Raw genomic sequence first — 57671 nt, 5'->3', positions numbered from 1 at the left:
AGAGGCGGTCCACGAGGGATTGCTTGAGCGGCTCGCCGGCCAGGTTGATGATGCGCACACTCTCGGGGATCTGCCCGGCACGCTGCAAGGCATTGATGGCCGAGGGTACGGTGTTGATCAGGCGCACCTGGTCACGGGCCGGCAGCTCGGGCAGTTCCAGGGCATTGCGGGCAAGGATCAGCGAGCCGCCGTTGGCCAGGGTGACGAAAATCTCCCACACCGAGAGGTCGAAACACACCGAAGTGGAAGCCAGCACACCCTGGATATCTTCGCGACTGTAGACCTGCTGCGACCAGTGGATCAGTGCCAGTACGTTGCCATGGGCAATGGCTACGCCCTTGGGCTTGCCGGTGGAGCCGGAGGTGTAGATCACGTAGGCCAGGTTGTCGGGGGCAACCTGGGTGACCGGTGCGCTCAACGGGTAGCCAGCCAGTTGATCCATCTGCAACACCTGGGCCTGGGTCTGAGGCAAGTCGGCGAGCAGCTCGGCCTCGGTCAGCAGCACCTGAGCGCGACTGTCTTGCAGCATGTAGGCGACGCGGTCAGCCGGGTAATCCGGGTCCAGCGGCACATAGGCGCCGCCGGCCTTGAGCACGCCAAGCAAGGCAACGATCAAGGCGTCGGTGCGCTGCATGGCCACGCCAACGCGCACTTCGGGGCCAACGCCCAGCTCGATCAGCTTGTGCGCCAGTTGATTGGCCTGGCCGTCCAATTGGCGATAACTCAGAGTCTTGCTGCCAAAGGTCAGGGCCAGAGCGTCGGGCTGGCGCTCCACCTGCTCGGCGATCAGTCGATGGATGCTGCGCGCTTGCGGGTACTCAGAGGCGGTGGCGTTCCAGCCATGAATTTGCTGCTGATAGTCGCTGGCGTCGAGCATCGGCAACTCAGCCACGCGCTGCTGTACGTTGTCGATCATGCCGCCGAGCAAGTGGCTCCAGTGGCGGGCCATACGCTCGATGGTGGCGGGCGTGAACAGGTCGGTGGCGAAGGTCAATGCAGCGCGCAGGGTGCCGCCCTTTTCCCAGGTGTCGAGGCTGAGGTCGAACTGAGTGGTGCGGCTCTGCCACTCGACCAGGCTCAGGGAGAGTCCGGATTCCAGCACCAGCGCTTCTAGGTCTGCCACTTGTGGCTGGTGGTTGTAGAGCACCTGGAACAGTGGCGTGTGGCTCAGGCTGCGCTCCGGCTTGAGCGCCTCGACCAGGCGCTCGAACGGCAGGTCCTGGTGGGCCTGGGCGCCATTGACCACATCCTTGAGCCCCTGCAACAGGTCGCTGACCCGCGCCTGCCCATCAACGTGGGCAGCCATGACTTGAGTGTTGACGAACAGCCCGATCAGGCCCTCGGTCTCACCGCGATGCCGGTTGGCAATCGGCACGCCTACCCGCAGGTCAGTCTGGCCGGTGTAGCGAAACAGCAGGATCTTGAACGCTGCCAGCAGCACGGTGAACAACGATACGTTCTGCTGGCGAGCCAACAACCGCGCACCGTCGGCCAAGGCTGCCGGCAAGGCGAACTCATAGCGCTGGCCCTGATGGCTGGCCACGGCTGGGCGTGCAAAGTCCGTTGGCAACTCCAGCACCGGGTGTTCATCGCCCAACTGTTCGCGCCAGTAATCCAGCTGCCGCGCCTGCTCCCCCGCTTCCAGCCAGCGGCGCTGCCACAAGGCGTAGTCGCTGTACTGGATCGGCAGGTCTGGCAGTTGTGGCGACTGGTTGCGTTCAAAGGCGTCATAGCATCGGATGAACTCGTCGATCAGCACGTTCATCGACCAGCCGTCCGAGACGATGTGATGCAGGGTCAGCAGCAACACATGCTCTTGCTCGGCGAGTTTGAGCAATTGCACGCGCAGCAAGGGGCCATTGGCCAGGTCGAAGGGTTGCAGCGATTGCGCGGTGGCGGCAGCCATCACCGCCTGTTCGCGCTCAGCCGGCGGCAAGTTGCCAAGATCCAGTGGTTCAATCGCTAACGCAGGCTGGCAGGGCACTTGCACCAGGCGCTCATCGGCCTGGCGCTGGAACACTGTGCGCAGGGTTTCATGCCGCGCGATCAGGCTGGCAAACGCCTGCTCGATGGCCGGCAGGCTCAAGGTGCCCTTTAGACGCACCGCTCCCGGCAGGTTATAGGCTGCGCTGGCAGGATCCAGTTGCCAGAGAAACCACATACGCTGCTGGGCGTAGGACAACGCCTGGCGATCCTCGGCCTCGACCTGGGCCGGAATCGGAAAACGCGAGAAGTCGATCCCTTCCTTTTGCAGCGCCTGGAGGAACAACTGGCGTTTTTCCAGGGGCAACCCGATAAACCGGCGAGCAAGTTTCAAGGAGTCTTCAGCGTTCATTTCTTGGGATCCGGAGCAATAGGCAGGAAGCACAAAGGCACGTCGTCCCTATAAAACGAATCCAGGCGGGAAAAATTAGCGCAGGCGATTGCAGTCATCGGGCGTTACATCAAACCCGGGAGAAGTCCGCGAAGCGGCCCTATCATTGACGGAGCACTGTATTTGCAACTACATTTAGTTACACGCAGGGAACGCCGTGTCCAAAAATGAAAAGCTGCTCGCCAAACTGCTTAACCTGCAGATGGCATTTACCTGGCCTGAGCTCGTGACATTGTTAGGCTGGCTGGGTTACCGACAAATCGAAGGGGCTGGGAGCCGCGTCAAGTTCGACATAGGCGACCCGAGTGCAATGATCACCTTGCACAAGCCCCACCCCGGCAATGAACTGAAGTACTACATTCGGCGCCAGATCATTGAACAGTTGGAATCAGGAGGCTTGATTCAGTGAGCAACCAGTTGAAATACAAAGGTTACATCGGCTCCATAGAAGCCAGCGTCGAGGACAATTGCCTGTTCGGCAAGCTGCTGTTTATCCGCCCCCTGGTCAGTTACGAAGGGCAGACCGTGGCCCAGTTGGAGGCCGCCTTTCGCGAGGCCGTGGAGGATTATCTGGCTACTTGCCAGACCCTGGGCCAGGCACCGGAAAAGCCCTGCAAAGGCTCCTTCAATGTACGGGTCGGCCATGATCTGCACCTGGCTGCGGCCCTGGCGGCGACGCAGAAAAAGGTCACGCTCAACGACCTGACACGCCAGGCGCTGAACGAGTTCCTGCGCCATCACCGTACAGACAGCCACCCCGCCCTGGGGTGACTCATCCCAGGCGGCGGTAGCCCAATAAAGCGGACACCAGCACCACTGCCCCGGCCATCAGCGCCACCCAGAACCCGCTGGCGGCGCCAAAGTGGTCGATCATCCAGCCGGAACTCGCGGCACCGATGGCCACGCCGATACTCAAGCCGGTGATCAGCCAGGTCATGCCTTCGGTCAGGCGGCTGGGTGGCACGACCTGCTCCACCAGCGCCATGGACACAATCAAGGTCGGGGCAAAAAACAGCCCGGACACAAACACCGCCAATGCCAGCCCGAGGATATCCCCCACCCACAGCAGTGGCAGGGTTGTCAGGGCAGTTGCCAGGCCACAGAGCAGGAACTGCCGGGGCAAGGGCATGTTCAGCTTCAGCGCACCGAAGGCCAGCCCCGCCAGGCACGAGCCGATGGCATACACCGACAGCACGATACTCGCGGCAGCCGGCTGGCCCTGGTGCTGGGCGAACGCCACGCTGACCACGTCTACCACCCCGACAATGGTGCCCATGGCCACCAGTAGGATTATCAACACCAGCACCGACGGCTGGGTGATCAACCAACTGCCCTGGTGCTCAAGTTGCGCGTGAATGGCAGGCTCGGTCTGTTTTTGCAGAACAAAGGCGGTCACGCCAACCGCCAACAGGATCGCCCCCACCAGCGGCCCCGCCTCGGGAAACAGCAGCACACACAATCCCACCGACAGCGGCGGGCCGAGGATAAAGCACACCTCGTCGAGCACCGATTCCAGGGCAAAGGCTGTTTGCAAACGTGGCTGGCCACGGTAGATCTCGGTCCAGCGCGCCCGCACCATGGCCGACATGTTGGGCATGCAACCGGCCAGGGCGGCAAAGATAAACAGGGTCCAGTCCGGCGCCTGCAAACGGGTACACAGCAACAGCAGCAACAACGCCCCACCGCCGATCATGGCTGCCACCGGCAAGACGCGGCCCTGGCCATAACGGTCTACCAGTCGCGAAACCTGCGGTGCGCAAAAGGCCGTGGCCAGGGCAAACGTTGCCGCCACCGCGCCCGCCAACCCATAACCGCCACGCAGTTGGGACAACATGGTGATCAGCCCGATACCGGTCATGGATATCGGCATGCGAGCGAGCATGCCGGCCGATACAAAAGCCCTGGAACCTGGCGCCTGGAACAGCTCGGCGTAGGGGTTTGCCATGGTGCGTGACCTCTTGCTGGGAGCCCTGGAGCTTGCCATTCAATGCAATCCGGGGAAAAGATATACGGTGCGTATGTGACAAATCATGAGTAACATACGCGGCGTATGTCAACCACTCACCCACAACTAGCGAGCGTTTTCCATGAGCCGAGCCCGCGCCGAGATGATTGAAGAAACCCGCGCCCGCCTGTTGGCCAGCGCCCGCCATGCCTTTGCCACCCAAGGCTTTGCCAATACCTCGATGGATGATTTCACCGCCCGCGCCGGCCTTACCCGTGGGGCGCTGTACCATCACTTTGGCGACAAGAAAGGACTGCTGGCCGCGGTGGTCGCGCAACTCGACAGCGAAATGGATGACCGTCTGCAACAAATCAGCACTCAGGCCAACAACCCCTGGGACGGTTTTTGCGAGCGCTGCCGCGCCTACCTGCACATGGCCCAGGATCCCGAGATCCAGCGGATCGTGCTGCAAGATGCACCGGCGGTGCTGGGTGCAGACGTGGGGGCCCAGCAGCACTGCATCGAATCATTGCGTCGGCTGCTGGATGAATTGATGCAGGCCGGGCTTATCGAGCATGCCCCCAGCCTGGCACTGGCCCGGTTGATCAATGGCAGCCTGGTAGATACGGCGCAATGGATTGCCCATGCCGAACGCCCGGACGAATGCCTGGAGCAAGCGCTGCAAGGCCTGGAGTTGCTGCTGCGGGGGCTGAAACCCCATCGCTGAGTTGCTCGCCACAACACGAACCCGCGACAGCGATCAAGTGCGGCGAAGCAGCAACGCCGCCACCGCACACAAGGTCAATGCCACACACGCCAGGTAGAACGCGTCGCTGTAAGCCATCAAAAATGCCTGGTGCCGCACGCTCTGGTCGAGCAACCCCAGCACTTGCTGCTGCTCCGGCCATTGCTCCTGCAACAAGCCGCCGTTCGGCAAATGTTGCTGTAAAGCCGGTTCGAAAATGCTCAGCGACTCACCGATGCGCGCCGAATGCACCTGCTCGCGCACCACCACCAGTTGCGCCAGCAGGGCCGTGCCCACCGCGCCGCCCAGGTTGCGCAACATCGAGAACACTGCCGAGGCCGAGCCGGACTGTGCCTTGGCCAGCCCATGCACCGCCAGCACCGACAGCGCCACCATGATCAGCGGCTGGCCAATGCCGCGCACCACGATCGAGGGGATGATCACGTTGCTGGCGCTGTCTGCCGACAAGTGCGCGCCCATCCAGCAGCCCAGGGCCATGATCGCAAAACCGGAGGCCACGAGAATTTTTGCGCTCAACCACTTCATCAGTCGTGGCAGGAACGGCGCCAGCACCAGTTGCACCAGGCCATAGGCAATCAGGCTGACGCCAATTTCACTGGCGTTGTAGCCCTGCATCTGTGACAGGTAATTGGGCACCAGGAATACCAGGCCGTACGTGCTGGCACCGAAGATAAACATCGCCACACTGGCCACGCCAAAGTTGTAGTGCGCCAATAGCCGCAGGTTGATAAAGCTTTTGCGGCCCCACAATTGTCGGCCGACAAAGCCCACCAGGCCCACCGCCGCCGCCAGGCTCATCCAGCCGATAAACGCCGAACCGAACCAATCCTTGCGCCCGCCCTCCTCCAGCACGATCTGCAACGCGCCCAGGCCCAGGACCATGCAGGCGATGCCCAACCAGTCGCCCTGGCGCAACAGCCCAAGGTTCATCGGCTGGCGGTCAATGGACCAGGCCACTGCCGCCAACAGCGCGATACCGGGAAACAGTTGCAGGTAGAAGATCCAGCGCCACGAATACACATCGGTCAGCCAGCCACCAATGGACGGCCCTGCGGCCTGGGCCACACTGTTGGCCAGGCTGAACAGGGCCATGCCCAGGGGGATCTTGCTGGCAGGCAGTTCGGTGATGATCAACTGGAACGATAACGGAATCAGCACCGCCCCCGCCGCCCCCTGAATGACCCGGATGATGATCATCACCGGCAGGTTCGGCGCCATCGAACAGGCCACCGAGGCCACCAGGAAAACCCCGGAGCCCCACAGCATCACCCGCCGCAACGAGAACACCTGCACCAGCCACGCGGTGAGCGGGATCATGATGATTTCCGCCACCAAATAGGCCGTGGAAATCCACGAGCCCTCCTCGAACGTGGCCCCCAGCGCACCTTCGATTTCCGGCAGGGCGGCGCTGGTGACATGCACATTCATGCCGGCCATGAAGCAGCCGAACAAACCACCGATCACCGCGACCCAGGCGCGAAACGAAACGTTCGAGGTGCGCCCATCAGCCTCCATGGGAACCGTCCTGCTGGCTGGCCGGGCGGGTGTCCACCGTGGCGATCACGGACATCCCCGGCAAGATCACGGGTGCATTCGTCTCGTCGGCCACCAGGCGGATCTTCACCGCAAAGCGCTGCACGATCTTGGTGAAATTGCCGGTGGCGTTGTCCGGGGGCAACAAGGCGAACACCGCACCGGAACCGGGGGCGATGCTTTCGATCTGGCCGCGCCAGTGCTGGCCGGAAAAACTGTCCACCGCGATATCGACCGCCTGCCCCGGCGCCATGTGCTGCAACTGGGTTTCCTTGTAGTTGGCGATCACATAGGCCTGTGCCACCGGCACCACCGCCAACAAAGGCAGGCCCGGCATCACATACTGCTGGCGGCGGACCTTGCGCTGGCCCACTACGCCGTCGAACGGCGCGCGGATCGCTGTGTCATTCAAGGCATTCTGGGCCAGGGCCAGGTTGGCCTGGGCCTCGCCCACCCGGGCCTGGGATTCGGCGATCCGCGCCTTCGCCTGCTGGCGGCGCGCCTGCAGCACCTGGCACTGGGCCTGCTGCCGGGCCACTTGGGCACGGGCCTCGGTCACCGCTGCCAATGCCTTGGCCCGCCCGGCGCTAGCGGTTTCCAGGCGCTCGCGGGTGGCGATCTGTTGATCCACCAGATCGCGGTAGCGCTGGAAGTCCAGGCGCGCACGATGGGCCTCGGCCTCGCTGCTATGCAGGGCAGCCTGGGCCTGGGCGATACGTTGCTGCTGCTCGTCGAGCCGTGCGTCGAGAGTGGTCAGGCTGGACTGGCGGGCGTTCGCCGCCGCCCGGGCTTGCTGCAACCGCGCCTGGGTGCTGCGCAGCTGCTCGACAAAATCACGCTCATCCAGGCGCACCAGCACATCCCCGGCCTTGACCGGCTGGTTGTCCTCCACCAGCACCTGGGCCACGTAGCCGGCAATCCGCGGGCTGACGGCGACCCAATCGGCGCGCACGTAGGCGTCGTCGGTCTCTTCCAGAAATCGCCCCAACTGCCACCAATACGCGGCAAACAGCCCCGCCCCCAACAGCGTCACCAGTGATGCGCCCGTCAGCAGGGCGCGGCGATGGCGCTGCATCAAGCTGGGAGTGGATGGCAGGATCGCGGGTTCAACAGCCTGGTTCATGGCTTGGCTCCAAGGTCAGCAAGGGGTAAGGGTTGAGGTTGATCATTGCGTTGCCAGCCACCACCGAGCGCCTGGAACAGGTCGATCTGGCGGTTGATCAAGCGCAGGTCGGCCTGGGCCACGCGGGCCTGGAGGTTGACCAGGTTGCGCTCGCTGTCCAGCAGTTGCAGGGCATCAAGGGCTCCGGCCCGATAACTGCGGGTGGCCAGCTCATGGGCCTGCTGGCTGTTGTCCAGCGCGGCCTGCAGGGCTTGGCGGCGCTGTTGTTCGCCCTGGTACAGCGCCAGGGCTTGTTCGACTTGTTTCAAGGCACGCAGTACCGTGCCGTCGAAACGCGCCTGGGCCTCGCGCGCCTGGGCCCGGCGCTGGCTCACTTGGGCCTGGGCAACGCCGCGCTGGGGAAAGCGCCAGGACAGCAACGGCCCCACGGAGTACACCAGCGCTTCACTGGTCCCCAGCTTGCCCAGACTGCTCGCGGAGGACTCCAGCGCGGCCCCGAAGGTCACCCGTGGATACAACTCGGCGCGAGCGACACCGATGGCCAGCGTGGCCGCTTGCAGTTGGCGCTCGGCACGGCGGATATCGGCCCGCCGCTGCACCAGCGCCCAGCCATCGCCCACCGGCAGCGGCGCCTGCAATTGTGGGCGCCGGGCACAGGTTTGCCGGGCCACCTCCAGGGGCGGCACGCCACTGAGCACCGCCAGCTCATACAGGGCCGCCTGATAGCGCGCGGTCAACATCGGCAGCGGCGCACGGGTTTCTTCCAGCAGGCCATTGAGGCGCGCCAGGTCCAGCGCCGTCGCCGCGCCGGCCTTCTGCAGTGTGCGAGTGACGTCGACACTACGCTCCAACACCTGCACCGAATGACGCTGCACCTGGCGGCTGAACGCGTAGACACAGGCCTGCCCATAGGCCCGGGTGGTCTGCGCGGCCACGGTCACCCGCCATTCGTCTTCCAGCGCCCGCGCCGCATCCGCATCGGCACGGGCGGCGGCCAGGCGATAACGCACCTCGCCCCAGAGGTCGAGGGTGTAGCTCAGGGAGAATCCAGGGGCGTGGCTCCACTGGGCCTCGGCCTGCTCATCGCGGGCCTGGGCCAGGGTCTGGTCGTCTCGGCTGCGGCCGTAGCCGACGCCGTAGGCCAGAAGAGTCGAGGGTTGGCGTTCGCCATCTACCTGCTCCAGGCGCGCCAATAGCGCGTCGACATGGGCGGCGGCGGCAGCAAGGTCTTGGTTATGGTTCAGGGCCTGCGCTACAAGCCGGTCCAATTGCGGGTCACGGTAAAGCTGCCACCAGCGCTCGGGCAGCGGTTGGGCCGCTGACCCGCTGGACAAGTGCGGCGCCGCCCGGGCCGTCAGCTGCGCTGCGGGCTCGTCGGGCAGGCCACGGCATCCGGCTAGCGCACCCAGCAAAAGCAGGGTCAGGACTGCCGGGGGGCGACTGCTGGTGGAGGGATGAACGACAAGGCTGGGCATCACAAAGCTCGCTGAAGAATGAGCTTTGCAGATTAGGCATGCGCCCTGGCGGATTCGCCCGCGCCAGGGCCATGTATCGTCGCCAAACGGACAATTGGGTTACATGAAGCAACATCAGGCCTGGGGACGAAAATGACTCGGCGGGTAACCCAGCGAGCGGCGAAACATCGCGCTGAACGCACTCGGGCTCTGATAACCATGTTCCAGCGCCACCTCCAGGATCGAGGCGCCCTGGGCCAGCAGCTTCAGGCTCAGGGCCAGACGCGCACGCTTGCGCCATTCGCCAAAGCTCATGCCCAGTTCCCGCTGGAAAATCCGGCTCAGGGTGCGCGCACTCATGTTCAGGGTGTCGGCCCAGGATTCCAGGCTGCTGTCATCGGCCGGGTTGCGGATAAACCGGGTACACAACCTGGCCAGGCGGGCTTCGCCAGGCACCGGCACATGCATGGCCACCACCGGCGCGGCCAGCAGCTCCATGCGGATCACTTCCACCATGGCCTGCAAGCGTGGGCTGTTGACTTCACCGGCGATCAGCGTCGCCGCCACGATCAGCTCGCGCAGCAGTGCCGAGACCTCGATCACCTGGCAGGTGCGGCCCAGGCTCGGCTCGACTTCGGGCATCAGGAACAGGGTGCGCATATGCACTTCGCCGGCCATGCGGATCTCGTGGGGCGTCCCGGCGGGTACCCACAACGCATGCCCGGACGGCACCAGCCAACTGCCCTGGGCCGTACTGACCACCATCACCCCGGTGACGCCGTGGATCAATTGCGCCTGGGTATGACAATGGGGATGGACCACTTCGTCGTTGCGGTAGTTGTCGGCATAAGCCTCAAGCCAAGGCCGGTGCACAGTTGTCATGGGCTGCGTCTCACGTCGTTAAGCCACTGATTCTAACTAAAAGCCCGTTGGCGAAAACGATAGATATAGACAGCCATCGTCGCATTCCAGACAGGCCACTGAACTTGTGCCCCACGCCGTCAGTCAGCTGAATGGACTTCTGGAATAAAGGCTGGATGGACAATGCGCATCTCGTTGGAACAACAAGTCGCCGTAGTCACCGGCGCCAGCTCCGGCATTGGCGCGGGGGCCGCCAGGGCGCTGGCTGCGGCCGGCGCGGCAGTCGTGGTGAACTACAACAGCCAGGCAGAACCCGCCCAGGCCCTGGCCGCGCAGATCAACCAGGCCGGTGGCCGGGCCCTGGCGATCGGCGCCGATGTGTCCAGGGAAGCCGATGTCGAACGCCTGTTCGCGCAGACCCTCGACGCCTTCGGCCACCTCGACATCCTGGTGGCCAACTCGGGCCTGCAAAAAGACGCCGCCATCAGCGACATGACCCTTGAGGAGTGGAACGCGGTGATTGGCGTCAACCTCACCGGCCAGTTCCTCTGCGCCCGCGCCGCCCTGCGTATTTTTAACCGCCAGGGCGTGCGAGCCGGCGTATCCCGGGCCGCCGGCAAGATCATCCATATGAGTTCGGTGCACCAGTTGATCCCCTGGGCCGGTCACGTCAATTACGCGGCCTCCAAGGGCGGCGTCGAGATGCTGATGCGCAGCCTCGCCCAGGAAGTCAGCCACCAACGGATCCGCATCAACGGCATCGCGCCGGGGGCGATCCGCACCGCCATCAACCGCGCTGCCACCGAGGGCGATGCCGAACAGCAGTTGCTGAAATTGATCCCCTATGGGCGCGTCGGCGACGTCGAAGATGTGGCCAACGCCGTGGTCTGGCTGGCCAGTGATGCCTCCGACTATGTGGTGGGCAGCACCTTGTTTATCGACGGCGGCATGAGTCTCTACCCGGAGTTCAAAGACAATGGTTGATCTGAAAAACGAAGCGCAAAGCGCCATCGACGCCCACGGCATTATCGGTGACATGCGCAGTGCGGCGCTGATCAACGACCAGGGCAGCATCGACTTTTTCTGCTGGCCGGAATTCGACAGCCCGTCGATCTTCTGCTCGCTCCTGGACTCCCCCGCCGCCGGGATTTTCCAGTTGACCCCGGACCTGCCCCAGGCGCGCCGGGAACAGATCTACCTGCCGGATACCAATGTCCTGCAAACCCGCTGGCTGAGTGATGAGGCCGTGGTGGAAATCACCGACCTGCTGAGCATCAGCGATGACGTTGATGACCTGCCCCTGCTGATCCGCCGGGTGCGCGTGGTGAGCGGCAAGGCCACCCTGCACCTGCGCTGCGCGGTGCGCCATGACTATGCCCGGGCACCCACTCGGGCCACCGCCGATAACGCTGATGTGTGCTTCGAGGCGCCGGGCCTGCCTGGGTTGCGCCTGGCCAGTAGCGTGCCGTTGCAGATCGCAGATGACGCCGCCGTCGCCTGCTTTACCCTGGACCAGGACCAGGGGGCCGAATTTGTCCTTGGCGACCGGGAAGACATACGCGTGGCCAGCGACGGTACCGACCTGCACCTGCAGCACACCCTGAAATTCTGGCGCGGCTGGCTGGCCCAGTCCAACTACCGCGGCCGCTGGCGGGAAATGGTCAATCGCTCGGCCCTGGCCCTGAAGCTGCTGACCTCACGCAAACACGGCGCGATCCTCGCAGCGGCCACCTTCGGCCTGCCGGAAGCCCCCGGCAGCGAACGCAATTGGGATTACCGCTACACCTGGATCCGCGACGCCTCGTTCACCGTCTACGCCTTTATGCGTCTGGGTTTTGTCCAGGAAGCCAATGACTACATGCGCTGGTTGCGCGGGCGCGTCAGCGACTGTTGCGGGCAGCCGATGAAAATCAACATTCTGTATGGCATCGACGGCCGCCAGCAATTGCCGGAAACCGAGCTGAGCCACCTCAGCGGCCACGGCGGCGCGCAACCGGTGCGCATTGGCAACGAGGCCTTTGACCAGGTGCAGCTGGATATTTTTGGCGAACTGATGGACGCGGTGTACCTGGTCAACAAGTACGGCGAAGCCATCTCCCATGAGGGCTGGAAACACACCCTGGAAGTGGTGGACCAAGTGTGCGAAACCTGGAACCAGAAAGACGTCGGCATCTGGGAAATGCGTGGCGAGCAACATCACTTCCTGCATTCGCGGCTGATGTGCTGGGTGGCACTCGACCGCGCGATCCGCCTGGCCTCCAAGCGCTCGCTGCCGGCACCGTTCGCCCGCTGGGACCAGACCCGCCAGGCGATTTATGAAGATATCTGGAGCAACTTCTGGAACGCAGAACGCGGGCATTTCGTGCAGCACATCGGCAGCACTGCCCTGGATGGTTCGATGCTGTTGATGCCGCTGGTGCGTTTTGTGGCGGCCACCGACCCGCGCTGGTTATCGACCCTGGACGCCATCCAGAAAAGCCTGGTGCGCGATGGCATGGTCTACCGCTACCGCAATGACGACAGTCAAATTGACGGTTTGCAAGGCACAGAGGGGGCGTTTACCGCCTGTTCATTCTGGTACGTCGAATGCCTGGCCCGCGCGGGGCAAGTGGAAAAGGCCCATCTGGAATTCGAGCAACTGCTGCGCTATGCCAACCCGCTGGGGCTGTATGCCGAGGAATTCGACAGCCAGGCGCGACATCTGGGGAATACACCGCAGGCATTGAGCCATTTGGCCTTGATCAGCGCGGCGACGTTTCTGGATCGCAAGTTGAGCGGGGAGAAAACCGTGTGGCAACCTTGAGAATCAAGCAGCGAAGTGAAACCCTCGTAGGCGCTATCAGGCAACTTCAACATTGGCTGTACTGACGTCATCGCAGCCTCGCTAACGCTCGACAGCTCCCACCTTTGATCTTTGCGACCTTGAGCGAGCTATCTGTCTGCCTCCTCCTGTATTCAAGGAACGAATATGAACCCGCCCCTGGCGCCCGAAAATGTTCAGTCGATACCTATGCCAACCGCACCACACCACGTGGATACTTTCCCCACCCTGCACACCGAACGCTTGCGGCTCCGGGAGTTGACCCCCCACGACGCCCCGGCGCTGTTTGCGATCTATCGCGATGCCGAGGCCATGCCTTGGTTTGGCATCGACCCCATGACCGACATATCCCAGGCCCACGCCCTGATCGCCACCTTCGCCCACTGGCGAACCCAGGCCAATCCGGGCACGCGCTGGGGCCTGGAATACGCCGGTGAGTTGATGGGCACCTGCGGGCTGTTCAAATGGAATCGCCAGTGGAACAGCTGCGCCCTCGCCTGCGAACTGACGCCGTCAGCCAGGGGCAGCGGTTTGATGAGCGAGGCTTTGCGCAGCGTGCTCGACTGGGGCTTTGCGCAGATGCAACTGCACCGTGTCGAAGCGCTGGTCCATCCGCGTAACCTGCCGTCCCAGGCACTGCTGGGCCGGCTGGGCTTTACCCGCGAAGGCGTGCTGCGCGAGGCCGGGTTTTGGGCCGGTGGCTACCAGGATCTGCACGTGTTTTCGCTGCTGGCCCATGAACACGTAAAGGTTTCGCGCTAAAGTCCAGGCTCCCTGCTGTGACCCGAACGGAGTCCCAATGAGCCCCTCGATCGCGCTGCTGTATATCCGCACTCCCATGCTCGATATCGCCTACGAAGCCCATGGCCCGGCCGACGGTGAAGTGGTGATTCTGCTGCACGGTTTCCCCTATGACCCTCGCGGCTACGATGCCATCGCGCCGGTGTTGGCCGAGGCCGGTTATCGCGTGCTGGTGCCTTACCTGCGCGGCTACGGCCCGACCCGGTTTGTGCACGCCCAGGTGATGCGCTCCGGCCAACAGGCGGCGCTGGCCAAGGATCTGCTGGACTTCATGGATGCCCTGGCCATCGACCAGGCCGCCCTCGCCGGTTATGACTGGGGTGGGCGCGCCGCGTGCATTGTCGCGGCGCTTTGGCCCGAGCGCGTGCGCTGCCTGGTCACTGGCGACGGTTACAACATCCAGGACATCGCAAAGTCCATCCAGCCCCGCGCGCCAGTCACCGAGCATCGGTTGTGGTACCAGTTTTACTTCCACACCCAACGGGGCGTCGATGGCCTGACCGCCAACCGCCGCGAGTTGTGCGAACTGTTGTGGTCGCTCTGGTCGCCCTCCTGGGCTGCGGGGCCGAGCCTTTACCCGCAGACGGCACCCTCGTTTGATAACCCGGACTTTGTGGAGGTGGTAATCCACTCCTATCGCCATCGCTTCATGTATGCCGAGGGTGATCCGGCGCTGGAAGTGATTGAACAGGCGCTGGTGCAACCACCGCCGATTTCGGTGCCCACCATTTCGCTGTGCGGTGCCGACGACGGTGTCGGCCCGGCTCCCGAGGTGGATGACGATGTGGGTAATTTCAGCGGATTCTATCGGCGCCGGGTGCTCGCCGGGGTGGGCCACAATATTCCCCAGGAAGCACCGCAGGCCACGCTCGATGCACTGTTTGAACTGCTTGAACAGACTCAGGCCGGCGCCGAAAACCGCTCGCGATAAAGCTGCGGGGTGATCGACAAGGCGCGGATAAAACTGCGGCGCATGGTTTCTTCGCTGCCAAAGCCACATTGCGCGGCGATGCGTTTGATTGCCACGGCGCTGTCGGCCAGTTGCCGGCGTGCGGTTTCCACGCGGATCAGTTCCACCGCCCGGGCCGGGGTCTGGCCGGTTTCGGCGCGGTAATGGCGTACGAAGCTGCGTTCGCTCATGCCGCACGCGGCCGCCAGGGTCGCGATGTTCAAGTCCAGGTGCAGGTGCTCGGCAATCCACCCATGCAATTCGCTGAAGCGGCTACCGCCCTTTTGCAGGGACAGGGTGACGCTGAACTGCGACTGGCCACCGGGGCGCTTGAGAAACACCACCAGGTGCCGCGCCACTTCCAGGGCCACCGCGCGGCCCAGGTCCTGTTCCACCAGGGCCAGGCACAAGTCGATGCCGGCCGTGACGCCCGCCGAGGTCCAGAGCGAGCCCTGCTGGATAAAGATCGGGTTGGCCTCGACCTGCAACCTGGGGTATTTGCGCGCCAGTTCCTCGCAGCGCGTCCAGTGGGTGGCGACCCGACAGCCATCGAGCAGGCCACTGGCGGCCAGCAGAAAGGCGCCGGTGCACACCGAAGTCATGCGCCGCGAGTGCCTGGCTTTTTGCCGGACCCACTCCAGCAGTTGCGGATCCTCGGCCGCCCCATACACGCCCCAGCCGCCAGCAATCACCAGGGTGTCGCAGGGCGTGTCGGCGCCAGGCAACGGCTCGGCCACCAGGGCCAGGCCGGCGGAGGTCATCACCGGCTCGGCCTGGGCGGCAATCACGTTGACCGCATAGGGCAACGGCAAGCCTTGCTGGCGCGCCAGGTCGTTGGCCGAGGCAAACACTTGCAACGGTCCGGTGACGTCGAGCACCTGCACATTGGCAAAGGCGAGCACATGGATGATTTTCGGCATGATTGGCGTGATTAGTGGGCTCAATGGCGTATGCGCCAAAGCCTAGGCCACTAGAGTGAAGCCGTCCATCCCTCTTCCTGGAGTTTGACCATGACCTTGCAGATCGGCTTTGTGTTGTTCCCCGGTATTCAGCAACTGGACCTCACCGGCCCTTACGACGTGCTGGCGTCGTTGCCGGAGGTGCGACTGCATCTGATTTGGAAAGACCTGGCGCCGATCACTTCCAGCAGCGGGTTGGTGCTGTCGCCGACCACCACCTACGACGACTGCCCTACCCTGGATGTGATCTGCGTGCCGGGCGGCTCGGGGGTTGGGTCGCTGATGGAAGATGAGCCGACCCTGGACTTTCTGCGGGCGCAATCCCAGACCGCACGTTATGTGACGTCGGTGTGTACCGGCTCGCTGGTGCTGGGCGCTGCGGGTTTGCTGCGCGGGCGGCGGGCCACCACGCATTGGGCCTACCACGACATGCTGGCCACCCTCGGCGCCACGCCGGTGCAGGAGCGCGTGGTGCGCGACGGCAACCTGTTTACCGGGGGAGGCATCACTGCGGGGATCGACTTTGCCCTGACCCTGGCGGCCGAGTTGTACAGCGAGGCGGCGGCGCAGTTGGTGCAGTTGCAGCTTGAATATGCGCCGGCCCCGCCCTTCAATGCCGGCCGCCCGGACACTGCACCACAGCAGGTACTGGACGAGGCGAATAAGCGCACCGCTGAATCACGCAAGACCCGGGGCGAAATTGCCGCACGGGCGGCGGCGCGGCTGGGCTGAAGGCCGAACTATTTTCCCCTGTGGGAGCGGGCTTGCTCGCGAAGACGTCGGCCTAGCAAACATTGATGTTGACTGACCCACTGCTTTCGCGAGCAAGCCCGCTCCCACAGGGGATGTGCGTCGGGGCAGAAGCTTGGGCCACACCACAAATCAAAGGTGGGAGCTGGCTTGCCTGCGATCGCGGTGTGCCAGCCTCCAAAAATAGTGGCTGAACCGCCGCCATCGCGGGCAAGCCCGCTCCCACAGGGGATGTACGTCGGAGCAAAAGCTTGGGCCACACCACAAATCAAAGGTGGGAGCTGGCTTGCCTGCGATAACGGTATACCAGCCGCCAAAAATAGTGGCTGAACCGCTGCTATCGCGAGCAAGCCCGCTCCCACAGGGGGTGTGCGTCGGGGCAAAAGCTTGGGCCACACCACAAATCAAAGGTGGGAGCTGGCTTGCCTGCGATAACGGTATACCAGCCGCCAACAATAGTGCCTGAACCGCCGCTATCGCGGGCAAGCCCGCTCCCACAGGGGGTGTGCGTCGGGGCAGAAGCTTGGGCCACACCCCAAATCAAAGGTGGGAGCTGGCTTGCCTGCGATGACGGTATACCAGCCGCCAACAATAGTGCCTGAACCGCCGCTATCGCGGGCAAGCCCGCTCCCACAGGGGGTGTGCGTCGGGGCAAAAGCTTGGGCCACACCACAAATCAAAGGTGGGAGCTGGCTTACCTGCGATGGGGGTATACCAGCCGCCAACAATAGTGGCTGAACCGCCGCTATCGCGGGCAAGCCCGCTCCCACAGGGGATGTGCGTCAGGGCAAAAGCTTGGGCCACACCACAAATCAAAGGTGGGAGCTGGCTTGCCTGCGATGACGGTATACCAGCCGCCAACAATAGTGGCTGAACCGCCGCTATCGCGGGCAAGCCCGCTCCCACAGGGGATGTGCGTCAGGGCAAAAGCTTGGGCCACACCACAAATCAAAGGTGGGAGCTGGCTTGCCTGCGATGACGGTATACCAGCCGCCAACAATAGTGCCTGAACCTCCGCCATCGCGGGCAAACCCGCTCCCACAGGGGGTGTGCGTCGGGGCAGAAGCTTGGGCCACACCACAAATCAAAGGTGGGAGCTGGCTTGCCTGCGATGGGGGTATACCAGCCGCCAACAATAGTGGCTGAACCGCCGCCATCGCGGGCAAGCCGGCTCCCACAGGGGATGTGCGTCGGGGCAAAAGCTTGGGCCACACCACAAATCAAAGGTGGGAGCTGGCTTGCCTGCGATGACGGTATACCAGCCGCCAACAATAGTGCCTGAACCGCCGCTATCGCGGGCAAGCCCGCTCCCACAGGGGGTGTGCGTCGGGGCAAAAGCTTGGGCCACACCACAAATCAAAGGTGGGAGCTGGCTTGCCTGCGATGACGGTATACCAGCCGCCAACAATAGTGGCTGAACCGCCGCTATCGCGGGCAAGCCCGCTCCCACAAGGAGAGGCACCTGCCGTCTACAAGGTGCGTGGCATCAGCGCCAGGCGCACGGCCAATACTGTCAGCACCGTGGCCAACCCCCATTTCTGCAAGCCGGCGGTTCTTTTACTGCCGGCGAAAAACCGGCTGATCGCCCCGCCAAAAACCCCGAGCACGGCATGAAACACCCCGGCAATCAGCGTCAGGACCAGGCCCAACTGCACCAATTGCAGGGCAATGGGCCCGGCCTCGGGCTTGACGAACTGCGGCAGGAACACCATGAAAAACAGCAGCGCCTTGGGGTTGAGCAGGCTATTGAGCATGGCGCGCATAAACACCCCGCCCAGGCGTACCCGCACAACCTGGGCGGTGTCCAGGGATGGCTTTTTTTGCAGGGTCTTGAACGCCAGCCACAGCAGGTAGACCACGCCGGCATAGCGAATCAGGTCAAAGGCCGGCGGCCAACTGGCCACCAGGGCGGTGACGCCGGTGGCGGTCAAGGCGGTCAGCAGCAGGTCCGCCACCCCGATCCCCAACCCGGCCGCCACTCCACCCCGCCAGCCATAGCTCACGCCATGGCTGATGACAAAGGCCATGTTCGGCCCGGGCGACAGCAGCAACAGCAGCACGGAACCAGAGAAAACCGCCAGGGTTGCGAGATCGATCATGCTCAACTCATCCGCCAGGGAAAACCCAAGATTAGTCTCACCGCGCCCCCCGCGACCAGCCTCCAGGCACAACACCTGAAGATAGGTGATTGCCCAATGCCACAGGCCACGTCTAGAATGCGAACCGTTATCAATTAAGACGCCTGCGCCAGGACGACTATGTCGAGCGAATACCCAGCGGATCATGCGGCAATCGGCCAGCTCTACCAGGCCCACCATTCCTGGTTGCATGGCTGGTTGAAGCGGCGCACCGGTTGTCGCGAGCATGCCGCCGACCTGGCCCAGGAAACCTTCGTCCGCCTGCTCAATAGCCGCAAGCAGCACAGTTTGCTGCAACCCCGGGCCTACCTGAGCAGCATTGCCCGCAGCCTGATGATCGACCAGTATCGGCGGCGCGAACTGGAACGCGCCTACCTCGACAGCCTGGCCCATTTCCCCGAACACCAAGCCCCTTCGCCAGAAACCCGCCTGCTGATCCTCGACAGCCTGGAGCGCATTGACCGCCTGCTCGACCAACTCAAGCCACGGGTGCGCGAAGCCTTTTTGCTGGCGCAACTGGACGGCCTGACCTGCCCGCAGATCGCCCAACGCCTGGGGCGTGTCCAAGGCCACCGTGGAGCGCGACCTGGCCAAGGCCCTGCACGCCTGTTATCGGTTGCGCTATGCCGACTGCTGACCCGCGCCTGGTGGACCAGGCCATCCAATGGATGATCAAGCTGCGCTTCAACACCACCGATGACGCCAGCACCGCCGCGTTTGAACGCTGGCTGGCCAGCAGCGCCGAACACCAACTGGCCTGGCAGCGGGTCGCGACGATGAATGATGATTTTCGCCATCTGCCCGCCCAACTCGGTCGCCAGACCCTGGACAGCGCGCGCCGACGAATCAGCCGCCGCGAGGGGCTTGAAGCTGCTGGGCCTGGTGGCCGGGGCCGCCGGGTTGACCTGGCTGGGCCGCGACTACACGCCGCTGCCGGGGCTGCTGGCCGAGTACCGCACGGCCACCGGTGAGCAGCGCTGGATCAGCCTGGATGACGGCAGCCGTATCCAACTCAACAGCGCGAGCGCCATCGACACTGCGTTCAACCGCGAACGGCGCCTGGTGCAGCTGCGCCAGGGCGAGATGCTGATTGATACCGGCAGCGATGGTCGTTCGCCCCGGCCCTTCTGGGTACAGACCCACAACGGTTATCTGCGGGCCCTCGGTACGCGCTTTATGGTCCGCGAAGAACCCCAGGGCACGCTGCTCGCGGTGCAACAGGGCCAGGTCGCGGTGTTTGCTGGGCACGCATCGGGCGCTGCTCGGCAAGTCGTCGCGTCCGGCGAACAGGTGTTGTTCAACCGCCTCGCAATTTATCCGCCACCCGCCACCGGCCTCGACCCCTGGGCCTGGAGCGACGGCGTGATCAGCGCGCGCAATATGCGCCTGGATGACTTCCTCAGCGAACTGGATCGCTACCGCCACGGCGTGTTGCGTTGCAGCGAGGCCGTCGCCGGCCTGCATGTGTCCGGCACTTATCAGGTGGGCGACACCGATCAGGTGCTGGCGTTGGTGGCCCAGGCATTACCGGTCAGTGTCACCTACCGCAGCCGCTATTGGGTCACGGTCACCCCGCGCACCGCCCGCTCCTGAAAAATAAATGAGGTGAATTCTCATTGCCGTTCGACCTGTAAGGAAAGGCCGATCAACAGGCCCGTTCTGTCCACTTCCTTCAGGAGCAACCCGCGGTCATGCAAGCGTTCCCCTCAAAAAAATCCCCCCTGCGCCAAGCCGTCAATGCCGCCCTGCTGGGTGCCTGCCTGGCAAGTGCCCTGCCCGGCGGCGCCCTGGCCCAGGAGCCGGCGCGCGACAGCCAGACCCGCGCCTGGAACATTGCCCCTGGCCCACTGTCCAGCGCCCTGGATCAATTCGCCCGTCAGGCCGGCATCAGCCTGTCTTTTGACGCCAACAGCGTGGCCGGCAAGCACAGCGCGGGCCTCAACGGCGCACTCGACAGCGAGCAGGCCCTCGGCCAACTGCTCCAGGACCAAGGCCTGCAAGCCCAGCGCCAAAGCGACAACAGCTGGTTGCTGCTCCCGTCGGTGGGTGAATCCGGCGCGCTGAACCTTGGCGCCACCACCGTCACCGGCGAACGCCTGGGGGCCACCACCGAAGGCAGCGGTTCCTACACCACCGGCGCGGTGACCATCGGCAAGGGCCAGCACAGCCTGCGGGAAACCCCGCAATCGGTGAGTGTGATGACCCGCAAGTTGATGGATGACCAGAACATCCACACCATCGACCAATTGCTGGAGCGCACGCCGGGGATCACCACCTACGAATCGCCCATGGGCGGCAAGTATTTCTATTCCCGCGGCTTCAAGATGCTCGGGCAGTACCAGTACGACGGCGTGCCGCTGGATATGGGCAAGGACTATGTCCAGGCCGACAGCTTCACCGCAAACATGGCACTGTATGACCGGGTGGAAGTGCTCAAGGGCGCCGCCGGCATGCTCAAGGGTGCCGGCACCGCCAGTGGCGCGGTGAATTTCGTGCGCAAGCGGCCCCAGGACAAGCCCACCACCAGCCTCACGCTGTCGGCCGGCACCTGGGACAACTACCGCGCCGAAGTGGATACCGGCGGCCCGCTGAACGACAGCGGCACCGTGCGCGGCCGGGCAGTGGTCAGCCAGCAGAATCGCGGTTCGTACATGGATATTGCCAAGCGCCAGGACCAGGCCATCTACACCGCCCTGGACATGGATATCAGCCCCGACACCACCCTCGGTTTCGGCGCCAGCTACGAAGACGTCGACGCCACGCCGTGCTGGGGCGGCATCCCGCGCTACAGCGACGGCAAGAGCATCGGCCTGAGCCGCTCCACCTGCCTGGGCCAGTCCTGGAACGACTGGCAAAGCCGGCGCACCACGCTGTTCGCCGACCTGACCCACCACTTCAATGACGACTGGAAACTCAAGGTCAGCGCCGTCCACAGCCGCAACCTGCAAGACATCAAATACGCCGCCAGCGAAGGCACCGTGGCCTATGGCGATCCGGCCCCCACGGCCAACAGCTACGCCGCCCTGTTTGACTACGATCACAAGGACTATGGCCTGGACGCCTACATCGACGGCAAGTTCGAAGCCTTTGGCCTGGAGCATGAGCTGATCCTCGGCGCCAACGGCAGTCGTGGCAGCCAGGACGATGTGTACGCGATCCGCAACCTGCCCCAGCGCCAGACCATCTACCAGCCCAACCATCACTTCCCGGAGCCGGCCGACGACACGTTCTGGCCGAACATGTACCGCGGCGGCACGGTCAAGGAGACCGCCACCCAGTACGGCACCTACGCCACCCTGCGCCTGCGGCTGGCCGAGCCGTTGCTGCTGGTGGTCGGCAGCCGCGTCAGTTGGTTTGAAAACCGCCGCCAGTCCAACAACCTGGCCTGGGGCGAGTGGAGCGTGCAGGATGCGCGCACCAAGGAAACCGGTGAAGTCACGCCCTTTGCCGCGCTGATCTATGACCTCAACGACAACCTCTCGATCTATACCAGCTACGCCGATATCTTCCAGCCACAAAGCTCCTACGCCACCGTCAGCGGCGCGGCCCTGAAGCCGAAGATCGGTGAGAACTACGAGCTGGGGATCAAGGGCGAATGGTTCGACGGGCGCCTCAACAGCTCCCTGGCACTGTTCCGCGCGATCGAGAAAAACGCTGCCGAGACCGACTACATCGCCCACTGCGGCACCTCGGCCGACGGCTTCTGCTACAGCGACACCGGCAAGGTCCGCGCCCAGGGCGTCGAGGCCGAGATCAGCGGCGAACTGCTTGAACGCTTGCAAGTCTTCGGCGGCTATACCTACACCCAGACCAAGACCCTGAACAATATCGACAGCCAGGCCGAGGGCCGGGCCTCCACCAGCTACGTGCCACGCCATATGTTCCGGCTGTGGGGCGATTACCAATTGGATGGTGCCCTGTCGAAATGGACAGTGGGCAGCGGCGTCAGCGCCCAAAGCAGCAACTATCGGGTCCAGACCATCAAGCTGGAACAACCCGGCTACGCCTTGTGGAGCGCACGCCTGGCGTATCGGGTCGATAACACCTGGACCGTGGCGTTGAACGGCAACAACCTGTTCGACAAAAACTACTACCAGACCGTGGGGACCGCGTCCTGGGGTAACTTCTACGGCGAGCCGCGTAACGTCACCGTGAGCCTCAAAGGCGACTTCTGATCCCCATCCCCCTGTAGGGGCCGGCCAGCCGGCTCCTATCCCCGTCAAAAAAGCTTTGCCCGCCCAGCAGGATAATTGGCGTTTTTGTTCCTACACTGCAAAAAGCCATCACTCATTCTCAATAAATCTGAAAAACCCAACAACAAATGTCAACAAACCGTCACAACAAGAGTATCTTATGACACTCGACGGCAAAACCCTTACGAAATGTCAAAACCTTGACATCGCACCCATAAGGAGCCATCATTTAGCCACTATTTAGCAAAGCACCTGCACCTAGACAGGTTATTGCGCGTTACCCAGCGAAAGCAGTCGTTCGCATTGCGCCACTTATAAGCAACTGCCTTATGGATGAGCAAACGAACAGGGAAGTCCTGGTGGTGCATTGAGGGATGTTTTATGCGTGAGAAGTCGTCAGTCGATAGCCTGTTTCTGACTCGTACCGGTTTTGTTGAATTCTTTGTGGTTTTCGTCAAGTTAATCCACGGCCTGACGGCGGTCCTGCCGGCGATGATCCTGTTGTTCTACCCGGATCCAGTCGACCCGCAAATGCGTGGCCACTACCTTGGGCTGCTGCTGTTTTTTGCGATCCTGACCATTATTCTGTTCCAGGCCCTGGGGGTGTACTCCGAGGACCTGTTCAGCAACCGCCTGCGTTTTCGCGTGATGCTGGTCGCGTGGATCTCGGCGTTTTGCATCCTGCTGTTCATGTACCAGATCCTGCTCCTGTTCCCGCAGTTGAGCCCGCGCAACCTGATGTTCTGGTTCAGCCTGAGCCTGGTGCTGTTTGGTGTGGAGCGCATCCTGATGCTGCGCCTGTACCGCAACCTGATGAAGAACGGCAAGTTCCTGCAGCGCACGGTGATCCTCGGCTTTACCGACACCGCCATCCATGTGGCCGAACACCTGTCGCGCAACAGTGATATCCGCTCCGGCCTGATCGGTTTTATCGACGACCGCACCGAACGCATTCCCAAGGAACTGAGCAGCCTGCCGTTGCTGGGCAACACCCGCGACCTGGAAAAGCTGATCAGGTCCGAACAGGTCAACCAAGTGATGATCACCCTGCCCTGGGCCGCCGAGCAGCGTATCAACGGGCTGGTCAAGCGCCTGCGGCAGATGTCGGTCAACGTCATGCTGGTACCGGACATGGCCGCCCTGCGTTATGGCCACAACCGCATTACCGATGTCGGCGGCATCTTGATGTTCAACACCTCGCAACTGCCGCTGCGCGGTTGGTCACCGTTTATCAAGCGCTGTGAAGACCTGCTGCTGGCCGGTGCCGGCCTGCTGCTGTTGTCACCGATCATGTTGGTGACCGCCATTGCCATCAAGCTCGACTCCAAAGGCCCGGTGCTGTTTCGCCAGAAGCGCTACGGCTACAACGACAACCTGATCCGGGTGTTCAAGTTCCGCTCGATGTACGTCGACCAGACCGACTTCAACGCCGAGTGCCAGACCACCCGCAGCGACCCGCGTATCACCCGCGTCGGGCGGATTATCCGCAAGACCAGCATCGACGAGCTGCCGCAACTGTTCAATGTGCTGCTGGGCAACATGTCGATGGTCGGCCCGCGCCCCCATGCCACCGCCACCAAGGCCGCCGGGATTCCGTTCGAGGAAGCGGTCAGCGAGTACAGCTCGCGGCACCGGGTCAAGCCGGGCATCACCGGGTGGGCGCAGATCAATGGCTACCGGGGTGAAACCGACACCCTGTTCAAGATTCAGAAACGGGTCGAATACGACCTGGAATACATCGCCAAATGGTCGGTGTGGTTTGACCTGTACATCGTTTTCATGACGGTCCCGGCCGTCCTTTCCACCAAGGAAGTCTATTGATGAACCCTCTCAACGGATTGATTCCCTGCATCATTTCCGGTGGCTCGGGCACGCGGCTGTGGCCGGTTTCGCGGCAGAACATGCCCAAGCCGTTCATGCGCATGCACGACGACCAGAGCCTGTTGCAGAAAACTTTCCTGCGCGCCAGCCACCTGCCGGGGGTCGACAGCGTGCTGACGGTGACCAACCGCGACCTGCTGTTTCGCACCCTCGACGATTACCGCGCGGTCAACACCGGCCAACTGGGCCTGGATTTGCTGCTCGAACCGTTTGGCCGCAACACCGCAGCGGCCATCGCGGTCGCCGCGCTGCATGTGCAGGAGTTTTTCGGCGCTGATGCGCAATTGCTGGTGATGCCGGCCGACCACCTGATCCTCGATGAAAGCGCCTTCGCCCAGGCCGTGGCCCAGGCCCGCGAATTGGCCGACGCTGGCTATCTGGTGACCTTCGGCATCCAGCCCGATCGCCCCGAGACCGGCTTTGGCTATATCGAACAAGGCGCGGCGCTGGCCCAAGGCTTCCGTGTCCAGCGTTTCGTCGAAAAACCCGACCTGGCCACCGCCCAAGGCTACCTGGACGGCGGCAAGCACCTGTGGAATGCCGGAATGTTCTGCTTCAAGGCCGCCACCGTGCTCGACGAGCTGGCGACCCACGCCCCGGCCGTACTGGACGCGGCCAAGGCGGCGCTGGAGCACAGCACCAGCCTGCAGAACAGCAGCAGCCGCCAGCGCGAACTGAACCCGCAAGGCTTTGGCACCGCGCCGGACATCTCCATCGACGTGGCCCTGATGGAGAAATCCGCCCAGGTCGCCGTGGTGCCCTGCGATATCGGCTGGAGCGATATTGGCTCCTGGGAAGCCCTGCGCCAACTGACCCCCAGTGACAACAACGGCAACCAGATCAATGGCGAAGCGATCCTGCACGACGTGCACAACTGCTATATCGACTCGCCCAAGCGCGTACTCGGTGCGGTCGGGGTGCGTGACCTGATCATCGTCGACACCCCCGACGCGATCCTGATCGCCGACGGCAACCGCAGCCAGGATGTGCGCCATATCGTCGCCGAGCTCAAGCGTCAGAACCATCCCGCGTTCAGCCTGCACCGCACCGTCACCCGGCCCTGGGGCACCTACACGGTGTTGGAGGAAAGCACCCGTTTCAAGATCAAGCGCATCGTGGTCAAGCCCAAGGGGTCGTTGTCTTTGCAAATGCACCACCACCGCAGCGAACACTGGGTGGTGGTCAGCGGCGCGGCAATGATCACCAATGGCGAGCGCGAGATCCTGCTCAACATGAACGAGTCCACCTATATTCCCGCCGGGCACAAACACCGCCTGACCAACCCCGGCATCATCGACCTGGTGATGATCGAGGTGCAGAGCGGCGAATACCTGGGTGAAGACGACATCGTGCGCTTCGATGATATCTACGGCCGCACGCCCGCCAGCGAGCCCAAGCCCTGATGCGGACTTCCCTGATCATCCCGACCCGCAACGCCGCCAGCCACCTCGACCGGCTGCTGCCGGCGCTGCGCATGCAGACCCTGCAACCCGACGAGATGCTGGTCGTGGACAGCGCGTCGAGCGATGCCACGGTGGCGCGCTTTCGCGAGTTCGGTGCGCGTGTCGAAGTGATCGCCGCCCGCGACTTCAACCACGGCGGCACCCGTCGCTGGGCCAGCGAGCACGTGGGCGGCGACGCCCTGATCGTGATGACCCAGGACGCGATCCCGGCCGAGCCCGAGACCTTTGCCAAGCTGCTCGCCGAGCTGCAACAGGACCCACTCAACGGTGTCGCCTATGGCCGCCAACTGCCGCATCCCGGTGCGGGGGTGTTGGGTGCGCAGTCGCGCCACTTCAATTACCCGGCCCACAGCCGCAGCAAAAGCCTGGCCGATGCGCCGCAGCTGGGGATCAAGACCTGCTTTAGCTCTGACTCGTTTTCCGTGTACCGGCGCAGCGCCCTGGAGGCCGTGGGCGGCTTCCCCGCCGATGTGATCGGCAGCGAGGACGCCTACGTCGCCGCACGCATGCTACTGGCGGGCTGGAAGGTGCAGTACGCCGCCAGCGCCCAAGTCTATCACTCCCACGATTACCGACTCATGGATGAGTTTCACCGCTACTTCGACATTGGGGTGTTCTACGGCCGCGAGCCGTGGATCCGCCAGGCGTTTGGCGACGCCGGCGGTGAAGGTAAACGCTATGTACTGGCCGAATTACGTGCCTTGCGCGAGGCCAACGCCTTGCACCGCGCCCCCGAAGTGGTGGTGCGCAGTGCCTTTAAATTGCTGGGCTATCGCCTCGGCCACCTTGAACGCTACCTGCCCAAATCGCTCAAGCAGCGCCTGGGCATGTTTTCCACCTACTGGACTTGAGCCGTCATGAAGACTACCAACCGACGTTCCCGTCTTACCCTGTTCAGCCTGTTGAGTGCCTCGATCTGGCTGGCTGGTTGTTCGACCCCTGCGCGGGTGCCGCTTCCTGACAACAACACGCTCAAGGCCGGCCACCAGGCGGCGCTGACCTTGGCCGACCTGCCGCCCCCGCAGGTGCTGATCCAGAGTGGCGACCTGTTGCGCATCGTGCGCGATGCCCAGGAGCCGGCGGCGGCCGACGACATGACAGTGTTCGTCGTACGCCCCGACGGCGTGATCTCCATCCCCAACATCGGTCGCGTCAAGGCGGCATTGCGCACGCCGGAAGACCTGGGCAAGGAAATCACCGACAAGTACAAGCGCATCTACCGCGAGCCGGCAGTGACGGTGAACATCGCCAGCGCCCCGAGCAACAAGGTGTTTATCGGTGGTGCGGTGCCGAACCCGGCGTTTTTCGACCTGGCGGGGAATGTCAGTGTGGAGCAGGCGTTGCTTAGTTCCGGGGGGGTGTTGTCCTCGGCGGATGCCTCCAACGTGGCCCTGATGCGTACGGGTCCGGATGGCAAGTACAAGACCTACTTCATCAGCTTGAACAACATGCTGACCGATCCCAATCACCCACGGGTGGCCCTGCAGCGTGGCGACCTGATCTATGTGCCGCAGTCGGGCATCGGCGCCACTGTGGAAGCCGTGGATATGTACTTCACCCGCCTGTTCCCGATCAACAAGGGCATTGGTGTGGGCCTGAACTACGACCTCAACGACAGTGGCGTGAAGAACAGCGGCAACACCATCTACAACAACCCAGTCATCAACGCAGGCCAATGATTATGGACCAGGCTTCGTATCACTCGAACCGACTGTTCCCGTCTGGCGTACACCACATATTCAATGGAGTGATCCTGTGATCGAAATCCGCTCTCTACGCGACCTCTTGCGGTTGTTTTTCATCTTCCGCCGCGAGTTCAAACTGGCCGTGATCACCACGATTGTGGTGGCCGTGTTGGGTGCCTTCCTGTTGCCGGCTCGCTACGAGTCCGACGCGCGCTTGCTGGTCAAGCCAGGACGGGACAACACCACGTTGCCGATCGAAGCCGCCAACCGCCAGACGCTGATTGCGCCCAGTACCCAGCACGACCCGATCGTCGATGAGGAGAAGATGCTCACCGGCCGGCCCATCGTACACATCGTTGCCGAGCGCTACCTGGCAATGACGTCCGAGCCGCCACAGGGCTTCTGGAAAGTCACCAAGTTCTACGTCAAGAAAGCCGCCGGTGAAGTACTGGATGCGGTGCGCAGCGTCCTGCAATTCGTCGGCCTGGCCGAGAAGCAAAGCCCGCTGGAACGCCTGGCGACCAAGCTGGAGAAGAACTTCGAAGCCGGCCACGAACCGGGCTCCTCGGTGATCGAAATTTCCTTCACCTGGGACGATCCGGCCATCGCGCAGAAAGTCGTCGAGACCTGGGTCGATGCCTACCTGGAAGAGCGCGCGCGGATTCTCGGGCGCAAGAGCCTGCATACCTTCTATGAAACCGAACGCAGCAAGGTCGCGACCAACATCCAGGGGCTCAAGGATGAACTGCAGGGCCGCTTGAAGCAGATCGACTCGATCAGCGTGGACGCGCGCCTGAAAAACCTGACCAACCAGATCGACCGTGTCACCGACGCCAAAGTCACCGCGCAGAACCAGATCGCGGGGATCCGCAGCTTCCTGGCCAACGCCAGCCAGCAGATCAAGAACCAGCCGGCCGAAGTGGTCACTGGCCGGGAAACCAGCCTCAACCCGACCCAGTTGGACCTCAAGCGCCAGCTCAATGCCCTGCAAGTAGAACGGGCGCGCCTGCTGCGCACCTATCTGCCGAACACACCGCAGGTCAATCAGATCGAGCAGAACATCCGCGACATGGAAGCCCTCAGCGCCCAGGAAGCGACACGCCTGGAACGCTCGCAAAACACCGCGCCCAACAGCCTGGTGATCAACGTCAAGCAGCAGATCATCGACGCCCAGTTGCAGGAGCGCAAACTGGCCGGGGAAATCGAGAACTACGACAAGACCCTCGCCGAACTGCGCGCCCAGCGTGACCAGGCGATGACCGATGAACCTGAGCTGAACAAGCTGACCCAGCAACTGCGCACCGCCGAGAAAAGCTACGCGTTGTACTCGGAAAACCTCGAACAGGCGCGCATCGACCACGCACTGGACAGCAGCCAGATCAGCAACATCGCCCTGATCGAACACGCCACCCTCAACCCGGCGCGCGTGTTTCCCAAGAGCCTGCTGATTCTGCTGTTCACCATTCCTGCCGGCCTGGCCGTCGGTTTGCTGACCATCTACGTGCTGTACCTGCTGGACCAGCGCATCCACGACGGCGCGCGCTTGCAGGAAGTGTTCGGTGTACCGCTGTGGAGCAGCATCCCCGATGTGCAGCACGCGACACCGGCCGCCCTTACCGCCAGCATCTATCGCTTGTACAGCCTGCTACCCGCCGAGCGCATCGCCAGCGAGGGCTTTGCCCTGGGCCTGACCTCGGCACGGCACGGCGAAGGCGTGAGTTTTATCATCGAGCAACTCAAGCGCCTGCTCGAAGAGCGTGGTCACCGGGTCTCGGTCAACGGCACTGAAGCGGCAAAGCCGGGTGAAGTGTTGCTGCTGGACGCCTCGGCCCTGTCATCCAACCCGCAGGCGTTCCTCACCCTGCGCCGCGCCGAGCAGATTGTGCTGGTGATCGAAGCCCGCACCAGCACCGTGCCGACCATCGAGAACGCCCTGTCGCTGCTGACCACTGCGTTCGGCAAAGTGGATGGGATGATCCTCAACCGCCGCCGTTTTGAAGTGCCGGCCAATGTCCTGGCACGGCTCAACAGCTGGCGCGGTGCGGCCTGATGCGCATTGCGTTGCTGGCGCCACTGCCACCGGAGCAGACCGGGATCGCCGACTACGCTGCGCACTTGCGCAGCGCGTTGCGCGAACGGGGCCTGGAGGTGCTGACGCCTCTGGAAGGTTGCCTGGACCTGGCTGAACAATTGCGGCGCCTGCAGGCCTTTGACTGGCGCGGTGTGGACCTGGTGCATGCCGAGCTGGGCGGCGGACGCTTTGCCGAGTTCCAGGCCCTGGACTACTTGCGCCGGGCCCAGCCGCAATTGCCGCTGACCGCCACTGTGCATGATCCGGAGCGCCTGATCTGGCGCCGGGCCAGGCTGTTTTTCCCGCTGACCCTGCTCGAACGCCTGCCCCACCCGCTGCCCCAGGCGGCGGCGCTGCTGGCCGACCCATTGACTCTTTTCGAAGAACGACGCCTGGCCAAAAGCATGCGCCGCCTGATCACCCTCACCCGCCTGGGTGGCGATTGCTTGCGCCAGCGCATGGGGCTAAAACCTGAGCAAGTGGCGGTGATTGCCCACGGCAACCTGCCCATCGCCCCTGTGGCCTTGCCGCCGTTGCAACCGTTGCGCCTGCTGTATTTCGGCTTTATCTACCGCGGCAAGGGCATCGAAGATCTGCTGCAGGCCCTGGCCCGCTCCCTGAGCGCCCACCCGCAATGCCGTGGCCAGGTGCGCCTGACCCTGGCCGGTGGCACCGCGCCGGAGATGACCTTCGACCCCGCCGGCAATTACCTTGAGGGCCTGCGCCAACTGATCACCACCCTGCACCTGGGCGATGTGGTGGACTGGCAACTGGACCTGCCCTCAGCCGACATTCCCCATACCATCCAGGCCCACCATGTGATGGTGCTGCCGTACCGTGAATCGAAAAAACTCGGTTTCCTCGGCCAGATGCGCGGCACCAGTGGCGCGCTGTCCTGGGCCAACGCCTGCGGGCGCGGAGTGATTACCTCCAATGCCCGCGCCTTCGCCGAAGAAGTCGCCGGTGGCAATGGCATCACCTATCAACAGGGGGATATCGCCTCGTTGAGCGATGCCCTGAACCGCCTGATCCTCGACCCGCAACAGGCCCGCCAATGGGCCGACCACGCCGCCGACATCGGCCGGCAGCGCCAGTGGGCCAGCACCGCGCAACGCTTTGCCGAGTTGTTCCAGGCCGCAGTCAAGGAGCCTTTGTGATGAATGTTTCGTCAACTCGCCGGATGTGGCGCTACCTGCCACTGGTCATTGCAATGGCCGTGGGCGGCGCACTGCTGCTCAGTGAAAACGTCGACGCGGAGCCCGTGAACCTGGCGCCCCAGCGCACTGTGGAGTGGCGCGAGTTCCTCGGGGTGAACGCGCATTTTCTATGGTTCAAGCCCGAGCAGTACCAGAAGCAGATACGCCAATACCAGAAACTGGGGCTGGACTGGGTGCGCGTCGACCTGCACTGGGACCGCCTGGAGCCCAAGGAAGAAGATTATCAACTGAGCACCTTCGATGAATTGGACCGCACCCTGACTGCCGAGAAAATCCGCTCGGTGTTCTACCTGGTGGGTTCGGCGCCGTTTATTACCACCGCCCCCAAAGGCGCAGAATTCCAGGACCAATACCGCCCGCGAGACGCCAGTGTGTATGCCCTGCGTCTGGCCCTGTTGGCCAAGCGCTACCCGAATATCAACGCCTGGCAGGTGTGGAACGAGCAGAACCTGCCGAACAACTGGCGCCCGCAAGTGAATGCCGAGGAATACGCGCGCTTGCTGCTGGCCAGTCACCAGGCACTGAATATCGCCGCACCAGACAAGATCCAGGTGATGGGCGGCATGGCCTACTACAGCCAGATGCCCCCGCGCGGCAAAACCCTGATGTTCGAAGCCCTCGGCGCGCTGGGCGTGCAAACCCTGGGCATGGTCGCGGCGTATCACCCGTACTCGATGACCCCGGAAACCGACGAGCCGGGCAAGAATGAAGTGCTGCTGCGCGGCGACCAACTCAACGCCGTGCTGCACGGTGCCGGAGTCAAGGATGTGTGGGCCACCGAGTGGGGCTGGTCCAGCTATGCCGGGCCCAAGGAGATGCAGGACCTGATCGGCGTCGACGGCCAGGCCGATTTCACCTTGCGCCGCCTAGCGCTGATGGCGTCCCAGGATTACCAGAAGATTTTCCTGTTTGCCCTGTCCGACCTGGATGAACGCGCCTCCGTACGTGACCAGCACTATGGCCTGCTGGACCTCAACGGTGAACCGAAGCCGGTCTACAGCGCCCTCGCCCGCTTCCTGGAGATCACCGGGCCGACGCTCAAGCCGGGGGTCACCCCCGTGCTCGAGGACGTACCCAAGACTTTTTACAGCGTGGCCTGGACCCGCGAAGACGGCAAACACCTGTTGATGTACTGGAGCGCGGAAGGCACCCGCATCACCTTGCCCAAAGTGCAGCACGCCGAACTGCTGGACCCACTAACGGGCGCCAGGCAGACCCTAAACGATTACAACGGCATTCGCCCCGTGGTGAAACCGTCGTTGCAGATATTGGTGTGGTAGCACGCCCAGGCATGGAGAGTTGCACGTGAGAATCCTGTGGATTGTGCCCTATCTGCCGTGGCCGACGACCAGCGGCGGCAAGACCCGGCAGTACCATTTGCTGCGTACCTTGAGTGAGCGCGGGCATCGCATCACCTTGCTGGTGCAATCGAAGACGCCGGCCGATGCGGCTGTGCACGCGGCCCTGGAGCCCTTGCTCGAGCGCCTGATCGTGGTGCCGCGCCGGGCCCTGAAACACCCCATGACCCTGCTCGCCGGGGTGTTTGCGCCCTGGCCGCTGCTGACCACGGTCAACGGCCTGTCGCCGGTGTTGCAGGCGCGCTTTAGCGAACTTTTGAAGGAAACCTGGGATGTGATCCAGGTCGAGCACAGCTACAGCCTGCAACCGTACTTCACCCTCTTGCAGCAGCAAGCGCGGGATTTCGTGCTCACCGAGCACAACCTGGAATCGAGCCTGGGCGGCGCCACCTATGACCGCTTTCCAAAATGGGCCGCGCCGTTCGTGCGCTACGACCAGTGGCGCTGCCAGCAGTGGGAGCGCAAAGCGTTTGACGCGGCGTGTCATGTGGTTGCCGTGACCCAGGCCGATGCCCAGGCTATCGGGCAACTGACCACGACCCCGGTGAGCGTGGTGGTCAATGGGGTCGACAGCCGCGCATTCAGCGACGTCAGCGCCGACCCGCAGAGCCAGCGCCTGTTGTTTGTCGGCAACTACGAATACGCGCCGAACCTGGACGCGGTGCAGTGGCTGCTCGACGACATCTTCCCGCGGGTCTGGTTGCAATGCCCCAACGCCCGCCTGGCGGTGGCCGGCTTCGGCTTGCCCGCACACTGGCGCGAGCGCTGGGTGGACGATCGTATTGAATGGCAGGGTTTTGTTCCCGACCTCACCGCGTTGCAGCGCCGCTGTGCAGGGTTTGTCGCCGCGCTGCGCCATGGCGGCGGCTCCAAACTCAAAGTGCTGGAGGCAATGGCCGCCGGCCTGCCGCTGGTGAGCACCGCCCAGGGTGTGTCCGGGCTGGCGGTTGAGCCGCAGGTGCATTACCTGGCCGGCGAAAGCGCCGAGGCCCTGGCCGATGGGATTGTGCGCCTGCTGGACGAACCGACGCTGGCCCGCCAACTGGCGCAGGCTGCGCGGGACTATGCGCGCAACCATCACGACTGGGCGGTGGCCGGTAATGAACTGGAGCAGATCTACCGCACCTTGCCCACCCAACAGGAGCCTCAAGCATGCGCGTAGCCCTGGATTACCGCCCGGCCACGGTCGCGCCTTCGTCGGGCATCGCCCGCCAGGTGCTGGCCCTGGAACACGCCTTGCGCGCCCGGGACAACACTGAAGTGGTGCTGTTTACCGAAGCGCCGCTTGATCATCCTCAGCGCGACACGGCGGTTTGCCCGGCCTGGGCCAGCCCCCTGGAGGGCCTGCAACGGCCTCAGGTGCGCTGGCGCTTCGAGCGCGGCTTCCTGCCCCGGGAAATCCACCAACAGCAGATCGACCTGTACATCGCCACGGCCAACATGGGCCTGCCCTTGTGCCGCAAACCCGCCGGCACCCGCTATGTGCTGGTGCTGCATGACCTGTTTCAACTGACCCACCGCAACTTCCATCGCTCCCGCCTCAAGGCCCTGGCCTACCGCCTGATCGACGGCGCGTCGATTGCCTGGTCGGTGTGGCAAGCCGACCGGGTGTGGTGCCCGTCGCAGTTCTCGTGCGATGAGGCTGCGCGCCTGTTTCCCTGGGCGCGGGCCAAGTTCCGCGTGTTGAATAACCTGGTGCCGGAGTTCACCGAGGCCCCCGAGCCGTTGCCCGAAGGCATTCCGCCGCGCTACTGGCTGGTGGTGGGTACCCGTGAGCCGCGCAAAAACATGGCGTTTTTCCTGGCGCAATGGCAGGCCAGCCGCGCCCAGGACCCGAACGTGCCCGACCTGGTACTGGTCGGCCACGGCAGCGATGTGCCGGCGTCCCTGGGCGAGTTGCCCGGCCTGCATTGGCGCAGTGGCTTGTCCGACGGCCAGTTGCAGGCGCTGTACCGGCATGCCGCGTACCTGTGGCAGCCGTCCTATGCCGAGGGGTTTGGCTTGCCGGTGGTGGAAGCGCTGAGTGTCGGCACGCCGGTCGCGGTTGCCCGTGGCTCGGCCCTGGATGAAGTGGCGCCGCCCACCGCACAGCGTTTTGCCCCCGACGACGCCGGTCAACTGCAAACGTTGATGGTGTCACTGGCTGCACCGGGGGGCACGGTCGACCCCGAACTGCAACGCACATGGGCCCGGCAATTTGCCGAACCGGCCTATCGCCTGCGCCTGGATAAACTGCTCAAGGAATTGAACCGCTAATGCTGCCAGGAAAACTCGTTAGTCTGCTCCTGGGCCTGGTCTTCGGCGGCCTGCTGTTGGCACTGCCGCCGATGAAGGTCTTTATGATCGTGGTCGGCCTGGGCGTGGCGCTGACCCTGATCCGCAAACCGCTGTGGGGCTTGCTGATCTTTGCCGTCTTGGCCACCAGCATTCCCTACACCACCTTGCAACTGGGGATCCGCACCACCATCAGCGAGGCGGTGCTGGGCCTGACCTGGGCCGGGGTGTTCTGGCAATCGTTTATCGGCAAGACCCGTGGTTTCATGGTCTGGCGCCCCACGGAACGGGCGTTGATGTGGCTGATGCTGTTCAGCACCATCCCGTTTATCTGGGGCATGATCATCATCCACGCCGAGGGCAACGGCCCGGTGAACTGGGTGCGCTGGCTGATGAACCTGTCGCTGCTGTTTATCGTGCCGCTGCTGCTGCGCACCGATGCCGACCGCGACAAGGTGGTGGTCGCTCTGCTGCTGGGTAACCTGGCGATGCTGTTGCTGTCGATTTTCATGTTCCTCAAGACGCGCAACGCGATGTCGATGATCGACATTCTCACCGACCTCAAGTACGCCCACCCGGAGGCGGTGAAGGATATTTTCTCGGCCAACTACAAGCGCATGGCCTCGCCCTGGGTTCACCCGAACCTGACCGGTGGCGTGCTGGTGCTGTTTATCCCGCTGGCGCTGTTCTACGGCTGGACCCGCACCGGCTGGCGCCGCGCCCTGGGCCTGGCGGTGGCGGTACTGGGTTGCGCCGGCCTGCTGCTGAGTATCTCCCGGGGCGCGATTGTGGCCCTGGCGCTGATCCTGATCTGGCTGACCTACAAGCGCGTGCCTCACAGCGGGCGGATCATCGGTATCGGCGCGGCTTTTGTGATCGCCCTGGTGCTGTTCTATCCGCCGCTGCAGGACCGTTTGATGACGATGTTCTCGACCACCAACGCCAGTACCGAGATCCGTTTCGACGAGTACGCCGGGTTCCCCGATGTAATGGCCAAGTACCCGTTGGGGATCGGTTTCAAGATCGACCCACCGGTGCCGGGCAGCAACTTGCTGGGGATTTCCAACCTGTGGCTGAACTTCATCTACAAGATTGGTATTCCGGGGATGCTGCTGTTCATCGCCGTCACCGTGCTGTGGTGGCGAGAAGTGCGGCCATTAGGGATGGTACGCAAGGTCACCGCCGACAACGCCCTGTGGCTGGGTTGCGTGTGCGGCGTGCTGGCGGCGCTGCTGACCGGGATTTTCGACCACTACTTCAGCTTCACCTTTGTATTGATCGCGCTGTTCTGGCTGTTGATGGGCATCAGCCTGCAACAGGTGCGCCTGAGCCCGACCATTACTGCTCCTGTTTCCGTGCCAAAGGATGACCGACCATGAAACATCGCACTATTCACTCCCCCGACCTGCGTGACCGCCTGCCCGCCCTGGCCAGCGAACTTGGTGCAAGCCTGGAAGACTTGCAGGACGGCCTGGCCTGGTGCCTGGCCAACGAGGTGGTTTTTGAAGAGGGCGAAGGCGAGAACAAGCGCTTCTGGATGACCTCTTTCGATGTGGAACCGACTATCGAGCATCCGGTGGCACGTCGGCTGTTCCATCGCATGAAACAGGATGTCCCGGCGCAGTTCCTGCCGATTTATGGCAAGAACTGGGCTACCCTCAAGGACCGCTGGCGCAGTGCCTGGGACATGGCCTACAACATCCTGATCAACAAGATCCCCAGCCACCACATACGCATCAGCTGGCTGCGCCTGGGCGGCGCGAAGATCGGCAAGGGGTCGAGCCTGTGGCGCAACACTGAGGTGCTGGGCATCCACAACCTGAGGGTCGGCGACGACACGGTGATCGGCTGGCATTGCCAGGTGGATGCACGCTCTGGGCTGGTAATCGGCAACCATGTGGCGATTGCCTCCCATGTGCTGATCATCGCCGGCAGCCATGACTTGCAGGCGCCGGAGTTCTGGTCGATTTCCGGGGCGATTTATATCGACGACTATGTGTGGATCGGCAGCCGTGCGCTGATCGGTTTCGGCACCCACCTGTGCGAAGGCTCGGTGGTGACTGCCAATACCGTGGTGGCGAAAACCGTCGCGCCGTACAAAATTGTCGGCGGCACCGGTGCCAAAGTCATGGGCGAACGCGTTCGGGGGCTCAACTACAAGGTGGGTGGCAAGGGCCTGTTCACCCTGTTCCACTGATGTTTGGCAGCACCCTGTGGCTGACCCTGGCGACCCTCGCCGGGCTGGTGGCCGGCTTTGCCCGGGAATGGCTGCTGGTCGCAGCCTGGGGCGCGGGCAGCCGCAGCGACGGGTTTCTGGTGGCGGTGTTTTTGCCTGAGGCGCTGCGCATGACCCTGGCCGCCGGTTTGCTCGCTGCTGCGGCCCTGCCCCTCTATCAACAACGGGATGCGCAACGCCAGCAAGCCTGGTTGGCCAGCCTGTCGCCGCGCCTGCTCGGCGTCGGCCTGGGCCTCTTCGCTCTGCTGGCCCTGGGCGCGCCGCTGTGGGTACGCCTGATCGGCCCGGGGCTGGACGCCGCCGCCCACGACCAGGCCGCCGCCAATCTGCGCTGGCTGGCCGCCTGTGCGCCGGGGCTGGTGATGCATGGCCTGTTCAGTATTCCGTTGCAGGCGCGCCAGCGCTTTGTGCTGCCGGGGCTGGGCTCGCTGCTGTTCAACCTGCCGCCGGTGCTGTACCTGTTTATCCGCGGCACGGCCAGCGACAGCGCGGAACTGGCAAGGTGTTTTTTTGCCGGCAGTGTGTTGATGTGCCTGCCCTTGCTGGCACCGGTCTGGTCGTTCGGCTGGCGCCCCTGGCAAATCAAGGGTGATGCCCTGGCCGGCCGCGAACTGCTGGGGCGTATCGGTCCGCTGTTGGCGAGCAATCTCGCCAGCCAGGGCCTGGCCTTGCTCGAACGGCTGATCGCCAGCTACCTGGGCGAAGGTGCGGTGACCTGGGTCAACCTGGCGCGCAAGCTGATCAACCTGCCGCTGATTGCGCTGATGAGCCTCAACCAGGTATTGCTGGGGATGATGAGCGGTGAACAAGGCCAACAACGCCTGGCCTTGCTGCGCCGTGGCCTGGACGCCGCCACCCTGCTGAGCCTGCCCGCCGCCCTCGGCCTGATTGGCGCCAGCCCGGTGCTGATTCACCTGCTGATGCCCGCGCAAAGCGCCGACGGCCCGCTGCCCGCCCTGCTCGCCTGGTTCGCCACGCCCCTGGTGTTCGGCGCCTGGAACGCCATGCTCGCACGCTATGCCTACGCCAGCGGCGACACACGCCTGCCACTCAAATGTGAACTGCTGGGCAGCCTGGTCAACGCAGGCCTGTTGGTATTGCTGCCGTACTTCTTCGGCCTGCCAGGCATTGCCTTGGCGGCCCTGGGTGGGGTGATCGTCACCAACCTGCTGCTGATGCAACGCCAACACCTGCTCGGGCAACTGGGCTGGCCGTTGCAGTGGGGCTTGAGTGTGGTGTTGCTGGGTGTGGCGGCGCTGGTGCTGCACCCGCTGCATAACGATGGCTGGCAGCTGGGCTTAAGTACCTTGGCGGGCGCCGGGGTACTGGTGGGATTGGGGCTGTGGTTCAAGCCGTGGAAGGCTTGAGCTGCGAAAGCAAAGGCATAGCAAAAGCCAGCGCGCGGAAGTGCTGACTGCGATGGTGGTGTGTCAGCTAGCAGAAACAGTGCCTGGACCACCGCTATCGCGGGCAAGCCCGCTCCCACAGGGGGGCTCTGCCGGGCATAGAGTTTTGGCCACACCATAATGCAAATGTGTGTGGCTTGCTCCCACCGGGGATAGTGGGCAGGTCTAGAAGTCGTACTTGACGCTGGTCATCAGGTTGCGCGGCGCACCATACATCCCATGGTTACCGGCATAGCTGAAATACTCACGGTCAAACAGGTTGTTGAGGTTGACCGACGTACTCAACTGCGGCGTCACGTCGTAGCGCAGCAGCAGGTTGGTGATGGCGTAGCTGCCCTGGCTGAATGTGTGCAGGTCCTCACCAACCTTGCTCTGCCAGTTCACCCCGCCGCCAACCGTCACTTTGTTCAAGGCCCCCGGCAGACGGTAAGTGGTGAAGGTTTTCAGGCTCTGGCGCGGCAAGGTGGTGACGATGCGTTTGTCGTCGGCATCGGTGCTGACCGCATAGGCGTAGCCCGCAGAGGCTTGCCAGCCTTCAGCCAACTCACCGTTGAGTTCCAGCTCGACGCCCTCGGTAGTGGTGCCCTTCTCGTTGCGATACGTATTGCCGCCCGGGGTGTCGATCCAGATCGCGAGGTTGTCCTGTTCCAGCTTGAACAGCGCCAGGCTGGTGTTGAGTTTTTCGTCGAAGAAACTGCCCTTCAAGCCCAACTCGTAGCCCTTGCCTTCCATGGGTTCCAGGGCCTTGTTGTTGATATCGCGTACCCAACTGGCCTGGGGGTTGAAGATCTTGGTGTAGCTGGCATAAGCCGACCAGTTGTCAGTCAGGTCATAGACCACGCCGGTATAGGGAATGTACACGCCGGTTTCCGACTCATCGGTGCGGGTGGCGACGCCGCCGTAGGGGCTGTCTGCGGTTTCGCGCTTCCAGTCGATGACACGGCTGCCGAGGATCACGCTCAGGTCGTCGGTCATGCGCAGGCGGGTGCTCAGGTAAGCGGCGTACTGGCTTTCATCCACCGAGGATTTGCCGGTCACCGGGAAGTCCGGCTTGGCCAAGTGCCCGTCCCAATTGAACAGGTTGTCGATGGCGCCCGCCGGGGAGCCGGAATACGCGTAGTTCCAGCCGCCATGGCTGGGCACGTTTTCCTTGTATTTGGACAGGGTCACGCCGGCGATCAACTCGTGCTCACGGCCCAGCAGGTCGAACGGCCCGGTGGCGTACAGGTCGAGGTTGTCCTGGCGCGGCGTACCGGAGAAGCGCACCGGCAACTGCGTGGTGCCGCTGCCATCGCTGTCGAGGCTGCCATTGACGTAGTTGAACACCTCATCGAACTTGTTTTGCGAATGGGTGAACTCGGCCTTGGCGCTCCAGCCGCTGTCGAACTTCTGCTCGATGGAGGTAAAGAAACTGGTCTGCTCATGGTCGTTATAGGACCAGGCCGGCGCAGTATTCAGGGAGCGCCTGAGGTTGCTGCGCGAACCTTCGGTAAAGCGCGTAGGCAAACCGGAGCGCGCCGGGGCATCGACGTCGGTACGCAGGTAGCTGAAGCCCAGGGTCAGCAAGGTGTCTTCGGTCAGGTCGAATTCAGTGATGCCCTACAGCAATTGGGTCTGCTGCTTGTAGCGGTCGACCCAGGCATGTTCGGTCTTGTAGTCGGCCACCAGGCGCCCGCGCACATTGCCGGTTTCGGTCAGCGGGCCGGACACGTCGAGGCCACTGCCGTAGCGGTCCCAGTTGCCCGCTTCAGCGGTGACACTGGCCCGCGCCTCGGCCGTCGGGCGCTTGCGGATCAGGTTGATGGTGGCCGAGGGGTTGCCCATGCCGCTGATCAAACCGGTGGCGCCGCGCACCACTTCCAACCGGTCGTACATCGCCATGCTCTGGGTGTAGTTGTCCATGCGCGCAACGGTAGGCACACCGTCGATTTCGAAGTTCTGGATCTGGAAACCACGGGAGAAATAGCTATCGCTTTCCGACCCCAGGCCATCACGCAACACGATGATGCCGGGGGTGGCATCCAGGGTATCCGACAGGTTGGTCAGGCGCTGGTCGGGGCTGTAATTCACATCGACAGCGGTGTCGGTATTGAGCTGGATTTCGCTGTTGTCCGCCAGTTCGATGCGCCATTGCTCACCGACCGAGGTGCTGAAATCGCTGGTCCAGGGTTGCAGCAGGCCGGCGTCCCTGGCGGTCCACGCCACACTGCCGGCCGCCAGCAACAGGGCTAGGTTTTTAATCACCCGACGCCGGGATATCGTCGGCAACAGGGTGGCGCTGACCAGCGCCTGATGTGCCGGGTCGCGCACCTCGTGCATACGCTGGAAAAATCGCTGGGAATGCTGCCAGACCTGCTCGTTGAGCGGATCCAATTGGCGCCACGCCAGCCACTGGGCGCGGGTCTGTTCGGTGACATCCGGCGCCTGCAACTCCAATTGCCCCGCCAGGGCTTGCAGGTAGGCCTTTTCCAGCTTTTGCCGACGAAAGTGATTGGACAACACGCTTTGTGCGACTTTCGCCAGAAAGCTGCGGGGCGCCTGGACTTCAAGGGGTTGGTTCTTGGCCAGCAGACGCAGGAACCAGTGTCCTGGGCCAGGTCGGCGGCGCTCTGCGAACAGTTCAGGCGACGCCACAGCCAGTGCTGCAGCCAGCGATGTTGCTGCTGATACAGCGTGGCCAGGTCAGTAGGGCTTGTCGCAGGGGTCGGGGGCATGGAGGGCGCGCGCAGAGGGTAAGCCGCAAATGATAACGGTTATCACATGCTTCATGGCGCAATGCCCGCAAGTGCCACACGACTTGTAGGGTTCGCTGGCCCCTCCCCTGTAGGCGCCAGCGAGGAGCATCAATCTTCCGGCGGTTGCGGCGCGTGCTTGCCAGGCTTGCCCGCTGCCGGGGCGGCGGGTTCAGGCTCGGCGGGGGCGGCGGCTTCTTTTTCTGCCATGGGCATCTTGTCGACAGCCGCAAAGAACTCTGCAAGGTCAAGGGTATCGGGCGGCACGGTCTTTTCGACTTTCTTCTCGCCGTCCTTGCCCACCAGGATCACTTTGGTGCCGACACTGGCCCCCAGCTTCAAGGCGCGGATCAACGCGTTGGTGTCCTGGGCGCCGAGGTCCTTGCCGTCACGCTGGCCGACGGTGCCGATGCTCGTGTAGTTCACGGTGTAGAGCACCATGTTGCGCTCGGTGAACTTCTGTTTGTTCTCAGGCTGTTCAAGATCTTTCTTGAGCTGGACCTGAGTCGGGTCGATGGAGCTGGGTGCAATCACGATCAGCGGGCGGAATTTGCCTTGATCCTGTTCCAGCGGGCCTCGGTTATCCGCAGCCAACAACGGCCCCGTAAACGCCATCAAGGTAGCCAGGGTCAGCGACCGGACGAGCATGCGTACCTCCTTCCAATTCCATGCAGAGTTTTTGAGTTTCATGTCTGCGACAGTCAATTTCAAGGATGATTCCTACGCGACTATCAGAAAGAGTAGGCCAGGACGCCCGTGACGCAAGGGCTCGAGGTGCTTCGAGGCTCATTGTTTCTTCTGATTGCCAAGGCTCACTCCTCAGGCCAATCCGGCCAGTGCCGGGCGAACACCGGGGCCACCTGCGGGTCGGCGTCCACCTGCGCCAGGGCCTGGGCGCATGCGGGGTGGGAGTGTTGCAGGACGTCGCGTACACCCTCCCAGCGGGACACCGCCGCCGCCATGATGCCCAGGGCATTGGGCAACCCCTGTGGGGTAAAGAGTTGCCCGGCAAATTGCTCGGCAAATACCTGCCAGGTCCGGTGCAGTTTCTGCTGGGTGCCCGCGATCAGTTGCGCCTGCACCGTCTCGTCGGCATCGGCGAGAAAGCGTTGAGGGTAGTCGATGATGGTGATCGCCGAGTAGCAGTTGGCGGCGATATACACCAGGCCGCGAATGATCTGCGCACGGTGACCGGACAGCAAATCGCTGGCCGGATACGCCAGGCCCAGGTGGATCAGGATCGCCGCGCTTTCCGTCAACACGCTGCCGTCGGGCAGTTGCAGGGTGGGGATCTGCCGCAGCGGGTTGATCTGCCCAAGGGCCTCCATCCCCGCCCCGCCACCCCAGGGGCTGGCATCGACCTGCTGCCACGGCACGCCGCAGCGTTGCAGGGCGATTTCGATGATGCATGAACCAGAACTTTGCGTGCCGTAGAGCGTGTACATGGGCATTCCTCCTGGAGATTCAGCGTCCAGAGTGAAACGTTTTCCCAGGGTTAAAACAAGCCCATCTGACCACCGACCAAGGTGCTGAAATCATCATCGACAAACGGCAGGATCGCATCGGCCACCGGCTGTAATTGCCGGGTGACGTAGTGGTCGTAGTCAATTGGCGCCTGGCGCACTTCCAGGGGCTCGGGGCCGTTGACGGTGATCACGTAGCGAATCCAGCCACCGTTCTGATACTGGCGTGGACGGCCCTGGCGGTCGTTGTATTCATCCGCCAGGCGCGCGGCCCGCACATGGGGCGGCACGTTGCGCTCGTAGTCGCCCAGTTGCCGGCGCAGGCGTTTGCGGTAGATCAGCAGCTCATCGAACTCACCACTGAGGGTGCGGCGCACATAGTCACGCACATAATCCTGGTGGGGCTGGCGGTGGAAGATGCGCTGGTACAACTCCTGCTGGAATTGGCGGGCCAGGGGCGACCAGTCGCTACGCACAGTCTCCAGGCCTTTGTAGATCATCTCTTCACTGCCATCGGCACGGGTCACCAAGCCGGCATACCGTTTCTTGCTGCCCTCCTCCGCCCCCCGAATGGTCGGCATCAGGAAGCGGCTGAAGTGGGTTTCGTACTGCAGTTCGAGGGCGCTTTGCAGGCCGAATTCGTTGTGCAGGCGTTCGCGCCACCATTGGTTGACGTGTTGCACCAGGTCCTGGCCGATGCGCGTGGCATCCTCCTGGGAATGGGCACTGCCGAGCCAGACAAACGTAGAGTCGGTATCGCCATAGATCACTTCATAACCCTGGGCTTCGACCAGTTCGCGGGTCTGGCGCATGATCTGGTGGCCGCGCAGGGTGATCGACGACGCCAGCCGCGTATCGAAAAACCGACAGCCGCTGGAACCGAGCACGCCGTAGAAGGCATTCATGATGATCTTCAGGGCCTGGGACAACGGCGCGTTATGCTCGCGCTTGGCCACCTCGCGGCCTTCGGAAACCCGCGCCACAATCGACGGCAGGCAATGCCGGGTGCGGGAAAAGCGCGCACCGCGAAAGCCTTCCACCGACTCGTTGTCGTCGGGGTGCCGCAGGCCTTCGATGAGGCCCACGGGGTCGATCAGGAAGCTGCGGATGATCGACGGATACAGACTTTTGTAGTCCAGCACCAGCACCGACTCGTACAGCCCCGGCCGCGAGTCCATGACAAAACCGCCGGGGCTGGCCTGGGGCGGCTTGTCCCCCAGGTTGGGCGCGACAAAGCCCTGGCGATGCATCAGCGGCATGTACAAGTGGGTGAACGCCGCCACCGAACCACCGTTGCGATCCGCCGGCAGGCCGGTGACGCTGGCCCGCTCCAGAAGGAACTTGAGCAGCTCGGTCTTTGCGAAAATCCGCGTCACCAGCTCGCAGTCCTTGAGGTTATAGCGCGCCAGGGCGGGCTTGTCCTCGGCGAACATGCGGTTGATCTCGTCCATGCGCTGGTAGGGCGTGGAGATCGACTTGCCTTCCCCCAGCAGGGTCTGGGCGACATTTTCCAGGCTGAATGACTCAAAGGTCCAGGTCGCCGAACGCAGGGCCTCGATACCATCAATGATCAGCCGGCCGGCAGCGGCGGCGAAGTAATGGTTGCGGCTGCCGTGCTCGCGCCAGGCCATGGCCTCGCCGCCACGGCCGAGCAGCAATGGCACGTTAAGCCGTTGGGCATGCTCGTGGAGGACCCGCAGGTCGAACTGCACCAGGTTCCAGCCGATGATCGCGTCGGGGTCGTGTTGCGCCAGCCACTGGTTGAGGCGCTCCAGCAGTTGGGCGCGGCTGTCGCAGTATTCGAGCTTGAAATCCACCGCGCAGGTTTTGTTCGGCGGGCCGAGCATGTACACCTGGCGCTCGCCACAACCTTCCAGGGCGATGGAGTACAGCTCGCCGCGCGCGGTGGTTTCGATATCCAGCGACACCAGTTTCAATGCCGGGCGGTAGTCGGGCGCGGGCTTCATCTGCGCCTCCAGCAACATCCCGCCCTCGCCGGGGGTGCCGTCAAATGCCACCGGCGCGGTGATGAAGCGCTCCATCATATAGCGCTCGGGCGGGCGCACATCGCCTTCGTAGACATCCACGCCGGCCTGGCGCAGGCGTTTTTCCAGGTCCATCGCCTGGCGATGCTGACGGGTATAAAGGCCCAGGACCGGGCGGTGGTGGAAGTCACACAGTTGCAGCGGGCGCAGTTCCACGTCGCGCTCGCCCTTGAGCACCCGTTGCGCGTGCTCGCGGTGGGCCAGCGGAATAAACATCACCGAAGGCTGTACCGGTAGACGGATATACCGCGGCCCCTGGTCGGTCGCCAGCCAGAAGCTGACCTCCGTGCCCGCCGGGGTGTCGCGCCAATGCCGGGTCAGGACAAAACCCTGCTGTAAATCCACCTTGCCGCACCTCAGGAATCGCTTTCAGGGCGCGATTCTACTCGGCATCCGCCATCAGGCCTTAATAGAAATTTCTGGCCTTCAGATACGTCGTACCTCACACACTAGTTTGTAAAGCGCCATTGAGCTGACCCAGGGCGATCCACGGGTGGCCAAGCTGTCGGCGAGCATCGAGTTCTAACCGGCACTTTACTCAAGGCAGCAAAGGTCAAAGGTGGGAGCTGTCGAGCCCCGGCGAGGCTGCGATGGCGGTGGGTCAGTCACCATCAATGCTGGCAGTGCCGCCGCCATCGCAGCCTCGCCGGGCTCGACAGCTCCCACAAGGGATCGGCGGTGCCTCCAAAGTTGAGTCAACAGCATATGTCCAATGTGTGAGGGGCAGATGATTGGACAGTCCCGCCCCAACTGCGTAGTTTTCACAGACCGCGCACAAGGACTCTGGCATGGCCCCCGATCTCACTTCCATCGAGCTGTTCCTCAAGACGGTCAAGCTCGGCAGCCTGTCCCGGGCGGCCGAGCAGTCGCACCTCTCGCTGTCTGCGGCCAGCCGGCGCCTGTCGTTGCTGGAGCAACACTTCAAGGTCGCCCTGTTGCACCGCTCCTCCACCGGCGTCTCGCCCACGGCGGCCGGCGAGGTGTTGGCCGAGCATGGGTTGGCGATTTTGCGCGCAGTGGATGTGATGCACGCTGACCTCGCCGACTACGCCAAGGGCGCCACCGGCCGCGTGTGCCTGTATGCCAACAGTTCGGCGATGAGCCAGCAACTGCCCAGCCAATTGACCCAGTGGAACGCCCAACATCCCGGTATCCGCCTGGATATCCGCGAGGAGCGCAGCCGTGAAATCCTGCAGGCGGTGCGCGATGGCGTGGCCGATGTGGGCATCGTCACCACCCAACCGGGCGGCGAGGACTTGCGCTTTGCCCCTTACTGCCAGGACCGCCTGTGCCTGCTGGTGCCCGATGATCATCCGTTCAAGATGCGCCATGCGCGCTTTGCCGATTTGCTGGGCTATGACTTCGTCGGCCTGGAGGACAACGCCGCCATCACCGCACTGATCACCGAAGCCGCCGCCGCGATTGGCATGCCGTTGCGCCTGCGGATCCAGGTGCGCAGTTTTGAAGCCGTGTGCCGGCTGATTGCCGCCGGGCAAGGGGTTGGCGTGCTGCCCCAGGGCGCGGTGCAGATCTTTCGCAAGGAAATGGCCTTGCGCTTTATCGAAATTGACGACCCGTGGGCCGACCGCCAGATGTACCTGTGCATGCGCCAGGAACAGCCTTCTCCTACAAGCCAGGCATTATTCGACTACCTCGCTGCCCGCCACTGCGCCTAACCGCGAGCCTTCGAATTTTGCGAAGGCCACTTCCATAATCAGCAATTCCACCACCGTGGCACCTGTGCCAAGAATGTCCCCGCCTCACTGACAACAACAAAAACAGGAGACACGGCGTGTCCAATTCCACGACCAGCACCCCCCATCGGATTGCCGTGATTCCCGGCGACGGTATCGGCCGCGAGGTAGTGCCCGAAGGCCTGCGCGTACTGCAGGCGGTCAGTCGGCGCTTCGGCATTGCCTTTGAGTTCGATCACTTTGCCTGGTGCAGCGAACACTACTTGGCCCACGGCACCATGATGCCGGACGATTGGGCCGAGCAGATCGGTAGCCATGACGCGATCTTCTTCGGCGCCGTGGGCGCCCCGGACATCATCGCCGACCATACGGCGGTGTGGGAGTCGCTGCTGAAGATCCGCCGTCAGTTCGACCAATACGTCAACATTCGCCCGGTGCGCCTGATGCCCGGCGTGCCCTGCCCGCTCGCCGGCCGTGTGCCGGGGGATATCGACTTTATCGTGGTGCGCGAAAACACCGAGGGCGAATACTCCAGCGTCGGCGGGCGGATGTGGGAAGGCACGCCGCGTGAGATCGCAGTGCAGGAGTCGATCTTCTCCCGCGAAGGCGTGGACCGGGTGGTGGACTATGCCTTCAAACTGGCCCAGCAGCGACCGCGCAAGCACCTGGTGGCCGCCACCAAATCCAACGGTATCTCCATCACCATGCCGTTCTGGGACGAGCGGGTGAACCTGATCGCCCAGCGCTACCCGGACGTCAAGACCGCCAAATTCCACATCGACATCCTCTGCGCACACTTTGTGCAGCACCCGGACTGGTTTGACGTGGTGGTGGCCTCCAACCTGTTTGGCGACATCCTCTCCGACCTCGGCCCGGCCTGCACCGGCACCATCGGCATTGCGCCGTCGGCCAACCTCAACCCCGAGCGGCGCTACCCGTCGCTGTTCGAGCCGGTACACGGTTCGGCACCGGACATTGCCGGGCTGGGCGTGGCCAACCCCATCGGACAGATCTGGTCGGCCGCATTGATGATCGAGCATCTGGGCAATGGCGACCCGCTTTACCAAGAGGCCGCAGCAGCCATTGTCTCAGCCATCGAGACGGTGCTTGCGCAAGGCCCGCGCACCCGGGAAATGGGCGGCAGCGCCAGTACGATTGAAGTGGGCGTGGCCATCGCCGAATGCATCGCCGGGAACAGGAGCTGAACATGATCAACGCACATTACATCGCCAACCAATGGCAAGCCTCGACATCCCTGGAAGACATCCCGGTGATCGACCCCAGCAGTGGCGAAAGCTACTCCAGCATCGCCCGTGGCACCGCTGCCGATATCGACGCCGCCGTCAGCGCCGCGCGCCTGGCCGTGGGTAAGACCTTCGACGGGCCATGGGGCTCGTTGTCGGCACTGGAGCGTAGCCGCCTGCTGGCCAGGCTGGGCGCAGCGGTGTTAGCGCATCACGAAGAGCTGGCGCAGATCGAAGCGCGGGACACTGGCAAGGCGCTGAAAGTGGCACGGGCCGATGCCACCGCCCTCGCCCGTTACTTCGAGTATTACGCCGGCGCGGCCGACAAGTTGCACGGCGAGACCCTGCCCTATCAAAACGGCTACACGGTGCTGACGGTGCGCGAGCCCCATGGGGTCACCGGGCATATCATCCCGTGGAACTACCCGATGCAGATCTTCGGGCGCAGCGTCGGTGCGTCCCTGGCGGCAGGCAATGCCTGTGTGGTCAAGCCGGCGGAGGATGCCAGCCTGTCGTTGCTGCGCCTGGCGCAGATTGCCGCCGAGGTGGGCTTCCCGGCCGGCGCGATCAATGTGGTGACTGGCTACGGCTACGAGGCCGGCGCGGCGTTGTGCAGCCATCCGGGGATTGATCACATTTCGTTTACCGGTTCCACCACGACCGGCACGGCGGTGTCCAAGGCCGCTGCTGAGCGGCACTGCCCGGTGACCCTGGAGCTGGGCGGGAAATCGCCGCAACTGGTATTCGCCGATGCCGACCTGGACGAAGCCTTGCCGGTGCTGGTCAACGCCATTGTGCAGAACTGCGGGCAGACCTGTTCGGCGGGCAGCCGGTTGTTGGTGGAACGCAGCATCTATGAGGCCCTGGTGGAGCAACTCAGCCAGCGCTTTCGCGAACTGCGCACCGGGCCTTCGGCGCTCGACCTGGATATGGGCCCGCTGATCAACCAGAAGCAGCAACGCCAGGTGCGTGAGTTCGTGCGCGAGGCCGAACAGGCCGGGATCACCGTAGCCGCCCGCGGCCAGGTGGTGGCCGAAGCCGGCAGTGGCGGTTACTTCCAGGAAGCAGTGCTGTTTCGCGATGTGCCGCCCGACAGCCGCCTGGCCCGGGAGGAAGTCTTCGGCCCAGTGTTGGCCGTGATGCCCTTTGACGATGAAGCCGAGGCCATCCGCCTGGCCAACGGCACCGAATTCGGCCTGGTCGCCGGCGTATGGACCCGCGACGGCGCCCGGCAGATGCGCCTGGCGCGCAAGCTGCGCTGCGGCCAGGTGTTTATCAACAACTACGGGGCCGGCGGCGGGGTTGAACTGCCCTTCGGCGGCGTCAAGGCCAGCGGTTATGGCCGGGAAAAAGGCTTCGAGGCCCTGCTGGGCTTTACCACCTTGAAGACCATTGCGATCAAACACGGCTAAGCCATTACAACAACAAGAAAGGAGCACACTCCATGCGTCTAGCAAACAAAGTTGCCATCGTCACCGGCGCTGGCTCCGGGTTTGGCGAAGGCATCGCCAAGACCTTTGCCCAACAGGGTGCGCGGGTTATCGTCGCCGACATGAACGCCACCGGCGGCCAGCGGGTGGTCAATGAGATCGCCGCCAGCGGCGGCCATGCCCATTTCGTTGAGGTCAATGTGGCCAACGACGAAAGTGTGGGCGCGCTGCTGCGCGCCACCCTGGAGCAATTCGGCGGGCTGGATATCGTCATCAACAACGCCGGCACCACCCACCGCAACCGGCCGATGCTGGAAGTGGACGAGGCCGAGTTCGACCGAGTGTTCGCGGTCAACGTCAAAAGCATCTTCCTCAGCGCCAGGCATTTTGTGCCGCATTTTCGCGGCCAGGGCGGCGGCGTGTTCGTCAATATTGCCTCGACCGCAGCGATCCGCCCGCGCCCGGGACTGGTCTGGTATAACGGCAGCAAGGGTGCGGTGGTGGTCATGAGCAAAACCATGGCGGCGGAGCTGGGGCCGGACAATATCCGCGTCAATTGCGTGAACCCGGTGGTCGGCGCAACCGCGTTGCTCAGTGAGTTCATGGGCGTGCCGGACACCCCGGAAAACCGCCAGAAGTTCATGGCGACCATCCCCCTGGGACGTTTTTCCACCCCGCAGGACGTGGCCAATGCCTGCCTGTACCTGGCCTCGGACGAAGCGGCCTTTATCACCGGCACCTGCCTTGAAGTCGACGGTGGGCGCTGCGTGTAACTCAACGACCAAAGGGATCGGAGTCGATATGTGTGACTTACATAACAAGAACGAACCGAACACCAGGCAATTACTCGAAGGCCTGCCCAAGAACTGGGGCAAATGGGGACCGGACGATGAAGTCGGCGCCCTCAACTACCTGACCGAAGCCGAAGTACTGCGCGGTGTCGCTTCGGTGCGCCAGGGCAAGACCTTCACCCTGCAAGTGCAGATCGGCCATCCGGGCGGTGACCCGATGTGGCCGGCGCGCAACCCGTCGATGCGCTTCAATACCCTGGATCACAGCCACTATCACTTCGGCAAGCAACCCGAAATGACCGGCGGCGCGGCGTATTGCGACGATGTGATCTTCATGCAGTTGCAAGGCTCGACCCAGTACGACGCCCTCGGGCATGCCTGGTACGACAATCAACTGTGGAACGGCTACGACGCCATGAGCACCGTCGGCGGCATGGCCAAGGCCAGTGTGCTGGCGATTGCCGAGCGCGGCGTGGTCGGGCGTGCGGTGTTGATCGACATGGCCCGCCATCGCGGCAAGAAATACCTGGGCCGTGGCGAAACCTTCAACCACCTGGACTTGCTGGCCGCCGCCAAGGCCCAGGGGGTGACCATCGAAAAACGCGACATCCTGATCATCCGTACCGGCTCCATGGGCGCGTTCTACGAGTATGGCAAGACCGAGTTCTTCAAGGACCTGGTGGAACCTGGCCTGACCTACAGCCGGGAACTGGTGGAGTGGTTCCACGCCATGGAAATCCCCAACCTGGTGACCGACACCATCGCCAATGAGGTGATCACCGATCCGGTGTCGGGGGTGCAGATTCCATTGCATTGCGCGCTGATGCGCAACCTCGGCATCGCCTTTACCGAGATCGTGCTGCTGGAGGATCTGGCCGCCGATTGTGCCGACGACGGCCAGTGGAAGTTCCTCTACACCGCCGCGCCGTTGAAGATTGTCGGTGGCAGCGGCGCGCCGGTGAATCCGGTGGTGATCAAGTAGCTCACCAATCGTAGGACACGGCCAGGGACGCGGTGCGCTCCTGGCCGTAATAGCAACCAAAGGAGTAGTTGCAGGACGAAACGTACTCGCGGTCAAACAGGTTCTGCACGTTGAGGCTGGCTTCGGCCCCCTTGAATGTGGGGCTGACGCGGCTCAGGTCGTAGCTGACGGTGGCGTCAAAGACCACGAACGACGGGGTCTTGAAGGTGTTGGCCGAGTCGCCGTACTTCTTCCCGGTATACCGCGCACCACCGCCTACGGTCAGGCCGGCCAGGGCATCGCTGGCAAAGTGGTAGTCGGCCCAGGCACTGGCGCTCCACGGCGCCTGCGCCTCGCTGCGGTTGCCCTCGTCGCCGTAGTTGCTCTTGGTATAGATCGCGTCCAGGTACGACAGCGCACTGATCAACTCCACCTGGCCAAACCGGGCCTTGCCTTCAAATTCCACGCCCCGCGAGCGCACTTCGCCTTCCTGCAACTGGTATTCGCGATAGATCAGATCGCCGGTCAGGACGTTTTTCTGTTTGATCTGGAACACCGACAAGGTCAGCAGCGACTGGTCGTTGGGCTGGTATTTGAGGCCTGCCTCATACTGCTCGCCCTCCACCGGTTTATAGGCGCCGCCGCCACGCGCCGGGGCCAGCCGGCCGACGCTGGGCAGAAACGACTCGGCATAACTGACGTAGGGCGCCAGGCCGAAGTCGGTGAGGTAAGTCAGGCCGACGCGACGCGTGAGCTGCTTGTCTTTCTGCGACACCGTGCTGTGGTCCAGCAGGTCGCGATTGATTACTTCGGCCCAGTCTTCACGCAGGCCCATGGTGAGGATGAAACGGTCGAACTTGATCTGGTCCTGGGCATAGAGGCCGGTCTGCTTGACCGTGTTGTTCCACTTGGTGGTCAGTTGCGGCTGGCCAAAGGTGTGGTAGTTGGACGGCTGGTAGAGGTCGATGATTTCTGCGCCGTAAAGGTTGTAGCCCTGATATTTACGGGTGAACTCGCGGTGATCGAAGCCCACCAGCAAGGTGTGTTCCAGGGCACCGGTGGCGAACTTGGCCTGCAGGTTGTTATCGAGGGTGTAGGCGCTGTTGTGTTGGCGCCAGTCGAGCTTGGTGCGGCTGGCGCGGGTGTCGTCGGTGCTGCCATCGGGCAGCTCGACGAAGCGGTTCAGGTAGAAACCTTTGTAGCGGTCGTTGACGTCGGTAAATCGCGCGGTCTGGCGGTATTCCAGGTTGTCGTTGAAGGCATGGGAGAAGTCATAGCCCAGCACATACTGATCGCGAATATAGTTGTTCCAGTCGGAGTCGCCGAGGAAGGTATCGCGGTCGATATGCTGGCCTTTGGAGTTGCGGTACAGGGTGCCGATGGCCGGCAACGCCTGGTAGTCGGCCAGGGATTTGTCACGTTGGATCTGCGCATAGATCGTCAGGGCAGTGTCATCCGTGGGCGCCCAGGTCAGGCTGGGGGCCAGCAAGGTGCGGCTGTCGGTGGCATGGTCGACCATCTCGTTACCGTCGCGGACCAGGCCGATCAGACGGTAGCTCAAGGTTTTTGCCTCATCGAGGGGGCCGCTGAAATCGAGGGCGCCATTGACCCGGTCGTAACTGCCCACGCCAAACTTGACCTGGTGCCGGGCTTCAGTGGTGGGCCGCTTGGACACCAGATTGATCATGCCGCCCGGCTGGTTCTGCCCAAACAGCACTGAGGCCGGGCCCTTGAGCACTTCAATGCGTTCCAGGGTGTAGGGATCAATCTGTGGCGCACCACCGAGGCTGCCGGCGTAAGGCAGATAAGCGCCATCGAGATACAACAAGGTGGGCGCGAAGCCACGGCTGGTCAGCTCGTCGGCGATGGTGTTGCGATCGGTGTAGCCGTTGGTGTCGACGCCTGGGGTGTAGCGCAGGGACTGGGTCAGGTTGCGTGCGCCCTGGACCTTGACCTGGTCGGCGGTGACCACGTTGACGGTCTGCGGGATCTCCAGGATCGGTGTATCGGTCTTGGTGGCCGTGGCGCTGCGAGTGGCCACATAGCCATCCACCTGGCCCCAGGCATCTTCCGCGACCAGGCCGGTGACGGTGGTGGCGCCAAGGTTCAAGGCGCCGCCTTCGGGCAGCAGGTACAGGCTCCAGGTGCCATTGTCGGTGACGGTCAGGCCCAGGCCGCTGCCGGTCAGCAAGTGTTGCGCGGCCTGTTCGGGGCTGTATTGGCCCTGCAACGCCGGCGCGCGGCGGCCTTGCAGCAAGGCCGGGCTGACCGACAGCGTGCGTCCGCTTTCCCGCGACAGCCGGCTCAGGCTATCGCCGAGGGCTGCAGCGGGCAGATTGAAATATTGCTGGGTGCTGGCGGCCGTATCGGCCAGGGCGGCCACGGGGTGGCCGACCACAGCCAGGGTTACGGCCAGGGTCAACAGGCAGGGACGGATCATCGAGGGTGCCATAGGGTGAGGATGCTCATTGTCAGGTTGGCGTTCCCTAACCTTGACTCGCGAGATCGGCGACCCCCTCACGCTGAGTGAAAATAATTCCCATTGGCTGCTCAGCGCACGTCAATCAGGGTCAACCAGGGGCCGTAGTGACTGATGCGCAGAGGGAAGGTCTGGGCCAGCGACTCCAGGGTTTGCTCCGGATCATCCAGTGGGTACACGCCATAGACGCGTACTTTTGCGGCTTGCTCACTGACCCGCAGCACGCCCCGGCGATACGGCCGCAGGGCGTCGATCAGCAGGCCTAGGGGCTCATCACGGATATCCACGCGACCGTCGCGCCAGTCCGTGCGGCTGCGTACCGAGAGCGGTACCGGGCGCACATCGACATCGCTGAACCACGCCGCCTCCCCCGCCTCTACACGGCGCTGGCTGCCGCCGAGCGTGGTGACCTGGACGCTGTGCAATTGCACCGAGGTCAGGCTGCCGGTGGCCTCCTGGCGCACCATGAATTGCGTGCCCAGGGCCTGGACTTCGCCCTGGGCGGTGGCGATCACAAACGGCCGGCGCGGGTCGGCGGCGACGTCCACGAACACTTGGCCCTCACGCAGGCGCACCAGGCGACGGCTGTCACTGAAGTGGATGTCCACCGAACTGCGGGCATTGAGACTCAGGCGGCTGCCATCGGCCAACGCGAAAGTCTTGCGCTCACCGGTGGCGGTGTGGCGGTCGGCCCACAGGCCATTGAGCGGCTGGGCGCGATCAAAGATCGCCGCACCGCTGACACCGAACAACACCAGGGCCAGGCCACCGCGCAACACCTTGCGCCGCGATTCGGAATCCGGCGTCGCCAGGGCCTGGGTAACGGCGCGCAATTGGCCGGGACTGCGGGCTTCGACGCGCTGCAAATCAGCAATCGGCTGCTGCAGCAAACTGCCCACACGCTGCCAGGCAACGGTGTGCTGGGGGTTGGCCCGCAGCCAGGTTTCGAAGGCTTGGCGCAGCACAGGGTCGTCATCCCCAGCCTCAAGGCGTAGCAGCCAATCCACGGCGGCGCGAGTGGTGGCGTCCACCTTGGGGTAGCTCATGTCAGGTCCGCCGACTCGGCCAGGCAATGCAGGAAAGCCCGGCGCAGATCGCGCTCTACCGTGGCCAGCGACACGCTCAACTGCTGGGCGATGACGGGCTGCGACAAGCCTTCGAGGCGATTGAGCATAAAGATTTGCCGGACACGCGGCGGTAGGCCGTTGAGCAGGCGATCGATGCTTTCCAGCGCTTCGCGCACCAGGGCCAGGTCTTCTTCCGAAGGGGTATAGGCGTGCGGCAACTGCGCCAGGCTGTCGAGGTAGGTCTGCTCCAACCGCTTGCGCCGCCAGAAGCTGAACAACAAGCGGCGCGCCACGGTACTGAGAAACGCGCGGGGCTCCTCGAGTTGATGGAGCTGGCGCGCGTCCAGAATGCGGATAAACGTGTCCTGGGTCAGGTCCGCCGCATCTTGCGGGCACTTGAGCTGACGATACAACCAGGCGCGCAACCAGCGATGGTTGTCGTCATAAAGCGTTGCCAGAAGGACCTTGGGATCGGTAGGAGTAGACACGCGGGCAGCCAAGCACGTTAATGATAATTCATCTCATTATCTGCGCAGACTGCGGCTAAATGCAATTGCTTATCTACCCAGCGAAACCTCGCCCAAGACGGCTTGACGATACTGGCGTTAGACACGAGGGTCGCCCGATGTCTTGGCCGGCGTGGCGTACTGCGGTTTCAGGTGGCCTTGTTGATCGAGCAACCAGGCATCCATGATCTGGCGCACCACCGGGCCTGCCACGCGGCCGCCCGCCTCGCCGTTTTCAATCATCACTGAAATCACGATCCTGGGGTGCTCGGCCGGGGCGAAACCGACGAACAATGCGTTGTCGCGGTTGCGCTCGCGGGTCTTCAGGCGGTTGTAGCGCTCGCCCTGCTTGATTGCCACCACCTGCGCGGTACCACTCTTGCCCGCGATCCGGTACTGCGCACCGGCGGCCGACGCCCGGGCAATCCCGCGCGGGTCGTGCATCACCATTTGCATGCCGTGGTTGACCTGATCCCAGTCGCGCGGGTTCTTGAGGACGATATTGGGCATAGGGTTTTCGTCCGCTGGCGGCACGCCGTCGATGGTTTTAGCCAAGTGCGGGCGATTCCACACGCCCTTGTTGGCGATCAGCGCCGTGGCCTGGGCCAGTTGCAACGGAGTGACCTGCATGTAGCCTTGGCCGATGCCGAGAATCACGGTTTCACCCGGGAACCAGGGCTGGCGACGGGTTGCACGCTTCCAGGCCTGGGACGGCATCAGGCCGGCGGATTCTTCGAACATATCCAGGGAGACTTTCTGCCCGAGACCGAATTCGGCCATGTAGTCGTGCAGGCGATCGATCCCCAGCTTGTGGGCCAGGTCGTAGAAGTAGGTGTCGTTGGAACGCATGATGGCGGCGTCCATATCTACCCAGCCATCACCACTGTGGTTCCAGTTGCGGTATTTGTGATCAAAGTCCGGCAGTTGGTAGTAACCAGGGTCGAAGACCCGGGTCTGGGCGGTGACCACGCCGCTGTCGAGACCGGCGATAGCCACTTCCGGCTTGATCGTCGAGCCCGGCGCATACAAACCGCGCAGCACCCGGTTGAACAAGGGGCGGTCGAGGGAATCATGCAACGCGGCATACTCCTTGAAACTGATGCCGGTGACGAACGAGTTGGGATCGAAGCTGGGTTTGCTGACCATCGCCAGGACTTCGCCGGTTTGCGGGTCGAGGGCCACGACTGAACCGCGACGATCACCCAGGGCTTCTTCGGCGGCTTCCTGGAGCTTGATATCCAGGCTCAGGACGATGTTTTTGCCGGGGACCGGGTCGGTATGCTTGAGCACCCGCAGGACTCGGCCCTGGGCATTGGTCTCGACCTCTTCATAACCCACATGGCCGTGCAACTGCGACTCATAGAAGCGCTCGATGCCGGTTTTACCAATCGACTGCGTGCCACGGTACTCGACCGAATCCAGCTCCTTGGACTCTTTCTCGTTGATGCGCCCCACGTAACCAATGGAATGCGCAAAGTGTGCACCCAGTGGGTAGTGCCGCACGAATTGCGGCTCGACCTCCACGCCGGGCAGGCGGAATTCGTTGACGGCCAATATGGCGATCTGCTCTTCAGTCAGCTCATAGAACAACGTCACGGGCACGAACGGGTGGCGCGCTTGCTTCAGGGCCTTGTCGAAGACGGCGCGGTCTTCGGCTGGCAGGTGCAGCAGAGCGATAATCGAGTCCAGCTCCCCTTTCAGGTCGGTAGCCCGTTCGCGGGTGATGGTCAGGTTGTAACTGGGACGGTTATCGGCCAGGACCACACCGTTACGGTCATAGATCAAGCCGCGAGTCGGAGTGATGGGCAGAACATGGACACGGTTGTTTTCGGAGATAGTGGAGTGATAGTCGAACTCCACCACTTGCAGGAAATACATGCGGGCGACCAAGGCGCAGCTGATGCCAAGCACCAGTATTGCGCAGGCCAGCAGGCGCTTGTTGACCAGACGGTGCTCTTTTTCGTGGTCTTTGATCGGTATGGCTTCGGGCATTTCTACAGCATCTCGTTGAATAAGGGCGATGCCGCATCCTGCGGTAGAAAAGTCGGTCCCTGGGAAAAGCTGCTGCACCATACCAAATATGACGAAACACTTTGTATTGAATTGACCGAAGGGTAATTGAGGTGGGTAGCGGCAGAGTTGCGGCTAGTTTGTACGTGCGCCTTTTCGACCGCCCAAAACAAAACCCCAACTGCTTTCGCAATTGGGGTTTCGGAATTTAATCTTGACGATGACCTACTCTCACATGGGGAAACCCCACACTACCATCGGCGATGCATCGTTTCACTACTGAGTTCGGGATGGGATCAGGTGGTTCCAATGCTCTATGGTCGTCAAGAAATTCGGGTACTGAGTCGTGACCAGATGGTCTCGCTTCAGCAAATTGGGTATGTGACAGCTTTCGGTGTTTTGTGAGATTCGAACTTTCGGTTCATTTCGTCTTCACACACCGCAATCTGATGCTTTTGCTTGTTTCCAAGTCAAGAGTAGTCAAATTGCTTGGGTGTTATATGGTCAAGCCTCACGGGCAATTAGTATTGGTTAGCTCAACGCCTCACAGCGCTTACACACCCAACCTATCAACGTCGTAGTCTTCGACGGCCCTTCAGGGAACTCAAGGTTCCAGTGAGATCTCATCTTGAGGCTAGTTTCCCGCTTAGATGCTTTCAGCGGTTATCTATTCCGAACATAGCTACCCGGCAATGCCACTGGCGTGACAACCGGAACACCAGAGGTTCGTCCACTCCGGTCCTCTCGTACTAGGAGCAGCCCCCTCAAATCTCAAACGTCCACGGCAGATAGGGACCGAACTGTCTCACGACGTTCTAAACCCAGCTCGCGTACCACTTTAAATGGCGAACAGCCATACCCTTGGGACCGGCTTCAGCCCCAGGATGATGAGCCGACATCGAGGTGCCAAACACCGCCGTCGATATGAACTCTTGGGCGGTATCAGCCTGTTATCCCCGGAGTACCTTTTATCCGTTGAGCGATGGCCCTT

The 57671-nt window shown here is 63.0% G+C and carries 43 protein-coding genes, 2 rRNA genes and 2 pseudogenes (2 of these 47 running past the window's edge); 28 read left to right on the top strand and 19 right to left on the bottom strand.

The window, feature by feature from the left end:
* Positions 1-2335: the start of a non-ribosomal peptide synthase/polyketide synthase gene (locus tag PSH80_RS09915; protein ID WP_305420035.1), read on the bottom strand. Its footprint begins 9959 nt before the window's first position; 2335 of the gene's 12294 nt are visible here — the first part of the coding sequence; it begins with the start codon at positions 2333-2335; its stop codon lies off the left edge, out of view.
* A gap of 196 nt (positions 2336-2531) precedes the next feature.
* On the opposite strand from PSH80_RS09915, the gene PSH80_RS09910 reads away from it, so the two are divergent.
* Positions 2532-2783 carry a type II toxin-antitoxin system HicA family toxin gene (locus tag PSH80_RS09910; RefSeq protein WP_057439099.1) on the top strand — a complete coding sequence of 84 codons (252 nt, stop codon included), beginning with the start codon at positions 2532-2534 and terminating at the stop codon, positions 2781-2783.
* Positions 2780-3145 carry a type II toxin-antitoxin system HicB family antitoxin gene (locus PSH80_RS09905; RefSeq protein WP_305420033.1) on the top strand — a complete coding sequence of 122 codons (366 nt, stop codon included), beginning with the start codon at positions 2780-2782 and terminating at the stop codon, positions 3143-3145. The genes PSH80_RS09910 and PSH80_RS09905 overlap by 4 nt, the downstream gene beginning before the upstream one ends.
* 1 nt (position 3146) lies before the next feature.
* Here PSH80_RS09905 and PSH80_RS09900 read toward each other — a convergent pair whose 3' ends face one another.
* The gene (locus PSH80_RS09900; RefSeq protein ID WP_120732481.1) at positions 3147-4319 is read right to left on the bottom strand and encodes an MFS transporter; all 1173 of its coding nucleotides are present in this window, start codon (positions 4317-4319) and stop codon (positions 3147-3149) included.
* A gap of 142 nt (positions 4320-4461) precedes the next feature.
* Here PSH80_RS09900 and PSH80_RS09895 point away from each other — a divergent pair, with 142 nt between their 5' ends.
* On the top strand, positions 4462-5046 hold the full coding sequence (locus tag PSH80_RS09895; RefSeq protein WP_057959159.1) for a TetR/AcrR family transcriptional regulator: 585 nt from the start codon (positions 4462-4464) through the stop codon (positions 5044-5046).
* Between the two features lie 33 nt (positions 5047-5079).
* On the opposite strand, the gene PSH80_RS09890 is transcribed toward PSH80_RS09895, so the two are convergent.
* From PSH80_RS09890 to PSH80_RS09875, 4 genes are all read right to left on the bottom strand, one after another.
* Positions 5080-6600, bottom strand: coding sequence for an MDR family MFS transporter (locus tag PSH80_RS09890; protein ID WP_057959158.1), 1521 nt, complete (start codon positions 6598-6600; stop codon positions 5080-5082).
* Positions 6590-7741, bottom strand: a complete 1152-nt coding sequence (locus PSH80_RS09885) for an HlyD family secretion protein (protein ID WP_057439103.1) — start codon at positions 7739-7741, stop codon at positions 6590-6592. The genes PSH80_RS09890 and PSH80_RS09885 overlap by 11 nt, the downstream gene beginning before the upstream one ends.
* A complete protein-coding gene (locus tag PSH80_RS09880) occupies positions 7738-9216 on the bottom strand; it encodes an efflux transporter outer membrane subunit (protein ID WP_305420031.1) in 1479 nt (492 codons plus the stop codon). The genes PSH80_RS09885 and PSH80_RS09880 overlap by 4 nt, the downstream gene beginning before the upstream one ends.
* Before the next feature lie 114 nt (positions 9217-9330).
* Positions 9331-10077 (bottom strand): helix-turn-helix transcriptional regulator, encoded by a 747-nt coding sequence (locus PSH80_RS09875; RefSeq protein WP_057439104.1) that lies wholly within the window; start codon positions 10075-10077, stop codon positions 9331-9333.
* Positions 10078-10239: 162 nt separating this feature from the next.
* Between PSH80_RS09875 and PSH80_RS09870 the strand changes: the two genes are divergently transcribed.
* The 4 genes from PSH80_RS09870 (at position 10240) to PSH80_RS09855 (ending at position 14609) form a co-directional block, all read left to right on the top strand.
* A complete protein-coding gene (locus tag PSH80_RS09870) occupies positions 10240-11040 on the top strand; it encodes a glucose 1-dehydrogenase (RefSeq protein WP_057439105.1) in 801 nt (266 codons plus the stop codon).
* A complete protein-coding gene (locus PSH80_RS09865; protein WP_057959155.1) occupies positions 11033-12859 on the top strand; it encodes a glycoside hydrolase family 15 protein in 1827 nt (608 codons plus the stop codon). The genes PSH80_RS09870 and PSH80_RS09865 overlap by 8 nt, the downstream gene beginning before the upstream one ends.
* Positions 12860-13024: 165 nt before the next feature.
* Positions 13025-13639 (top strand): GNAT family N-acetyltransferase, encoded by a 615-nt coding sequence (locus PSH80_RS09860; RefSeq protein WP_305420027.1) that lies wholly within the window; start codon positions 13025-13027, stop codon positions 13637-13639.
* 37 nt (positions 13640-13676) lie between these two features.
* On the top strand, positions 13677-14609 hold the full coding sequence (locus PSH80_RS09855) for an alpha/beta fold hydrolase (RefSeq protein ID WP_057959154.1): 933 nt from the start codon (positions 13677-13679) through the stop codon (positions 14607-14609).
* Here the strand turns inward: PSH80_RS09855 and PSH80_RS09850 are convergent.
* Positions 14579-15547: a GlxA family transcriptional regulator gene (locus PSH80_RS09850; RefSeq protein WP_305420559.1), complete on the bottom strand. Its 969-nt coding sequence runs from the start codon at positions 15545-15547 to the stop codon at positions 14579-14581. The two genes, PSH80_RS09855 and PSH80_RS09850, sit on opposite strands and share 31 nt — an antisense overlap.
* A 90-nt stretch (positions 15548-15637) precedes the next feature.
* Here PSH80_RS09850 and inhA point away from each other — a divergent pair, with 90 nt between their 5' ends.
* A complete protein-coding gene (inhA, locus tag PSH80_RS09845; protein WP_128593662.1) occupies positions 15638-16318 on the top strand; it encodes an isonitrile hydratase in 681 nt (226 codons plus the stop codon).
* Positions 16319-17805: 1487 nt separating this feature from the next.
* Here inhA and PSH80_RS09840 read toward each other — a convergent pair.
* Positions 17806-18435, bottom strand: coding sequence for a LysE family translocator (locus PSH80_RS09840; protein ID WP_057959064.1), 630 nt, complete (start codon positions 18433-18435; stop codon positions 17806-17808).
* 159 nt (positions 18436-18594) lie between these two features.
* Here PSH80_RS09840 and PSH80_RS09835 point away from each other — a divergent pair.
* The 15 genes and pseudogenes from PSH80_RS09835 to PSH80_RS09765 all read left to right on the top strand — a co-directional run bounded on the left by PSH80_RS09835 (position 18595) and on the right by PSH80_RS09765 (position 38219).
* Positions 18595-19111 (top strand): annotated as a pseudogene (locus PSH80_RS09835) (sigma-70 family RNA polymerase sigma factor).
* Positions 19098-20067 (top strand): annotated as a pseudogene (locus PSH80_RS09830) (FecR domain-containing protein). The pseudogenes PSH80_RS09835 and PSH80_RS09830 overlap by 14 nt, the downstream one beginning before the upstream one ends.
* 98 nt (positions 20068-20165) lie before the next feature.
* Positions 20166-22649 (top strand): TonB-dependent receptor, encoded by a 2484-nt coding sequence (locus PSH80_RS09825; RefSeq protein WP_057959061.1) that lies wholly within the window; start codon positions 20166-20168, stop codon positions 22647-22649.
* Positions 22650-23048: 399 nt separating this feature from the next.
* A complete protein-coding gene (locus PSH80_RS09820) occupies positions 23049-24488 on the top strand; it encodes an undecaprenyl-phosphate glucose phosphotransferase (RefSeq protein ID WP_057439111.1) in 1440 nt (479 codons plus the stop codon).
* Positions 24488-25951: a mannose-1-phosphate guanylyltransferase/mannose-6-phosphate isomerase gene (locus tag PSH80_RS09815; RefSeq protein ID WP_282405780.1), complete on the top strand. Its 1464-nt coding sequence runs from the start codon at positions 24488-24490 to the stop codon at positions 25949-25951. Before PSH80_RS09820 ends, PSH80_RS09815 begins: the two co-directional genes overlap by 1 nt.
* Positions 25951-26862, top strand: coding sequence for a glycosyltransferase family 2 protein (locus PSH80_RS09810; protein WP_057439113.1), 912 nt, complete (start codon positions 25951-25953; stop codon positions 26860-26862). Before PSH80_RS09815 ends, PSH80_RS09810 begins: the two co-directional genes overlap by 1 nt.
* A 6-nt stretch (positions 26863-26868) precedes the next feature.
* On the top strand, positions 26869-27690 hold the full coding sequence (locus PSH80_RS09805) for a polysaccharide biosynthesis/export family protein (RefSeq protein ID WP_057439114.1): 822 nt from the start codon (positions 26869-26871) through the stop codon (positions 27688-27690).
* 76 nt (positions 27691-27766) lie between these two features.
* Positions 27767-29746: an exopolysaccharide transport family protein gene (locus PSH80_RS09800; protein WP_057439115.1), complete on the top strand. Its 1980-nt coding sequence runs from the start codon at positions 27767-27769 to the stop codon at positions 29744-29746.
* Positions 29746-30924, top strand: coding sequence for a glycosyltransferase (locus tag PSH80_RS09795; protein WP_169990421.1), 1179 nt, complete (start codon positions 29746-29748; stop codon positions 30922-30924). Before PSH80_RS09800 ends, PSH80_RS09795 begins: the two co-directional genes overlap by 1 nt.
* Complete coding sequence (locus tag PSH80_RS09790; protein WP_057959059.1) at positions 30924-32264, top strand: beta-xylosidase; 1341 nt, start codon at positions 30924-30926, stop codon at positions 32262-32264. Before PSH80_RS09795 ends, PSH80_RS09790 begins: the two co-directional genes overlap by 1 nt.
* A gap of 25 nt (positions 32265-32289) precedes the next feature.
* The gene (locus tag PSH80_RS09785; protein WP_305420019.1) at positions 32290-33504 is read left to right on the top strand and encodes a glycosyltransferase family 4 protein; all 1215 of its coding nucleotides are present in this window, start codon (positions 32290-32292) and stop codon (positions 33502-33504) included.
* Positions 33495-34598 carry a glycosyltransferase family 1 protein gene (locus PSH80_RS09780; protein WP_170060695.1) on the top strand — a complete coding sequence of 368 codons (1104 nt, stop codon included), beginning with the start codon at positions 33495-33497 and terminating at the stop codon, positions 34596-34598. The genes PSH80_RS09785 and PSH80_RS09780 overlap by 10 nt, the downstream gene beginning before the upstream one ends.
* A complete protein-coding gene (locus tag PSH80_RS09775; protein WP_057959056.1) occupies positions 34598-35995 on the top strand; it encodes an O-antigen ligase in 1398 nt (465 codons plus the stop codon). Before PSH80_RS09780 ends, PSH80_RS09775 begins: the two co-directional genes overlap by 1 nt.
* On the top strand, positions 35992-36813 hold the full coding sequence (locus tag PSH80_RS09770) for an acyltransferase (protein ID WP_305420016.1): 822 nt from the start codon (positions 35992-35994) through the stop codon (positions 36811-36813). Before PSH80_RS09775 ends, PSH80_RS09770 begins: the two co-directional genes overlap by 4 nt.
* The gene (locus tag PSH80_RS09765; protein WP_057959054.1) at positions 36813-38219 is read left to right on the top strand and encodes a lipid II flippase MurJ; all 1407 of its coding nucleotides are present in this window, start codon (positions 36813-36815) and stop codon (positions 38217-38219) included. The genes PSH80_RS09770 and PSH80_RS09765 overlap by 1 nt, the downstream gene beginning before the upstream one ends.
* Before the next feature lie 204 nt (positions 38220-38423).
* Here the strand turns inward: PSH80_RS09765 and PSH80_RS09760 are convergent, their stop codons facing one another.
* The 5 genes from PSH80_RS09760 to PSH80_RS09740 all read right to left on the bottom strand — a co-directional run bounded on the left by PSH80_RS09760 (position 38424) and on the right by PSH80_RS09740 (position 44843).
* Positions 38424-39824, bottom strand: coding sequence for a TonB-dependent siderophore receptor (locus PSH80_RS09760; RefSeq protein ID WP_305420014.1), 1401 nt, complete (start codon positions 39822-39824; stop codon positions 38424-38426).
* A 33-nt stretch (positions 39825-39857) separates the two neighbouring features.
* On the bottom strand, positions 39858-40892 hold the full coding sequence (locus tag PSH80_RS09755; protein ID WP_253207651.1) for a TonB-dependent receptor plug domain-containing protein: 1035 nt from the start codon (positions 40890-40892) through the stop codon (positions 39858-39860).
* Positions 40893-41101: 209 nt separating this feature from the next.
* The gene (locus PSH80_RS09750) at positions 41102-41638 is read right to left on the bottom strand and encodes a DUF4174 domain-containing protein (RefSeq protein WP_289142263.1); all 537 of its coding nucleotides are present in this window, start codon (positions 41636-41638) and stop codon (positions 41102-41104) included.
* Between the two features lie 164 nt (positions 41639-41802).
* Positions 41803-42435: a glutathione S-transferase N-terminal domain-containing protein gene (locus tag PSH80_RS09745; RefSeq protein WP_198818385.1), complete on the bottom strand. Its 633-nt coding sequence runs from the start codon at positions 42433-42435 to the stop codon at positions 41803-41805.
* A gap of 50 nt (positions 42436-42485) precedes the next feature.
* Positions 42486-44843 carry a DNA polymerase II gene (locus PSH80_RS09740; protein ID WP_120732455.1) on the bottom strand — a complete coding sequence of 786 codons (2358 nt, stop codon included), beginning with the start codon at positions 44841-44843 and terminating at the stop codon, positions 42486-42488.
* Positions 44844-45286: 443 nt separating this feature from the next.
* Here PSH80_RS09740 and PSH80_RS09735 point away from each other — a divergent pair, with 443 nt between their 5' ends.
* The 5 genes from PSH80_RS09735 to PSH80_RS09715 all read left to right on the top strand — a co-directional run bounded on the left by PSH80_RS09735 (position 45287) and on the right by PSH80_RS09715 (position 50639).
* The gene (locus PSH80_RS09735; RefSeq protein WP_305420007.1) at positions 45287-46174 is read left to right on the top strand and encodes a LysR family transcriptional regulator; all 888 of its coding nucleotides are present in this window, start codon (positions 45287-45289) and stop codon (positions 46172-46174) included.
* 116 nt (positions 46175-46290) lie between these two features.
* Entirely contained in the window at positions 46291-47397 is a 1107-nt protein-coding gene (locus tag PSH80_RS09730; RefSeq protein ID WP_120732453.1) for a tartrate dehydrogenase, read from the top strand.
* A gap of 2 nt (positions 47398-47399) precedes the next feature.
* The gene (locus tag PSH80_RS09725) at positions 47400-48848 is read left to right on the top strand and encodes an aldehyde dehydrogenase family protein (RefSeq protein WP_216312579.1); all 1449 of its coding nucleotides are present in this window, start codon (positions 47400-47402) and stop codon (positions 48846-48848) included.
* A gap of 32 nt (positions 48849-48880) precedes the next feature.
* Positions 48881-49639 carry an SDR family oxidoreductase gene (locus tag PSH80_RS09720; RefSeq protein WP_120732449.1) on the top strand — a complete coding sequence of 253 codons (759 nt, stop codon included), beginning with the start codon at positions 48881-48883 and terminating at the stop codon, positions 49637-49639.
* A gap of 28 nt (positions 49640-49667) precedes the next feature.
* Positions 49668-50639 (top strand): cyclase family protein, encoded by a 972-nt coding sequence (locus PSH80_RS09715; RefSeq protein WP_057439132.1) that lies wholly within the window; start codon positions 49668-49670, stop codon positions 50637-50639.
* A gap of 1 nt (position 50640) precedes the next feature.
* Here PSH80_RS09715 and PSH80_RS09710 read toward each other — a convergent pair whose 3' ends face one another.
* From PSH80_RS09710 to PSH80_RS09685, 6 genes are all read right to left on the bottom strand, one after another.
* Positions 50641-53058 carry a TonB-dependent siderophore receptor gene (locus PSH80_RS09710; RefSeq protein ID WP_370693723.1) on the bottom strand — a complete coding sequence of 806 codons (2418 nt, stop codon included), beginning with the start codon at positions 53056-53058 and terminating at the stop codon, positions 50641-50643.
* 110 nt (positions 53059-53168) lie between these two features.
* Entirely contained in the window at positions 53169-54143 is a 975-nt protein-coding gene (locus PSH80_RS09705) for a FecR family protein (RefSeq protein ID WP_057959047.1), read from the bottom strand.
* Positions 54140-54652 (bottom strand): sigma-70 family RNA polymerase sigma factor, encoded by a 513-nt coding sequence (locus PSH80_RS09700; RefSeq protein WP_120732445.1) that lies wholly within the window; start codon positions 54650-54652, stop codon positions 54140-54142. The genes PSH80_RS09705 and PSH80_RS09700 overlap by 4 nt, the downstream gene beginning before the upstream one ends.
* Before the next feature lie 117 nt (positions 54653-54769).
* Positions 54770-56662: a penicillin-binding protein 2 gene (gene mrdA / locus PSH80_RS09695; protein ID WP_289142248.1), complete on the bottom strand. Its 1893-nt coding sequence runs from the start codon at positions 56660-56662 to the stop codon at positions 54770-54772.
* Positions 56663-56892: 230 nt separating this feature from the next.
* Positions 56893-57008, bottom strand: a 5S ribosomal RNA gene (gene rrf / locus PSH80_RS09690).
* 172 nt (positions 57009-57180) lie between these two features.
* Positions 57181-57671: ribosomal RNA gene (locus PSH80_RS09685) — 23S ribosomal RNA — on the bottom strand; it runs 2398 nt beyond the window's last position.

Origin of the sequence: Pseudomonas sp. FP818, assembly GCF_030687335.1 — a bacterium.
Lineage (GTDB): Bacteria > Pseudomonadota > Gammaproteobacteria > Pseudomonadales > Pseudomonadaceae > Aquipseudomonas > Aquipseudomonas shahriarae.
The sequence above is the reverse complement of the archived record's forward strand: the minus strand, read 5'-3'. Positions and strand labels throughout refer to the sequence as shown.

Bases quoted from the DNA above. Each gene is read 5' to 3' on its own strand.
- PSH80_RS09775 (WP_057959056.1), top strand. From the start codon at position 34,598: ATGCTGCCAGGAAAACTCGTTAGTCTGCTCCTGGGCCTGGTCTTCGGC.
- PSH80_RS09895 (WP_057959159.1), top strand. From the start codon at position 4,462: ATGAGCCGAGCCCGCGCCGAGATGATTGAAGAAACCCGCGCCCGCCTG.
- PSH80_RS09725 (WP_216312579.1), top strand. From the start codon at position 47,400: ATGATCAACGCACATTACATCGCCAACCAATGGCAAGCCTCGACATCC.
- PSH80_RS09720 (WP_120732449.1), top strand. From the start codon at position 48,881: ATGCGTCTAGCAAACAAAGTTGCCATCGTCACCGGCGCTGGCTCCGGG.
- PSH80_RS09885 (WP_057439103.1), bottom strand. From the start codon at position 7,741: ATGAACCAGGCTGTTGAACCCGCGATCCTGCCATCCACTCCCAGCTTG.
- PSH80_RS09890 (WP_057959158.1), bottom strand. From the start codon at position 6,600: ATGGAGGCTGATGGGCGCACCTCGAACGTTTCGTTTCGCGCCTGGGTC.
- PSH80_RS09705 (WP_057959047.1), bottom strand. From the start codon at position 54,143: ATGAGCTACCCCAAGGTGGACGCCACCACTCGCGCCGCCGTGGATTGG.
- PSH80_RS09715 (WP_057439132.1), top strand. From the start codon at position 49,668: ATGTGTGACTTACATAACAAGAACGAACCGAACACCAGGCAATTACTC.
- PSH80_RS09880 (WP_305420031.1), bottom strand. From the start codon at position 9,216: ATGCCCAGCCTTGTCGTTCATCCCTCCACCAGCAGTCGCCCCCCGGCA.
- PSH80_RS09745 (WP_198818385.1), bottom strand. From the start codon at position 42,435: ATGTACACGCTCTACGGCACGCAAAGTTCTGGTTCATGCATCATCGAA.
- PSH80_RS09765 (WP_057959054.1), top strand. From the start codon at position 36,813: ATGTTTGGCAGCACCCTGTGGCTGACCCTGGCGACCCTCGCCGGGCTG.
- PSH80_RS09770 (WP_305420016.1), top strand. From the start codon at position 35,992: ATGAAACATCGCACTATTCACTCCCCCGACCTGCGTGACCGCCTGCCC.
- PSH80_RS09805 (WP_057439114.1), top strand. From the start codon at position 26,869: ATGAAGACTACCAACCGACGTTCCCGTCTTACCCTGTTCAGCCTGTTG.
- PSH80_RS09810 (WP_057439113.1), top strand. From the start codon at position 25,951: ATGCGGACTTCCCTGATCATCCCGACCCGCAACGCCGCCAGCCACCTC.
- PSH80_RS09750 (WP_289142263.1), bottom strand. From the start codon at position 41,638: ATGCTCGTCCGGTCGCTGACCCTGGCTACCTTGATGGCGTTTACGGGG.
- PSH80_RS09840 (WP_057959064.1), bottom strand. From the start codon at position 18,435: ATGATCGATCTCGCAACCCTGGCGGTTTTCTCTGGTTCCGTGCTGCTG.
- PSH80_RS09900 (WP_120732481.1), bottom strand. From the start codon at position 4,319: ATGGCAAACCCCTACGCCGAGCTGTTCCAGGCGCCAGGTTCCAGGGCT.
- PSH80_RS09865 (WP_057959155.1), top strand. From the start codon at position 11,033: ATGGTTGATCTGAAAAACGAAGCGCAAAGCGCCATCGACGCCCACGGC.
- PSH80_RS09735 (WP_305420007.1), top strand. From the start codon at position 45,287: ATGGCCCCCGATCTCACTTCCATCGAGCTGTTCCTCAAGACGGTCAAG.
- PSH80_RS09855 (WP_057959154.1), top strand. From the start codon at position 13,677: ATGAGCCCCTCGATCGCGCTGCTGTATATCCGCACTCCCATGCTCGAT.
- PSH80_RS09710 (WP_370693723.1), bottom strand. From the start codon at position 53,058: ATGATCCGTCCCTGCCTGTTGACCCTGGCCGTAACCCTGGCTGTGGTC.
- PSH80_RS09875 (WP_057439104.1), bottom strand. From the start codon at position 10,077: ATGACAACTGTGCACCGGCCTTGGCTTGAGGCTTATGCCGACAACTAC.
- PSH80_RS09815 (WP_282405780.1), top strand. From the start codon at position 24,488: ATGAACCCTCTCAACGGATTGATTCCCTGCATCATTTCCGGTGGCTCG.
- mrdA (WP_289142248.1), bottom strand. From the start codon at position 56,662: ATGCCCGAAGCCATACCGATCAAAGACCACGAAAAAGAGCACCGTCTG.
- PSH80_RS09860 (WP_305420027.1), top strand. From the start codon at position 13,025: ATGAACCCGCCCCTGGCGCCCGAAAATGTTCAGTCGATACCTATGCCA.
- PSH80_RS09825 (WP_057959061.1), top strand. From the start codon at position 20,166: ATGCAAGCGTTCCCCTCAAAAAAATCCCCCCTGCGCCAAGCCGTCAAT.
- PSH80_RS09795 (WP_169990421.1), top strand. From the start codon at position 29,746: ATGCGCATTGCGTTGCTGGCGCCACTGCCACCGGAGCAGACCGGGATC.
- PSH80_RS09780 (WP_170060695.1), top strand. From the start codon at position 33,495: ATGCGCGTAGCCCTGGATTACCGCCCGGCCACGGTCGCGCCTTCGTCG.
- inhA (WP_128593662.1), top strand. From the start codon at position 15,638: ATGACCTTGCAGATCGGCTTTGTGTTGTTCCCCGGTATTCAGCAACTG.
- PSH80_RS09820 (WP_057439111.1), top strand. From the start codon at position 23,049: ATGCGTGAGAAGTCGTCAGTCGATAGCCTGTTTCTGACTCGTACCGGT.
- PSH80_RS09790 (WP_057959059.1), top strand. From the start codon at position 30,924: ATGAATGTTTCGTCAACTCGCCGGATGTGGCGCTACCTGCCACTGGTC.
- PSH80_RS09850 (WP_305420559.1), bottom strand. From the start codon at position 15,547: ATGCCGAAAATCATCCATGTGCTCGCCTTTGCCAATGTGCAGGTGCTC.
- PSH80_RS09870 (WP_057439105.1), top strand. From the start codon at position 10,240: ATGCGCATCTCGTTGGAACAACAAGTCGCCGTAGTCACCGGCGCCAGC.